Here is a 57671-nt window from a genome sequence, read left to right on the forward strand (position 1 = left end):
AATGCTGAAACAGGGGGCTAAAAACCCCCTTATTGCAGGGAATATTGGAACGGTTGCCTCCGGTGTTGCCCAGGAAGCCACCAAGGAAAATACTATCGTAATCGAGCTTTCGTCCTTCCAGTTGATGGGCATTGAAAAGTTTAGGCCAAAGATTGCTGTATTAACGAATCTCTACGATGCCCACCTTGATTACCACGGTACAAGGACTGGCTATCATGCCGCGAAGGCGAACATTACAAAGAACCAAGGGGATGGCGACTACCTTGTCTACAATGCTGACCAGGAAGAAACTGCTGTCATTGCCAGGGAATCGAACGCATGCCTTGTTCCATTTTCGTCTACAAGGGATTTAGGAAGGGGGGCCTATACGAGTGATGGCTGGCTTTGCTTTGATGGCGAAAAAGTCCTCCATCGGGAAGATGTGGCCCTCCCAGGTGAACACAATCTTGAAAATATCCTTTCCGCACTCGCTTCCGCTAAGCTTTCCGGCGTGTCGAATGAGGCGATCCAATCAGTGCTGAAAACCTTCACAGGGGTCCGCCATCGCCTCCAGTTTGTTGTTGAGAAGGATGGCATAAAAATTTATAATGATTCGAAGGCAACCAATATCCTTGCCACGCAAAAAGCGCTTGAGGCATTTGACGCACCAATTGTCCTACTGGCGGGCGGTCTGGATCGCGGCAATGGATTTGATGAGCTCATACCTTACATGAAAAACGTAAAAGCATTGATTACATTCGGCCAGACTGCCGCAAAACTTGAGGAAGCTGGCAGGAGAGCAGGAATAAAATCACTTGTCCGCGCCGATAATGTTGAGGGTGCTGTTCCGGAAGCGTACAGGCTTTCCAATCCCGGAGATGTCATTCTCCTTTCACCTGCATGTGCAAGCTGGGACCAGTACAAAACTTTTGAGGTCCGTGGCGACATGTTTATTGAGGCGGTGCATAAGCTGTAGTAAGGGCTTGTCTCCTTGTTTGAGCCGCTAATCGCAATATGCCTGGCTCACCGGAACGCCCAATACATGCATGGGGCAGAGGTGTTTGGCATTGCCAGTAAAAAAGAATTCTCCAGACATGATCCTTTTGGCTGTTACATTTGCACTCCTGGCATTTGGGCTTATCATGGTTTATAGTTCGAGTGCAATTTGGGCCCAGTTTAAGTTCGATGATTCCTTTTTCTTTGCGAAAAGGCAAATGCTTTTTGCGGGAGTCGGAATTGCAGCGATGTTTTTCATCATGAATATTAACTATCTAACGTGGCGTACATGGGCGAAAATTATCCTCATTGTGTGTTTCGTTCTGCTTTTGATGGTCCTGGTACCCGGGGTAGGAAATGTCAGGAATGGTTCCAGGAGCTGGATAGGAGTAGGCGCTTTTTCGATTCAGCCCTCCGAATTCATGAAGCTCGCAATGATTGCTTTTCTGGCGAAATTCCTTTCAGAGAAGCAAAAAATGATTACATCTTTCCGAAAAGGGTTAATACCATCCCTGGCTTTGGTGTTTTCTGCCTTTGCGCTCATCATGCTGCAGCCCGATCTTGGGACAGGTACGGTAATGGTCGGCACCTGCCTGGTGATGATTTTCGTTGCCGGGGGAAGGCTGAGCCATTTTGCGGGACTAATGCTTCTTGGTGCAGCCGGTTTCGCTGGTCTAATCATATCGGCCCCTTACCGTATTAAACGGATAACATCCTTCCTTGATCCCTGGTCGGATGCGCAGGACAGCGGCTTCCAAATTATTCAGTCTCTTTATGCGATTGGGCCAGGCGGGCTTTTTGGCCTTGGCCTCGGTGAAAGCCGCCAGAAATTCTTTTATCTTCCAGAGCCGCAAACGGATTTTATTTTTGCGATTTTGGCGGAGGAATTGGGTTTTATCGGAGGCTCGCTTATTCTGCTTTTATTTTCCTTGCTCCTTTGGAGGGGAATCAGGATTGCTCTTGGAGCTCCGGACCTGTACGGTAGCTTCCTTGCTGTTGGCATCATTGCGATGGTTGCCATCCAGGTCATGATCAATATAGGTGTTGTGACGGGGCTTATGCCCGTTACAGGAATCACACTTCCGTTTTTAAGCTATGGCGGGTCATCACTTACCCTCATGCTTATGGCGATCGGGGTACTCTTAAACATTAGCCGCTATGTAAAATATTGACTGGTGCCCTGCTGATGCAGGGTTCTTTTATCTCATCGTTTTGGCTCGAAATTAAAAATGGAATGGTATACCAGGACCCTTTTCGTCGTTTCCTTGTTTAATTTATAGTAGAATGAGGGTATATAAAGCGGGTGCTTTTATGCTTGCCAGAGGTGGAGGGACAGCATGATGCTGGAAGAGGTGGGCCAATGAAAATAGCCATCAACGGTGAGGATACCGGAGGCCCTGATAAGGGAAATCCAGAAGGAGGACCCGAAAGCCGAGTTTATATATATATGAACAGAAAAGGAGCTTGAGAGTAAGCTTGTCCCGCGAAAATTGTCCGTTCGCTGCTATACATATAACCGGTTTTAAACGAAAACTTTTCTTCTAAACATAAATTCGATCTGGAGGTTTCTCACTTGGAAGAGGAGAAGCATAGATCTTTTAAAAGAGTTCAAGCAGGATTCGGTTATGAGTACTGGGTGATATGTATCCGGGCCTGTTGTTTTTGCTGCACCAGGAATAGAATGCCCTGGCACTTAGCAGGCATGCCCCGAACTGTTGACTGACTGAAAAAGAGCTTTCAAGCAAAAAAAAATTACGATTGACGGGATAATACCCTACCGGGACAAAGTGTCTGGAATGCGATGGGAAGCGAAAAACCTGCAGTATCTGACTCCGCTTACAGACAGGCTATTTAATGTCCTAAAAAACTTTCCAGTTCGTCTGCCAAAGTGTAGCCGATGAAAGGGCATTCTTGCTTGAGAATAAAAGAGAACCACACCTTGGGCAATGCATACACTGAAAAAAACTCCGATTGTATAAAGAAAGGGAGGAATCCTTATGGATGAGCTGAAAAAAGAGTTAGAATCTGCCGGGATTGGCCGGGTGAAGGAAGCGGAACCGCTGTCGCAACATACAACCATTAAAATCGGCGGGCCTGCAGACCTTTTAGTCGAGCCATCTTCAATAGAAAACCTATTCAAAACGATGGAAGTGATCAAGCGCCACAAAGCCCCGTTCCGGGCGATAGGGCGCGGCTCCAACCTGCTAGTCTCAGACAGGGGAATAGAAGGAGTAGTTATTAAGCTGGGCAGCGGCCTGGACCGCCTGGAGCAAAATGGTAATGAAATAACTGTAGGGGGCGGCCAATCCCTGATTTCACTTGCTACATCAATAAGCAGAAAAGGGTTCACAGGCCTTGAGTTCGCAGGAGGAATTCCCGGTTCTGTTGGCGGGGCCGTATACATGAATGCAGGCGCCCACGGTTCCGATATTAGTAAAATACTGAAAAAGGCCCATATATTATTTGAGGATGGCAAAATCGAGTGGCTCACAAATGAAGAGCTTGAGTTCTCCTATAGGTCATCCATACTACAAAAGAAAAGGCCCGGAATTGTCGTGGAAGCCGTTTTCCAGTTGGAATCGGGTGACAAGGAAGCAATCATGGGGGAGCTCCAAAAAAATAAGGACTACCGCAAGGATACACAGCCTTGGAATTATCCGTGTGCAGGAAGCATTTTCCGCAATCCGCTCCCGAACTATGCGGGCAGGCTAATTGAAGCTGCCGGCCTGAAGGGGCATTCGATCGGCGGGGCAAAAATATCAGAAATGCACGGTAATTTTATTGTTAATACCGGCAATGCTACAGCTGAAGATGTGCTTGCGCTAATTCAGCATGTGAAGGACACCATTTTGGCCCTCGATGGCATCCAAATGGAAACGGAAGTCGAGATAGTTGGAAGGAAATAGCGCGAAATTCCTCTTACCGGCAGGCAATTCTATGCTATAATGTTTCCATTGGATTAGGCGAAAAGCTGTACCAAAACGGCGGCATGAGACTATCGTGCCGTTGTTTTAGATTATCCTCTTGCGGGGCGGGTTTTTCACTAATCATGATGGGGTGAACGGAAATGCAAAAGGGCAAAGTTCTTACCTTGGAAGACAGGATACCAAAGCTGAAGGAACAAAGGCGAAAAAAGGCGAACAGAAGGCTGATCCTTCTGCTTTTTATATTTTTTATCCTGATTGCCGGAGTCCTTTACATACAATCTCCCCTTAGCCATGTGGGTGCCATTAAAGTGAGCGGAAATTCCGTATACGAAGAAACTGAGCTTGTGAAGGTTTCCGGTATCTCCAGCAAAGCGAACATATGGAAAATAAAAAAGGGCCAAGCAGCTGAAAGGCTGATGAAATTGCCGGAACTCAAGGATGCCAGGGTAAAGATTGTATTGCCCAACACAATCCTGATCAACGTAACGGAGCATAAGCGGATAGGCTATCTCGCAAAGAACGGGGGCTTTTATCCCGTAATGGAAAACGGGAAGGTCCTCGCGAGCAACAAAAAACAGTCTCTTTCGGAAAATGTCCCTGTATTAATGGGATTCGAGGAAGGAAAAGTACTTGATGAAATGTGTGCTTCCCTCTTATCGCTTCCAGAAGAAATTTACAATTCAATTTCCGAAATCCACTATACTCCCCAAAAAACAGATGAATTCCATGTTTCGCTGTTTATGAATGACGGGTTTGAAGTGAGTGCTTCCTTAAGAACATTCGCAGAAAAAATGGTCCATTATCCTTCGATAGTGAGCCAGCTTGATCCAAACATAAAAGGGGTCATAGATTTAGAAGTCGGTTCCTTTTTTAAAGCATATGAAATAGAAGGGGAGGAAGGCCTTGAAGAAGAGAGTGATGGGTAAACATGTGATATTATCGCTCGTTTGCCTTGTCCTTGGATATATTATGGCCTTTTCCTATCATTTGACCCTGGTGGAAAATAAACATAAAAACAAAGATGTTACGGGCAGCCATTACGAGCGGACTATCGATCTCAGAAACCAGCTAATATCTCTTGAAGAAGCAAACCGAAAGCTTCAAAGGGAATTTAATAAAAAGCAGGCAAAGGTTCTTCAGATAGAAAAAGAGCTTTCGAAAGAAGAAGACGCCTATTCCTCTATCGCGGGAGATGCTGAAAAATACAGGATGTTCCTTGGAAAGGTAAAAGTTAAGGGTCCGGGAATCGAGGTTTCACTCGCCGATGGTGAATACAACCCGAATGAAGAAAATATTAATAATTATCTTGTCCATGAGCACCATGTTTTCAAGGTTGTGAATGAACTGTATGTTTCTGGGGCTGAAGCCGTGGCAATCAATGGCCAAAGGCTCTCATCCAGGTCCTATATCATTTGCAATGGCCCCGTTATTACAGTTGATGGCAAGCAATATCCAGCCCCATTTATCATTACTGCAATCGGGGACCCTGCAGTCCTTGAGCCAGCATTGACTATGACCGGGGGCGTCAGGGACCAGCTTGTGAATGACAATATTCTTTTCACACTTGAAAAAAAGGATTCTATAAGTTTAAATCCGATTTTGGGCAGCTAATCTATTTAATGTCCACTAAGAAGGTTAGGTGAAAATTGTGGACAAGCAAAAAAAAAATCTTACCAGCTTTTCTCTTGTTGCGGCCATCATTGGTTTTATGATCGCAATCCAGTTCCAGACGATAAAAGAACCTGCAGATGTACGTGATACAAGGGACATTTGGCAGCTTAGGCAGGATATTTTAAAGGAAAAGAAATTGCAATCGGATCTCCTGGCCGAAATCCGATCCACAGAGGATAAGATTGCCGGTTATGAAACAAAAAGGCAAAACGGAAAAGGACAGGTGCTACGGGAAACTCTTGATGAATTAAAGTCCGAGGCTGGATTGACGAAAGCTGCAGGACCCGGTATCATCCTGACAATTGAACCGGTTTATGAGGAGGTGCTGATTGGGGACCCAATCAGCAATACGGTTTCTCCAGACCTTTTAAAAAGGCTTACAAATGAATTGAATATGTATGAGGCAAAGCAAATATCCATTGACGGGCAACGGGTCATCAATTCAACTGTCATTCGTGAAATAAGTTCGGAAACAAGGATTGATGGGCATAGGTTGTCAACACTGCCGATTGAAATAAAAGTGATAGCCGGCAATACGCAATCTGCAGAGAAGCTTTCCAACCGAATGAAAGCATCCCAATCAATGGAGGAGTTCTTTATTGAAAATCTCAGGCTGACAGTTTCCGATGCACTGCCAGATATTGAAATTGAGGCATACGAGAATCCAGTCCGAATAAACACTATGAAGCCGGCAAAGGCCGATGAAGGAGGGAATTCCTAATGTGGCTTCCATTACTGGGACTCATCATCGGGGTAATATTAGGCCTAATGACTGAGATAAGGATTCCTGACGAATATTCAAATTATCTATCTATTGCCGTCCTTGCCGCTTTGGATACCCTTTTTGGCGGAATTAGGGCGCAACTTCAGAATATTTACGATGAAAAGGTTTTCGTCTCAGGCTTTTTCTTTAATATTATTCTTGCAGCAAGTTTAGCTTTCCTGGGAGTCCATCTTGGTGTAGACTTGTACTTAGCCGCCGTTTTTGCTTTCGGAGTAAGGCTGTTTCAGAATATTGCTGTAATTAGAAGGATAATTCTGGCCAAATGGTCAACATCCCGTGAAAAAACAGAAAAAATTTGATTTTTTTTAAAGGGAATCATTTCGTTCTGACGAATATTTTTATAATATATAATTATATTTACAATTTTATGAACGATAAATCTAGTAGAAGGTGCAGTATTTGCCGAAGGAGGTGCCTTAGGATGAACAACAATGAGATATTTGTAAGTCTTGACATCGGTACATCCAGTGTAAAAGTTATCATTGGTGAAAAGGTCAATGACTCGTTAAATATTATCGGAGTTGGCAACGTAAAATCAGCCGGGCTAAGAAAAGGGGCCATAGTTGATATAGAAGAAACCGTTCATTCTATTAAAAAAGCAGTCGAACAGGCCGAGAGAATGATAGGAATGGAAATCAGGCAGGTGATTGTAGGAATTACCGGCAACCACGTTATGCTTCAGCCATGCCATGGAGTGGTTGCGGTTTCCGGGGATAACAAGGAAATTACCCGTGAAGATATTTATCGGGTAGAGGATGCCGCGAAGGTTATCTCCATACCCCCTGAAAGGGAAATCATTGATGTGGTGCCACACCAATACATTGTTGATGGACAGGATGAAATAACCGATCCTCTCAATATGATGGGGGTACGGCTTGAAATGGAAGGCACCATCATTACAGGCTACAAAACAATCCTACATAATGTTTTACGCTGTGTTGAACGTGCGAACCTTGAAATTCTCGATATTACGCTTCAGCCTTTGGCCGCGGGAATGTTTTCCCTTTCAAACGACGAGAAAAACCTTGGAACCGCATTAATCGACATAGGTGGGGGAACAACGACAATTGCTGTTTTCGAAGAAGGCCACCTGACAGCCACCAGTGTGATACCAATTGGCGGTGATCATATAACGAAGGACCTATCCATCGTCCTTAGAACCTCGACGGAAAATGCAGAAAAAATTAAAATTAAATATGGACATGCCTTTTTTGAGGAAGCAGCCGGTGATGAGGTTTTCAGCGTCCCAGTCATTGGCAGCGACCAGCACCAGCAATTTACACAACAAGAAATCTCAGAAATTATCGAAGCCAGGCTTGAAGAGATTTTTGACCTGATTCTTAACGAGTTGAAGAGAATGGGAGTTCGCGACCTGCCGGGAGGGTATGTCCTAACAGGAGGAGTTTCCAATATGGAAGGTGTATTGGAGCTTGCCCAAGCAGTCTTCCAGAGCCGGGTTAGAAGGGCGGTTCCTGATTACATCGGTGTAAGGGAGCCGCAATACACAACAGGAGTGGGCCTGATTAAATACGCTAGCAGGAACAGCAGGCTGGACGGCTATACAGTCCAGTCAGTAAGTGTACCGCATTCCTCCGAACAAAAGGAAAACAGGTCGGCGAAACCTCAGGCTGCTCCCAAGCAGGCGAAACAGCCAGAAGAAAAAATGTCGACAAAAGTAAAGAAATTTTTTGGCTACTTTTTTGAATAGACGATTAATGCCTTCGGGTAACGGCTTTTCAGATGCTGATTGATGATTGAACTAAAAAAAGCCAGGGGTTTCCTGCCTGACTCTCTAGCTTCTGAAACCAGGCAGGCAATGTGCCTCTTGTAAACAAGGCGTAAGGGCGACAAGGAATATGGACGGATTAGGAGGATTTGTCATGTTGGAGTTTGATACAAATTTAGATCAATTAGCTACCATAAAAGTTATTGGCGTCGGAGGCGGCGGAAACAACGCTGTGAACCGAATGATTGAGCATGGAGTCCAGGGCGTTGAATTTATCGCTGTAAATACGGATGCCCAGGCACTGAATCTTTCCAAAGCGGAAGTTAAAATGCAAATTGGCGCAAAACTTACGAGGGGATTAGGTGCAGGCGCCAATCCAGAGGTAGGGAAAAAGGCTGCCGAAGAAAGCAAGGAACAAATTGAAGAAGCACTTCGCGGTGCGGATATGGTTTTCGTAACTGCCGGGATGGGCGGGGGTACAGGTACCGGTGCGGCACCTGTTATTGCTCAAATCGCCAGGGATCTTGGGACCCTGACAGTTGGGGTTGTAACACGCCCGTTTACTTTCGAGGGCAAAAAGCGGCAGTCACAGGCAGCCATGGGCATCGCCGGAATGAAGGAAGCCGTGGATACACTTATCGTGATTCCAAATGACCGCCTCTTGGAAATTGTCGACAAAAGTACACCAATGCTTGAAGCATTTCGTGAAGCGGATAATGTACTTCGCCAAGGTGTCCAAGGTATTTCCGACCTTATCGCAGTGCCGGGCTTGATTAACCTCGATTTCGCGGATGTGAAGACGATCATGTCAAGCAAGGGTTCGGCTCTTATGGGGATTGGTATAGCTGCTGGTGAAAACCGGGCTGCAGAGGCAGCGAAGAAAGCGATCAGTTCACCACTCCTAGAAACTTCAATTGACGGAGCCCAAGGCGTCCTGATGAATATCACTGGCGGGACAAACCTTAGCCTATATGAAGTTCAGGAAGCGGCTGATATCGTAGCATCTGCGTCCGACCAGGAAGTTAACATGATTTTTGGTTCTGTCATCAATGAAAATTTAAAGGACGAAATCCTGGTTACAGTTATCGCAACTGGTTTCAACGAAGAGACCCTGCAGCAAAGGCCTTCAGCCCGCCAATCCTTTGGGCAGCCGAAGCCTTCAATTGGAACGGTGAAAAGGGAGCCAAAGCGTGAAGAACCTGCTCCGGAACCGCAAAGGCAATCCTCGGTTTCCCAGGAAGACACATTGGATATCCCAACATTCCTCCGCAACCGGAACAGAAGACGGTAAATAGTGCGTGTTTCTTCGCGCTCTGCAAATATATTAAAAAGCACGGCCCATCCCTGGGCCGTGCTTTTTATTCTCATCTAGGAAATTATTAAATCGAACCTTTGGGATAACTCGAAATAAGTTATATTAATCCAGCTCCACTAGAATAAGCTTCGAAAGCATAATCCTCGCACGAAGAAAAAGCGTTAGTACAAGGAAAGCTTCCCTGAAAATACATCGCACGGAATTAAGCGATAGCATAAGGAAAGCTTCCCAGTATAATCATCGCAGGGACACAAAGGGAAAGCTCCTGGGAATTAACATCGCAGGGACAGGCGTCTTTTGCTTGTCACGTAGCGGTTTTGGTGCTTGTCACGAAGGCGCTTACGCATTTTGATCATAATCCTATTTTCAACACAGGATATATTGGCAAAAGGTGAAGGGAATCGTTGAAAATTCCTTCTGTACGGTTACATGAATCGACACCTTTTCAACCCGAATATACTATATACTTTTCCGTAAACAGAACACGGCATCCTGCAGATATCCTCCAGGAGCCCGGAAAAGGAGGTACGTGTGACTGTTTACCTGGATGTGATTTGGGCTTTAAATTTGTTCTTTGACTGCCTTCTCCTCAGCCTGGCTGCAATCGTCCTTAAAAAGGCCATTCCTCTGTGGCGGATTGCTGCAGGGGGATTCATTGGGTCCCTAATTATTTTGCTTCATTTTACCCCACTCGGCATTTATTCGGGGCATCCCGTTTCCAAACTGCTGTTTTCAGCTTTTATGGTTTTAACTGCTTTTGGGTACAAAGGGATTAAATTTTTTTTGGCCGCATTGGCCGCGCTATATTTCTCGACGTTTTTAATTGGGGGTGCATTGATGGGCGCGCATTATTTCCTGCAGACTGGCGGGGTAGCCTCCAGGACATTCCTCGCGTCCGTATCATCAGGTTTTGGAGATCCGGTTAGCTGGGCATTCGTATTGATTGGGTTCCCGCTAGCCTGGCACTTTTCGAAAAACAGGCTTGAAGCCAACGAGATGGCGAAAATCAAGTTTGGCCAGCTTGTCGGCGTTCAGGTCTCAATTAACGGGGAAACTTACGATTATACCGGGCTAGTGGATAGTGGCAATCAGCTGTATGACCCATTATCCCGGCTGCCTGTTATGTTCGCATCCGTGAAAAATGCAATTGGCTCTCTTCCCGGGCCACTTGCGCTTGCGTCGTCCAATCCGGAAGCGATAATCTATGGAGAAAAAAAACTTGATTCCGAATGGGAGCACCGCTTAAGAATCATTCCCTTTTCCGTTGTTGGACAAGAAAATCAGTTGGTGCTCGCTATTAAACCCGATTTGGTGACAATTACCCAGGGTGAAAAAATCTATAAAACTAGCAAGGTGCTCGTTTCATTTACGCTTCAGGAGCTTTCATCCGATGGGACCTTTGAGTGCATTGTCCATCCAAAAATGCTAACAGGTATTCCAGGGGGTCCTGGCATGGCAAGTTAATACTAATTATACTCACCGATACTTTTTTTAGAAGGAGGACTACAAGTGAAAAAATGGAGGCTCCGATTATACTATTATTGGTCCAAGCTACTTTTCAAACTTGGTTTGAAAAGTGATGAAGTCTATTACATAGGCGGAAGTGAAGCGCTTCCTCCCCCTCTGAGCAAGGATGAGGAAGAAGTCCTGTTGAAGAAACTTCCCGGAGGGGATAAAATCGCCAGGTCGATTCTTATAGAAAGGAACTTACGTCTAGTTGTCTACATTGCCAGGAAATTCGAGAACACTGGAATCAATATTGAGGATTTGATTTCCATCGGGACGATAGGGCTGATAAAGGCGGTCAACACCTTCAATCCGGAAAAGAAAATAAAACTGGCTACATATGCTTCGAGATGCATTGAAAATGAAATTCTGATGTATTTGAGAAGAAACAACAAAATCAGATCCGAGGTTTCATTTGACGAGCCGCTTAACATCGATTGGGATGGCAATGAACTGCTTTTATCAGATGTTCTTGGAACGGATGATGATATCATTACAAGGGACCTGGAGGCTAATGTCGACCGTAAGCTGTTATCAAAGGCGCTCCACCAGCTTTCCGACAGGGAAAAACAAATTATGGAGCTTCGGTTCGGGCTTGCAAATGGGGAAGAGAAAACACAGAAAGATGTTGCCGATATGTTAGGCATTTCGCAATCCTATATCTCGCGGCTCGAGAAAAGAATTATTAAAAGGCTCCGCAAGGAATTCAATAAAATGGTATAAATTTCAGACCAAGACCAAGAAAAATTTTTTTGCTAAGAAATGCAGCAACTTAAAGGCTTTTTCTCTTTTCGCCCTCCCCTGTACCTCGGGTGCCCTGCATATTTTTCCTTTCCACGGAGATACTGTTTTTTGAACAGCAGCTCCTACAAGGAGGGAAAAGGCATTGACCCGAAATAAGGTTGAAATATGCGGCGTCGATACATCGAAGCTTCCGGTATTGAAAAACGATGAAATGCGCATGCTTTTCAGGGAAATGCAGGCAGGTGACCTGACTGCGAGGGAAAAGCTTGTCAATGGCAACCTGCGGCTAGTACTGAGCGTCATCCAGCGCTTTAACAACCGGGGGGAATTTGTTGACGATCTGTTTCAGGTTGGCTGCATCGGCCTAATGAAATCAATCGACAACTTTGATTTGGGCCAAAATGTAAAGTTTTCCACATATGCAGTGCCAATGATAATCGGTGAAATCAGGCGGTATTTAAGAGATAATAATCCTATCCGAGTTTCAAGGTCGCTTAGGGATATCGCTTACAAGGCACTCCAGGTCAGGGAGAGGCTAATGAGCGAAACTTCGAGGGAACCCACTGCGGAAGAAATCGCCAGGGTTCTGGAGGTTCCCCATGAGGAAATTGTGTTTGCGCTCGATGCGATACAGGATCCCGTTTCCCTGTTCGAACCGATTTACAATGACGGGGGTGACCCTATATACGTCATGGATCAATTGAGCGATGAACGGAATAAGGATACCCAGTGGATTGAAGAAATCGCCCTAAAGGAAGGGATGCGCAGGCTGAACGACCGGGAAAAACTAATCTTGCGAAAACGGTTCTTCCAGGGAAAAACCCAAATGGAGGTCGCCGATGAAATCGGTATTTCCCAAGCGCAGGTTTCAAGGCTGGAAAAGGCTGCAATTAAACAAATGAATAAAAATATCCAAAGCTAAGCTGCCCGCCATGGGTGGCTTTTTCATCGTCCAGGAAATTATAAAATTGAACATAGTGGATAACTCGAAATAAGTTATATTAATCCAGCTCCACCAGAATAAGCTTCGAAAGCATAAGCCTCGCACGAAGAAAAAGCGTTAGCTTTTTCGAGGAGCGCCTAGCCCCTCGAGGTCATAAGCCGGTTCCCTCCGGAGGGCAGGCCCGTCCTCGGAAATGCTCGCATTTCCTTCGTGCGTGGGCGGATTCAGGGATGCCATTCAGTGTCCTGCGGGCCCCGTCTTATGCTGGTCGGGGCTGACCACTAAGGAAAGCTCCTTGGAATAATCATCGCAGGGACAAGCGGTTTGTGCTTGTCGCGAAGGCGCTTGCGCATTTTGTTCATTGCACCTTATTACATTGCCAGGTCGAAAGTGCCCGTAAGTTTTATCTCGGCCGATACATATCCTTGAACAATAATCCTGGTCTTCTGCATATAGTTTAAATAGAACAGGACAGGAGTGAATCAAATGGTAAGGATATCGGATTTTCAAATGAAGGATGTCGTTAATGTAGCAGATGGCAAAAAGCTCGGCAATGTAACCGATATAGACATAAACTTGGCAACAGGAAAAATACAGGCAGTGGTAATTAGCGGCTCCGGGAAGGTTCTCGGCCTTTTTGGAAAAGAGGACGATACGGTCATCCCATGGTCCAATATTTTAAAGATTGGCCACGATGTCATTCTGGTGAGGGCCAGCGGACAGGCGTTGAAGCCATCACCCGAGGGCCAGGAAAACAGTGTGGGGTAAGTAAACCTGTCGGATTTAGGCGTGTTGTGGTAAACTAGAGAAAAAACAGGGGAGAGCCATGGAACCATTTATTTCCCAAAATGAATCGCTTTACATCCTCAAAAAGTGGATGAATGACTTTCCCGGCCTTTCAGCCGGTTTTACTTCACGTCAGGGTGGATACAGCAGACTGGAATTCGATAGCCTGAACACCGGCTACCATGTTGGGGATGATCCTGGAATGGTTATGGCCAACAGGGGTGCCACCGCACGTATGGCGGGATTCAAGCTTCTTGATATGGTTGGTGCCGAACAGACTCATGGAACAAATATAGTAAAGGCACATCCGAATTTAAAAGGAATGGGTGCTGCCGCGTATGATAATTCCGTAAAGGACACGGATGGATTTTACACAAATGAACCCGGAATCCTCATGTCACTTTGCTTTGCGGATTGTGTGCCGTTGTATTTCATTGAACCTTTCAGCCGGATGGTTGGCATCGCACACGCCGGCTGGAAGGGTACAGTTAACGGGATTGGCCCCAAGATGGTCAAGGCTTGGGAGGATGAAGGCATAGATCCTTCATCCATTTTTGCCGCAATAGGGCCATCCATTTGCAAAGATTGTTACATTGTTGATGACAAGGTTATCGCTTTTGTGGAAAAGGCACTAGAACATGTCGAAAAAAAACCATATAATCAAATTAGCGCTGGCCAATACTCCCTCGATCTCCAGTCAATGAACCGGGTTCTGCTGGAGGAGGCAGGGATACCAGTGCAGAACATAGCAACTACCGGCCTTTGTTCATCATGCAGCGGTGCCAGCTTTTTTTCCCATAGGAGGGACAAAGGGAAAACCGGGAGGATGCTTGGTTTTATAGGTTGGAAGGAGGGTTCTTAGCGGTAATGGAGGTAGCAGGAAATCTTAGAGATATACGCACCAGGATAAAGGATGCTTGCCTTAAATCCAACAGGGATCCTGCCGGGGTTCGAATAATTGCAGTCACCAAATACGTCAGTACGCAAAGGGCCTTGGAGGCTGTGGAGGCCGGGGTTTCCGATCTTGGCGAAAACCGTGATGAAGGCTTTCTGAAAAAATGGGATACACTTCATGGGAAAGCTTCGTTCCATTTCATTGGGTCCCTGCAAACAAAGAAAGTAAAGAATATTATCGGTAAAGCTGACTATATCCATTCACTGGACAGGCTGTCCCTTGCCAGTGAGCTTAATAAGCGGGCTGCTGGCAAGGTTAAATGCCTCGTTCAGGTGAATGTTTCCGGAGAAAAATCAAAGCATGGACTAACTCCTGATGAGGCCATGTCATTTATTGCCGAGCTTGGGGATTTCGAAAGAATAAGTGTTGAGGGCTTGATGACCATGGCTCCACTGACGGAAGATGAAACCATTCTAAGAAACTGTTTTCGAACGCTTAGGAGTCTTAGGGATAGGATTCAAGCTATGGGACTGCCGTATGCCCCTTGTACAGAATTGTCGATGGGAATGTCAAACGATTTTGAAATTGCCGTTGAGGAAGGGGCGACCATGATACGGATTGGCACGGCTCTCGTCGGAAAAAACGATATGGAGGTGCAGGTAAATGAGCATTAAGTCGAAGTTTAAAAATTTCTTTTTTCTGGATGAACAATACGATGAAGAAGAGGACTATATTGAAGAACAGGAACCAATGAGGCCTCAAAAACAGCAGGCCGTCAAAACCCAAAATGTCGTCAGCCTCCAAAGCGTTCAGAAGTCCTCCAATTCGAAGGTTGTTTTAATTGAACCAAGGATGTATTCCGAAGCCCAGGAAATAGCCGACCATTTGAAAAACAGGAGGGCGGTTGTTGTCAACCTTCAGCGGATTGATCACGACCAGGCAAAAAGGATAGTCGATTTCCTCAGCGGAACAGTCTACGCCATTGGCGGAGACATCCAAAAAATCGGCATGAGCATTTTCCTGTGCACTCCGGACAATGTCGAAGTTTCAGGCAATATTTCCGAATTGATGCAGGAGCATGATTTTCAAGATTCGAGGTGGTAACAGTTAATGGATGTAATTAGTGTTTTTTTGGTAAAATTTATTAATTTATATAAGTGGGCCTTGATCATTTACATATTGATGTCATGGTTTCCGAACGCACGGGGAACGGCTATCGGCCAGTTCCTGGCGAGGATATGTGAGCCGTATCTGGAGCAATTCAGAAGGTTCATTCCGCCGCTTGGCATGATTGACATTTCGCCGATTGTCGGAATCATGGTTCTTGAGTTTGCAACACATGGCTTGTTGAAGGTACTAAGCTGGTTTTAAAAGTTTCATTTTGCTAAAGGCGGACCGGCCCTGGCAGCCAGTCCTTTTTGTTTGACGCACCATTCTTGCAAGGAGCGGAAGTATGAATATATACCAGCATTTCAGGCCTGGGGAAAGAGAATTTATCGATCAGGCCCTGAATTGGAAAAACATTGTTGAATCCTCCTATACAGCAAAATTGACTGACTTTCTTGATCCTCGCGAGCAGCATATCCTCATGGCGGTTATTGGGGAAAATAGCGAGGTGCGTGTTGAATTTTCGGGTGGTCATGGGTTTGCCGAACGAAGAAGGGCACTAGTGCTTCCCGATTATGCGGCTGCCGAACAGGAGGACTTCCAAATTAGCCTGCTGGATATCCGTTATCCTGCGAAATTTGTTTCGATTGAACATCCCCAGGTACTGGGGAGCCTGATGTCACTGGGGCTGAAACGCGGCAAATTTGGGGATATCCTGATTGGAGAAGGCAAAGCCCAGTTTCTTTGTGCGGCGGAAGTGGTTGATTTCGTGAAAATGCAGCTCGAGTCAATCGACCGCGCATCCGTAAGCATTGCCGAACTCTCTTTGGAGGAGGCGCTGCAGCCAACGGAAGCCTGGTATGAAGATTCACTGACTGTCAGCTCACTACGGCTTGATACAGTATTGGCTGCCATCCATCACCTCTCAAGACAGAAAGCCCAGCTCTTGATCCAGCAGGGTGTTGTAAAGGTAAATTGGGCGGAAGCAGCCAATCCCGCTTTTGACATTGGAGTAGGCGATATGATTTCCGTTCGAGGGTATGGAAGATCAAGGCTAATGGCGATTGATGGGAAAACAAAAAAGGAAAAATGGCGGATTGTTGCCGGAAAACAAAAATAAATTTGCTGGCACATGAAGGAATATGAATGTTTCTGTCGAATTAAATTGATAAAATACATAGCATGGAAACCCGGGGACATTTCCCGGACCCGCCTGCAAAACGAATCAATACTCAAATTAGGGAGGTGGCGTCATGCCATTAACACCACTGGATATACACAATAAGGAATTCACTAAGGGGTTCCGGGGGTATGATGAAGATGAGGTAAACGAATTCCTTGACCAAGTAATCAAGGATTATGAACTGATTCTCCGTGAAAAGAAGGAATTGGAAGAGCGCCTGAATGATCAGAGTGACCGACTTGGCCATTTTACCAATATTGAGGAAACGCTGAACAAGTCCATCATTATCGCCCAGGAAGCTGCGGAAGAAGTAAGGCGGATTGCACAGAAGGAAGCGAAGCTCATTATCAAGGAAGCTGAAAAAAATGCGGATAGGATCGTGAATGAATCCCTGTCAAAGGCACGGAAAATCGCCCTTGAAATTGAAGACCTGAAAAAACAGTCAAAGGTTTTCAGAACCCGCTTCAAAATGTTGATTGAAGCCCAACTCGACATGATCAGCAATGATGACTGGGACCATCTTCTTGATTACAAGCTTGATGCGACCGAGTTGAGGGCAACTGAAGAAGAAGATTCGCTCGCTTGACGGAAGCTGCCTGAATGGCATATAATTTCCTAATAAGAAATGAAATAAGCTTACAGGCTATGAAAGGGACAGTACAATTTCAAATGCTTTTTTTTAGCGAGCCGGGGATGGTGGGAGCCGGCAAAAGCAGGGAATTGGAAAATCACCCATGAGTCCCGCACTGAACGGCGAAATGCCAAGTAAGCTGCGGCGTGCAATTCCACGTTACGGATGTTTGAGGGGGCAGTCCTATTCTAGGTTGCCTATCAGGGTGGTACCGCGGGAAATCAAACCTTCTCGTCCCTATTGGGATGAGGGGTTTTTTATTTTGTGAAAAATGCCTTTTTCAGGCTAGTAAGTTCAGGAGGAAGAGAAAATGGAATACAAAGACACACTGTTAATGCCAAATACGGATTTTCCAATGCGAGGCAACCTGCCGAAAAGGGAACCGGAAATCCAAGCCCAATGGGAAGAAAAGGATATTTATAAACTAGTGCAGGAACGGACAAAAGGCCGCCCGATGTATGTTCTTCACGACGGCCCTCCATATGCGAACGGTGATATCCATATGGGCCACGCCTTGAATAAAATTCTGAAGGATATGATTGTCCGCCACAAATCAATGACTGGCTACCATGCCCCTTATGTTCCCGGTTGGGATACGCACGGCTTGCCAATTGAACAGGCACTTACAAATAAGGGCGTTAAGCGGAAAGAAATGACAGTTGCTGAATTCAGGCAGCTTTGCACAGAATATGCCCTTGGCCAAATTGACAGCCAAAGGCAGCAGTTCAAGCGCCTTGGCGTACGGGGAGACTGGGAGAACCCATATATCACCTTGAAGCCTGAATACGAAGCCCAGCAAATCAGGGTGTTCGGCGAAATGGCTAAAAAGGGTTATATTTACAAAGGGAAAAAGCCTGTCTACTGGTCGCCTTCCAGTGAATCCGCCCTTGCAGAGGCTGAAATTGAATACAAGGATAAAAAATCGCCTTCAATCTTTGTGGGCTTTAAAGTAAAAGATGGTAAGGGTGTTCTGGATACGGATACGAGCATTGTGATTTGGACGACAACTCCATGGACAATTCCAGCCAACCTTGGCATTTCCGTCCATCCAGACCTAGTTTATACGGTTGTTTCCGCAAATGGGGTAAACTACCTTGTTGCAGAAGCGCTTCTAGAGTCGGTTGCAAAGGAAATTGGATGGGATTCCTATGAGGTTGCCAAAAAGGTTAAAGGCCAAGAACTGGAATACATTACGGCAATCCACCCATTATACGGCCGCGATTCGCTTGTCGTGCTAGGTGAGCATGTCACCACGGATGCTGGTACTGGCTGTGTGCACACTGCGCCAGGACATGGAGAGGACGACTTCCATGTTGGCCAAAAATATGGCCTGGAGGTGCTCTGCCCAGTTGATGACAAAGGCTATATGACCTCCGAAGCGGAAAGATTTGAAGGCCTGTTTTACGATGAAGCCAACAAGCCGATTACACTGGCCCTTGAAGAGGCGGGAGCGCTTTTAAAGCTATCCTTCATCACCCACTCCTATCCGCATGACTGGCGGACTAAGAAGCCGGTCATTTTCCGTGCCACTGCCCAGTGGTTCGCTTCCATTAAGGATTTTAGGAATGAACTTCTTGAGGCAATCAAGGAAACGGAATGGGTTCCTGCGTGGGGGGAAACCCGCCTGTTCAACATGGTCCGTGACCGCGGCGATTGGTGTATTTCCCGCCAGCGTGTCTGGGGCGTACCGATTCCTGTTTTCTACGCTGAAAATGGCGAACCGGTCATTACTGACGAGACGATTGGCCATGTATCCAGCCTGTTCCGTGAACATGGCTCCAATATTTGGTTTGAAAGAGATGCGATGGAGCTTCTTCCTGAAGGATTTACACATCCAGGCTCCCCAAATGGAACGTTCACAAAAGAAACGGACATTATGGATGTTTGGTTTGACTCAGGTTCCTCGCATCAGGCTGTCCTTGAGGAAAGGGATGACCTGCAGAGGCCGGCCGACCTGTATCTGGAAGGTTCCGACCAATACCGAGGCTGGTTCAACTCTTCGCTCTCAACAGCCGTTGCCGTAACAGGCAAAGCGCCATACAAAGGCGTGCTCAGCCATGGGTTTGTCCTTGATGGCGAAGGAAGAAAAATGAGCAAATCACTCGGAAATGTTATGGTCCCTGAAAAAGTTATGAAACAAATGGGAGCAGATATCCTCCGGCTTTGGGTCGCATCCGTTGATTACCAATCCGATGTTCGGGTTTCAGATGCCATCCTAAAACAGGTTGCAGAAGTGTATAGGAAAATCAGGAATACATTTAGGTTTCTACTTGGAAATCTTGCCGATTTCAACCCTGAAAAGGATGCACTTGCCTACGAAGAACTTCGTGAAGTTGATCAATTCATGCTCGTAAAGCTTAACAAATTGATTAAGCAGGTTAGGGCTTCTTATGATCGCTACGAGTTTTCGGGTATTTACCATGCGGTCAATAATTTCTGCACGCTTGACCTGAGCTCGTTCTATCTTGATTTTGCCAAGGATATCCTTTACATTGAGTCAAAGGATAACAGGGCAAGGCGTGCCATCCAAACCGTACTTTATGAATCACTCGTTTCATTGACCCAGCTTGTTTCCCCAATCCTTTCCCATACAGCTGATGAAGTGTGGGAGTTCATTCCTGGAGTAAAGGAAGAGAGCGTCCAATTGACGGATATGCCTGAGTTTAAGGAATATCCAAATGCAGAGGAATTATCGGGAAAATGGTCTGCTTTCATGAAGTTGAGGGATGATGTCCTTAAAGCACTAGAAGAAGCGCGAAATGAAAAAGTAATCGGAAAATCCCTAACAGCTAAAGTAACCCTTTACGCAAATGAGCAAACCCGAACTCTCCTGAATTCAATTAATGAGGATGTAAAACAGCTCTTCATTGTTTCCGGATTCGAGGTCGCGGGCACCGTAGAGCAGGCTCCGTCAGATGCTCTTAAGCTTGAGACTGCGTCTATTGTGATTACAAAAGCGGAGGGTGAAACATGTGAAAGGTGCTGGGTTGTCAAAACGGATACCGGCACAGATCCTGACCATCCGGCACTTTGCGCCCGATGCGCAAGTGTTGTGAAAGAGTCTTATCCGTCCGAGGCGAACCAGGACTAAAACGTTGAGGCCGCGCCTGCTTTTTTGCAGGAGCGGCCTTTTTATGGCTGCTAAACAAACTATAAAATAAAAACATTGTGGAGAACTCGAAATAAGTTATTGTAGTCCAGCTCCAGCGCCTAGCCCCTCGAGGTCTTAAGCCGGTTCCCTCCGGAGGGCAGGCCCGTCCTGCGGGCTCCGTCTTAATCTGGTCGGGGCTAACCAAGGCGCTTGCGCATTTTGTTCCTAAACAACGCTTAGGTTCTCCTGCAATTGTGGTTAATGGGAGGTTTGTGCTAAAATGCATAAGAAGTCATCGAGAAGATGTGGAGGGTTTACCTGGTGTTTTATTACTTAATCGCTGCATTGATTATTGTCCTCGACCAATTTACCAAATGGCTGATTGTGAAAAATATGAATTTAGGGGATAGCATTCAAATTATTGAGGATTTCCTTTATATTACTTCCCACCGGAACAGGGGTGCGGCCTGGGGAATTCTGCAGGGGCAAATGTGGTTTTTTTACGTGATTACAATTATCGTCATAATCGGAATCGTCTATTACATTCGGAAAGCGGCACGAGGGAATGCGCTTCTCGGGGTTTCACTTGGCTTGATGCTGGGGGGAGCGATTGGAAATTTCATTGACAGGGTTTATCGGCAGGAAGTTGTCGATTTTATCCATACATTTATTTTCAGCTATAATTTCCCTGTTTTTAATATAGCTGATTCAGCTCTTGTCGTTGGGGTCGTTTTAATGATGATACAAATGATAAAGGAAGATCGGGAAAGCAAAAAGGAGAAATCATATGGAGAAAATGGTACACACCATCGCTGAAGGCGAAAAAGGTGACAGGCTAGACAAAGCAATTTCGTCTTTAAATGAAGAATGGTCACGCACACAGGTACAACAATGGATTAAAGACGGGAATGTCCTAGTCAATGGCAGGGCTGTAAAAACGAATTATAAATGCGCCGAACATGATGTCATTGAAATTTCTATTCCCGAGCCAGAGGAGCTTGACGCGATTCCGGAAAAAATGGACCTGGACATTTATTATGAGGACGGAGATGTGCTTGTCGTGAACAAGCCAAAAGGAATGGTCGTCCATCCGGCGCTAGGGCATTTGACCGGCACGCTTGTGAACGGGCTTATGTACCACTGCAAAGACCTCTCCGGGATAAATGGTGTACTCAGGCCAGGCATTGTCCACAGGATTGATAAGGATACATCCGGCCTTCTCATGGTAGCAAAAAATGATATGGCCCATGAAAAGCTCGTCAACCAGCTTGTCGAGAAGTCGGTAACGAGGAAGTATAAGGCAATTGTCCATGGCAGCATTCCCCATGACTATGGAACGATCGATGCCCCTCTTGGAAGGGACCCGAAGGATAGGCAAAGCATGACTGTCGTCGATAATGGGAAGCATGCGGTCACCCATTTTCAAGTACTTGAAAGGCTGGGCGATTTTTCATTCGTAGAATGCCAGCTCGAAACGGGGAGGACACATCAAATCAGGGTTCATATGAAATACATCGGCTATCCGCTCGCAGGTGACCCAAAGTATGGCCCAAAAAAGACACTGGACCTTGAAGGCCAAGCCCTGCATGCGGGCATACTAGGCTTTAGGCATCCCAGAACGGACGAATATCTTGAATTTGAAGCGCCGTTACCCGCATATTTCGACAAACTGCTTGATCAATTGCATGAAAATGATTGACACCCTTTTCGGTTTGAAGTAATATATCTATAAGTTAATAAGCCCTTTAACGCAGTCCTGTGAGGCTGGGAAGGAACGGATTTTCACACCCTGGAAGGGGTATGTGATTAAATGCGAATTTCCAAACCTCCCACAAGCTGCGGGAGGTTTTTTAGTTCTTCTTTAGATGAAAGAAGGTAGATTTATGGCCCAGAAAGCACTTGTTTTGGATGAACAGGCTATCAGGAGAGCACTAACAAGGATAGCTCACCAAATCATTGAAAAAAATAAGGGAATAGACGACTGTGTGGTAGTCGGCATTAAGACAAGAGGCGTATACATCGCCGAACGGCTTGCAGAGAGGATACTCCAGATTGAAGGTAAGGCGGTTGCCACTGGCGAACTGGATATTACATTGTATAGGGACGACCTCACCCATGTAACTGAAGACCAGGAACCTCATGTAAAGGGGTCAGATGTTCCAGGCGGAGTAACAAATAAGAAAGTGATTCTAGTTGATGACGTCCTTTATACCGGCAGGACGGTGAGGGCGGGGATGGATGCGATTATGGACCTTGGCAGGCCAGCCCAGATCCAGCTAGCTGTTCTTGTCGACCGGGGCCACCGTGAACTTCCAATCAGGGCGGATTATGTCGGTAAAAATATCCCTACATCGAGTACGGAACGGATTAAGGTTGAACTTGCTGAAGTGGACGGCAGTGACCAGGTAAGCATATACGAATAAGAAAAATAAAGAAAAAAACAACTGAATATCCCTTTTAAATGCAGACCAGAGAGCCTGCAAAGGGGGTAATGCCGGGCAGCTCCACAGGTGTGGGCGCCTGCAGCAGGAATCAAACCGGTTCCCGCTTGCATTTAAAACCTCCTTGCGCTTAGCTGCAGGGAGGTTTTTTTTACAAACATGGGTTGTTTAGGAAGAGACAGGAATTAAGCAAGAGGCCAATAACCCAAAATTATAGGAATGACGGAGGAGAAAAACAATGAACAAACCCATCCTGGATGTACACGAAAAACCAAGTGCCGGGCAATTAATAACCTTGAGCCTGCAGCATCTGTTCGCCATGTTCGGGGCGACCATCCTTGTTCCATTTCTTGTTGATTTAAGCCCGGCTATCGCGCTTATCTCTAGCGGTATCGGTACATTGGTCTTCCTAATAATTACAAAATGGCAGGTTCCCGCCTACCTTGGGTCATCCTTTGCCTTCATTATTCCGATTATCGTCGCAAAGACTACCGGCGGTCCTGGCGGGGCGATGATCGGCAGTTTCATGGCTGGCCTAGTCTACGGTATTGTCGCGCTTATCATTAAGAAGGCGGGGCATCGCTGGATCATGAATCTCCTGCCGCCTATCGTGGTTGGCCCGGTCATTATGGTCATCGGCCTTTCCATGGCTGGAACGGCGGTTGGAATGGCGATGAATACGATGGCGGATCCCGCAAATTACAGCGTACTTCACTTCTCTGCGGCCTTGGTTACTCTTATAGCAACAATCGTCTTCGCGATTTACGGAAAAGGGACGTTTAGCATTATCCCGATTTTAGCGGGGATTGTCATTGGATATGTGTATTCGCTAGCAGTAGGGCTCGTCAATTTTAAACCGGTAATGGAAGCGGACCTATTTGTAATGCCTGATTTCATCATCCCGTTTGTTGATTATAAAATAAAAATCACCTTTGACCTTGTCCTGCTGATGGTGCCGGTCGCCATCGTGACAATTTCAGAACATATCGGCCATCAGCTTGTACTCAGCAAGGTTGTCGGCCGAGATTACATTAAAAAACCCGGCCTCCATCGGTCAATTTTAGGTGACGGGATGGCAACGATGATTTCCGCCTTGATTGGCGGACCGCCAAAAACCACTTACGGGGAAAATATTGGCGTCCTAGCGATAACAAAGGTATACAGCGTGTATGTGATCGCAGGAGCAGCTGTGGCAGCAACCATTTTTGGATTCATTGGGACAATCACAGCACTAATTGGATCAATTCCGTCTGCAGTGATGGGCGGCGTATCCATTCTTCTCTTCGGTATCATTGCTTCCTCAGGATTGAGGATGCTTGTTGATAACAAAATTGATTTTGGCAACAATCGAAACCTGATTATTTCATCGGTTATCCTGGTTATCGGAATCGGTGGTGCCTTCATTAAGGTAACTAGCGGTTTTGAAATCCAGGGTATGGCGCTCGCGGCAATTCTTGGGATATTGTTGAACCTCATCCTGCCTGGCAGGGAGCCAGCAAGTGAAGACATGTTCGAAGATTCAGCTGACAAAAAATCTGCATAAGGTACCACCTTTTAAACCGGTCCCGAGAGGCCGGTAAGGGTGCACGCCTGGCCGCCGGAAAGGACACTTCCAGGCGGCTGGGGGAATCATGCGCCCAGGCTACCGCTCAGGGCGTTTTCTTTCGCCCTAAAGCACACAATCTGGGGAGGAATGTAAAAATGATCAAGCATTTGCTGACAATGGCTGATTTACAGCCGGATGAAATCCACACACTGATTGACGAGGCAGAAGGATTTTCAAAAGGGGCGATCTGGGCTCCAAAAAGGAACGCGTTTGTTTCGAATCTATTCTTTGAACCAAGTACAAGGACAAAGTGCAGCTTTGAAATCGCGGAGCGGAAGCTTGGTCTTGAGGTCATCCAGTTTGAGGCGAGCGCATCAAGCGCACTGAAAGGTGAAACGCTGTATGATACGGTTCGCACATTGGAGTCGATTGGGGTGGATGCGGTTATCATCCGCCATCCGGCTGACCAATATTATGACGAACTTCTGACAGGCTGCAGAATTCCAATTCTGAATGCCGGCGATGGCTGCGGGCACCACCCGACACAATCGCTTCTTGATTTAATGACAATCAAGCAGGAGTTTGGCAGGTTTGCAGGCTTGAAGGTTGCAATTGTTGGAGACATCAGGCATAGCAGGGTTGCACATTCCAATGCCGTCGCCCTGAAGAAGCTCGGTGCCGAGGTTGTTTTCTCCGGGCCGCCTGAGTGGTTCGAAGAGAAATCATCCTTTGAACCAATCGACAGTGCTGTTAGAACAGCCGATGTCGTCATGCTCCTGAGGATTCAGCATGAGCGCCATGAAAGGCATTATGGACTTTCAAAGGAGGATTACCATCGCATGTACGGCCTTACCATAGAAAGGGAAAACCGGATGAAGCCTGGCAGCATTATCATGCATCCTGCTCCAGTAAACAGGGATGTAGAAATAGCCTCTTGCCTGGTAGAGTCGCAGCGTTCGCGGATCTTCAAGCAAATGGAAAATGGCGTATATGTTCGGATGGCAGTCCTTAAAAGGGCTCTGGCACAACAAACAGGGGGTAGATACCATGAAGCTTTTGCTGAAAAACGTGCAGTTGCTAGATAAATCAGGAGAATTTGAACAAGGTGATATTTATATAGAGAACGGAATTATCGGGGAAATTAGCCATTCAATCAATCGGCAGGCCGATCGTGTGATTGATGCTGAAAATTATGTAGCAGCACCCGGCTTTGTCGACCTCCATGTCCATTTGAGAGAGCCCGGAGGAGAAAAGAAGGAAACGATTGAAACGGGTACGTTGGCTGCCGCAAAGGGAGGATTTACCACTGTCGCTGCAATGCCAAATACCAGGCCTGTCCCGGACTCAAAGGAGCAGCTTGACTGGCTTCAGGACAGGATTGCACAGACTGCTTCGGTAAGGGTTCTCCCATATGCTTCAATTACAATTCGTGAATTAGGACGGGAACTGACAAACTTTGAAGAATTGAAAGCAGGAGGCGCGTTCGCATTCACGGATGACGGAGTAGGGGTCCAAACGGCGGCGATGATGCTAGAAGCGATGAAGCGGGCCGCTGAGCTCGATATGGCCATTGTCGCGCATTGCGAAGAGGATTCACTCATTAATAAAGGCTGTGTCCATGAAGGTTCATTTGCAAAAGAACACGGCCTGGCAGGCATCCCTTCCGTTTGTGAAAGTGTCCATATCGCCAGGGATATCTTGCTTGCGGAGGCGGCGGGCTGCCATTTCCATGTTTGCCATATTAGCACAAAGGAATCGGTACGGGCTGTAAGGGATGCAAAGCGTGCTGGCATTCGTGTCACAGCGGAAGTCACACCACACCATCTGATCCTCTGCGAAGAAGACATTCCGGGCCTTGATGCCAATTACAAAATGAATCCGCCGCTGAGGGCAAAGGCCGACCAAGAAGCGTTAATTGAAGGGCTGCTGGACGGAACAATCGATTTCATCGCGACAGACCATGCGCCACATACGGCAGAAGAAAAGGCGGAAGGCATGGAACTTGCCCCATTTGGAATAACGGGCCTTGAAACAGCCTTCCCGCTTTTATACACCCATTTTGTTGAAAAAGGCATATTCAGCCTTCAGCAGCTGATTGATTATTTGACAATTAAACCAGCGGAGGCGTTTGGGCTACCATACGGGAAGCTTAAAGCAGGGGCCCCTGCGGATATCGTTTTACTAGACTTGCATACCGATCTGGCAATCAACCCGCGGGAATTTTTGTCCAAAGGGAAAAACACGCCATTTGCTGACTGGGTTTGCAAAGGCTGGCCGGTAATGACAATTGCGGGCGGGGAAATAGTATGGGATGGAAAACGCAAAAAAGCAGGCAGTAGCTGCTAAGCAGAAAATGAAAGATATGGCGGATAGCCAAGGTATGGAATAAAAAGCGAGCTGTTTTGCTAGTATGCCTTTCCACACAGATAAGGAGCATGCAGTTCGCATTGGTTTCGGGAAGGACGTGTTGAAGTGATTACGAAGGAATTATGCAGGGTAGTTGACCAGGCTGAAATAGCGGAATCAATTTTTAGGCTAACCGTTGAGGGAGATGCAGCGATGACCGCGGTGCCGGGGCAGTTTGTCCATATCAAGACAGGCGGACCGGCCGGCCCACTTTTAAGGAGGCCAATCAGTATTTGTTCAATCGATAGGGGAAACAGCCAATTTACGATGCTGTACCGCGCCGAGGGGCAGGGAACCTCCTTGTTATCTCAAGCAGGAAAGGGGATGACAATTGATATTCTCGGTCCTCTCGGAAACGGTTTTCCCATCGAAGAGACTGAGCCTGAAAGTACAGCCCTGCTTGTAGGCGGAGGGATTGGCGTACCACCACTTTATGAACTTTCCCGCCAGCTTACACAAAGAGGAGTCAACGTCATACACGTTCTTGGTTTCCAAACGTCATCGGTTGTTTTCTATGAAAATGAGTTTTCACTTTTAGGAAGGACATATATTGCAACAGTAGATGGTTCACATGGGGAAAAAGGCTTCGTAACAGATGTCATAGCCTCTAGGAAGTTAGAGTTTGATAGTATTTTTGCGTGCGGTCCGGTTCCGATGCTAAAGGCTTTGGAGGCTGGATTTCCGGATAAGAAAGTGTTCCTTTCACTTGAGGAACGGATGGGATGCGGCATTGGCGCATGTTTCGCCTGTGTCTGCAGGGTACAGGGCGACCTCCTTGGCCATGCCTATAAGAAGGTTTGCAGTGACGGTCCGGTTTTCCGTGCTGGGGAGGTAGTATTATGAACAGACTTGATATAACTTTGCCGGGATTGAGCCTGAAAAATCCAGTTATGCCCGCTTCCGGCTGCTTCGGTTTTGGCAGGGAGTTTAGCCAGCTATATGATTTGGACGTACTTGGAGCGATTATGATTAAGGCCGCAACCGGCAAGCCGCGGTTCGGAAATCCGACGCCAAGGGTGGCTGAAACACCTTCTGGGATGCTTAACGCAATCGGCCTCCAAAACCCCGGCTATCAGGAAATTATCGCAACGGAACTTCCCTGGCTGGAACAATTCAACGTTCCGATTATTGCAAATATCGCCGGCTCTACCGAAGAAGAATATATCGAAGTGGCAAGGCATATTTCAAAGGCTGCGAATGTCCGTGCCCTAGAATTGAATGTATCGTGCCCAAATGTGAAGGAAGGCGGGATTGCCTTTGGGACTGACCCTGCCGTTTTAAAGGAATTGACGAAAAAAATAAAGAATGTTTCTGCAGTTCCTGTATATGTGAAACTTTCGCCCAATGTTACTAATATTGTGGAGATTGCCCTTGCCGCGGAAGCTGGGGGCGCGGACGGCCTGACGATGATCAATACCTTGCTTGGAATGAGAATCGATTTGAAAACGGCTAAGCCCGTACTGGCGAATAGAACTGGCGGGCTCTCGGGGCCAGCTGTCAAACCAGTTGCCTTAAGGATGGTTTATGAAGTAAGCCAGAAAACAAATTTGCCGATCATTGGCATGGGAGGCATCCAGTCTGCCGCTGATGCTATTGAGTTTTTTTACGCGGGAGCAAGTGCAGTCGCGGTTGGAACAGCCAACTTCACTGACCCGTTTATCTGTCCGCAGATTATAGAAGAACTGCCTGAATTACTAGATAAATTGGGGTATGAACATATCCTCGAATGCAGGGGAAGGAGCTGGAACAATGCAGGACAACCCGCTTATCATCGCGCTTGATTTTGGGGACATGGCTGAGGTTGAGAGGTTTCTGGATCCTTTTACAGGCCATAACCTCTTTTTGAAAGTCGGTATGGAATTATTTTATAAAGAAGGTCCTAGGACTGTTCATACATTGAAGGAAAGGGGCCATCGCGTTTTTCTGGACCTGAAGCTCCATGATATTCCGAACACCGTCATGAGTGCGATGAGGTCGCTTTCAAGCCTCGGCTGCGACCTGGTCACAGTCCATGCAGCCGGCGGAAAATCAATGATGGAAGCTGCGATGGAAGGGCTTGAGGCCGGCACTCCTGCCGGAGAATCGCGCCCAGCCTGTGTTGCTGTCACCCAACTGACGAGTACTGAAGAAGCGAGGATGCAGGCAGAACAGCTTATTCAAGTTTCCCTTGAGGAGTCGGTGTTTCATTACGCATCACTGGCCCGATCATCCGGTCTCGATGGGGTCGTATGCTCTGCATTGGAAGCGGGGGGAATCCGGGAAAGGCTTGGAAATGAATTTTTGACAGTGACTCCGGGAATCAGGATGGGCACCGACAGCCACCAGGATCAAAAGCGAGTCGCAACCCCAGAAAAGGCTAGGGAAACAGGAATCTCCGCTATCGTTGTCGGAAGGCCGATCATAAGGGCGCAAAAGCCAGTCGAAGCTTATGAAACATGGATGAATGCGTGGAAAGGAGCAGCAAGATGAGCAAAACGATTGCCGAACACCTTTTAGATATCAATGCTGTAACATTAAGGCCCCAGGAGCCATTCACATGGACATCGGGTATTAAATCACCAATTTACTGTGATAATAGGCTTACTTTATCCTATCCGCAAGTACGAAAAGAGATTGCAAAAGGGCTTGTTTCATTAATACATAATCATTTCCCTGAAACGGAAGTTATTGCAGGGACAGCGACTGCGGGAATTCCCCATGCCGCTTGGGTAAGTGACGAAATGGAATTGCCAATGTGCTATGTCCGCAGCAGTGCCAAAGGGCATGGCAAAGGCAATCAAATTGAAGGAAAAGTAAACGAAGGCCAGAAGGTGGTCATTATCGAGGATCTCATTTCAACTGGAGGAAGTGTGATCACAGCAGCCCAAGCGCTTAAAGAAGCTGGAGCGGAAGTTTTGGGAGTGGTTGCGATCTTCACCTATGGCCTTGAGAAAGGGAAGAAAAAGCTTGAAGAGGCCGGCCTTCAAACATATACAATTACCGATTTTCCGGAGCTCGCCAAAAATGCTGCCGAGAAAGGCTATATTAAAGAAGAGGAGCTCGGCATGTTAATGGACTGGTACAGGAACCCGAATGAATGGAAACAATCATGAAAAGGAAACCCGGCCTGAATTGAAGGCCGGGCTTTTATATTTTTATAATTTTCCTATTCTTTTTTCTTTAGTGCCAACACCATTTCCTCATCAGGGGTGACATAGGCGGTTTTCTGGTTATCGTATATCACAAACCCCGGTTTAGCGCCATTGGGTTTTTTTACATGCCGAACCTGGGTATAATCGACCGGCACAGATCCGGAACTCCTCGCCTTGGAGAAATAGGCTGCCAGCACTGCGGCTTCATGAATCGTTTCTTCCGATGGTTCCTTGCTTCTGATAACAACATGGGACCCCGGGATATCCTTCGTATGAAGCCAGATTTCATCTCGGCCCGCAAGCTTTGAAGTCAGGTAATCATTCTGTTTATTGTTCTTGCCGACCAAAATTTCTGTTCCGTCAGAGGAAGCATATCTATCGAATACAGGCTTCCAAACCGTTTGCTTTTTCCCGCTCTTTTTTGCGCGCTGCCTGATGTAGCCCCCTTCGGCAAGCTCTTCCCTGATCTCTTCTATATCCCTAGGTGAAGCGGATTCCAGCTGTTGAAGGAGGCTGTCGAAGTAGGCTGCTTCTTTTGCTGCTTTTTCAATTTGTTCCTTTACAGCCAGAACTGCATTCTTGGCTTTTTGGTACCGTGAAAAATATTTCTGCGCGTTTTCCGACGGTGTTTTTAGCGGGTCGAGCGGAATCACAGCCGTCCCGCCGTTTTCATCATAATAGTCGAGAACTTCTATTTCCTTCATCCCTTTTTTTGCAGCATGCATATTCGCTGTAAGAAGTTCTCCAAATCTCTGGTATTCTTCTGCCTTCTCGGCGTCCTTCAGGGTTTTCTCCAGTTTTTCAATCTTCTTTTCATTCTTTTCCTTTTCGTTTGCGATGAACCGATCGAGGTCGCCCGCCTTCTGTTTGACCCTATCCCGTTCCGCCTTACCAAAATAATATCGTTCCAGCATTTCGCTTAAGGAATTGAAGGTGCGTGTTTCTCCCTTTAAATGAAGGAGAGGGAAAAGATAAAAAGCCTCCTTATTTGAGCCAGCTGTAATCGAGGGTTCCAGTTCCCCATCGCGAAGCCGGCGAATCATTGATAGGAACGTTTTAGGCAGGGTCGTCCTGTTTGCAAGTCCGCTTATATAAACTGCTTCCTTTGAAAAAAGCGGCGATAATCCTGAAAAAGCGGCGACGAGCTGCTTATCAAGCTTCCCGCTGTTGAAATCAATTGCCCTTATGACATCCTCTTCCGTTGCCGAGAAGGGATCCAGTTTATTTTGTTCAGGAGGATAGATATAGGGCTGCCCAGGGAGAATGGCCCGGTGGGTATTGACGGCGAACGAAACATGTTTAATGCTGTCCAAAATCATTTCCCTGCTTTTATCAATAAGAATGATATTGCTGTGTTTCCCCATAATCTCCACAATCAGCTGCTTGTAGCTAATATCACCTATTTCATTTCTCCCCTTGATTTCAAATATCAGGATTCTGTCGTTGCCGGATTGGTATACCTTTTCAAGAATATACCCTTCAATATGTTTTCTAAGGAGCATACAGAACATAGGGGGGTCGCTCGGGTTCTCGTGGGTTTCACCTGTAAGCTGGACCCTTGCGTAACTCGGATGTGCGGACAGAAGCAGGCGAAGGTTTTTTCCATTCGCCCTTATTACCAGAATAATTTCATTTTTAAACGGCTGCTGTACTTTATTGATCCTGCCCCCTGTGAGGGTTTTGGCAAGCTCACTAGCCATAGCTTTTGTAAATAATCCATCAAATGACATTGGAAATACCTGCTCTTTCAATTTAGTTTTCGGATAATTTGATGCATCGCAGGACAGTGTGGCGATTGCACCTTCTATTTTAGCATTTTTTTGGACGAGTCTGAATAAGCTTACTTGAGAGTATGGAATGCCGGCAAGGCGTTCTTTGAAAAATCAAAGGGGGAAGTGTGATGGCCGGATGAAGTTCCATGAGATGAATGCAAGCCAGGTGGAAGAGACACTGAATACTGACTTTTCGTCTGGATTGTCCATGGATGAAGCAGCGAAAAGGATAAAAATCCACGGTTATAACGAGCTCGACGAAGGGGAAAAACAATCAGCGATTCTGTTGTTCCTTAGCCAGTTCAAGGATTTCATGGTCCTTGTCCTGTTGGCCGCAACCCTTATTTCGGGCCTGCTGGGCGAATATATCGATGCCATCGCGATCATTATGATTGTCCTAATCAATGGCTGCCTGGGCTTTTTTCAGGAGAGAAAAGCTGAAAAGTCATTGCAGGCATTAAAGGAATTATCCGCCCCCCAAATCCAGGTGCTCCGTGGTGGAATGTGGCATAAAATCCCCTCCCGGGAAGCTGTGCCTGGGGATGTGGTCAAATTCTCTAGCGGTGACAGGATAGGAGCAGATGTCCGGATTATTGAGGCGAAGAGCTTGGAAATTGAGGAATCGGCCCTTACAGGGGAATCTGTTCCAGTATCTAAGGAATCGGGTATACTAATGGCGCCTAACCCTGGGCTAGGCGATTTAGAAAATATTGCTTTTATGGGCACCATGGTAACGCGGGGAAGCGGTATGGGCACAATCATCGCTACCGGGATGAAAACCGCCATGGGTCAAATAGCGGACTTGCTGCAAAACGCTGAAACAGCTGAAACCCCATTGCAAAGAAGGCTCACCCAGCTTGGAAAAATTTTGATTACGGTGGCGCTCGGCCTGACGCTCTTAGTTGTAGTAATCGGCCTTTTCCAAGGCCATGGACTGTACGAAATGGTTCTCGCGGGAGTTTCACTTGCGGTCGCGGCAATCCCCGAGGGTCTACCGGCCATTGTTACGGTTGCCCTATCGCTTGGCGTCCAGAAGATGATTAAGAACAACGCAATCGTCAGAAAGCTGCCAGCCGTTGAGACACTAGGCTGTGCTTCAGTCATTTGTTCGGACAAGACCGGGACAATGACTCAAAACAAAATGACTGTTACACATTTGTGGAGCAGCGGGAAAAGCTGGACGGTCGATGGAATCGGCTATCAGCCTGAAGGAAGATTTTATGGGGAAAATCAACAGCCAATTCAGATTAGGAATGAAAAAGAGCTGCAGCAGATGCTCCTGTTCGGGATGCTATGCAACCACTCCGAATTGGCGATGAAGAATGATGAACTGGTACTTGATGGCGATCCGACGGAAGGTGCTCTCCTGGTCAGTGCGATGAAAGCTGGTTATGAAAGGAAAAATCTTCTCGAGGAATACAAAATCATCAATGAATTCCCCTTTGATTCGTCCCGAAAAATGATGAGCATTGTCATCCAGGATAGGCAGGGGAGATGCTTTATTGTTACAAAAGGCGCTCCCGACGTCCTGATTGGGTTAAGCAACAACATCCTGATGGACCAAAAAACCCAAGCCATGGCAGGGCCAGCAAAGCAAGAAGTTCTCCGGGCGGTTGAAGGCCTTGCATCCAGGGCATTAAGGACAATTGCAATAGCTTACAAACCCGTTCCCGCAGGAAGAGTGATACTCAACGAGCGGGAGGCAGAAAAAGACCTAACGTTCATTGGCGTACAGGGGATGATTGATCCTCCTCGTCCGGAGGTTAAGGAGGCAGTCCGTGAATGCCGTGAGGCGGGGATAAAAACGATTATGATTACAGGTGACCATGTAATCACTGCTAAAGCAATCGCCGCCCAGCTTGGCATATTTTCGGCGAATAGCAGGGTCATAGATGGTAAGGCACTTTCGGGCATGACCGTTGATGAGCTTGAAGAGGTAGTGGAGGATGTATCTGTATTTGCGCGCGTATCCCCGGAACATAAATTAAAAATAGTCAAGGCATTGCAGAACAGGGGCCATATTGTGGCGATGACCGGTGACGGTGTGAATGATGCGCCGGCGATTAAAGCTGCCGATATTGGGATTGCCATGGGCATAACCGGGACGGATGTTGCCAAGGAGGCTTCTGCTCTTGTCCTTCTGGATGATAACTTCGCAACAATCAAATCGGCAATAAAAGAAGGCAGGAATATTTACGAGAATATAAGAAAGTTCATCCGATACCTGCTTGCATCGAACGTAGGAGAAATCCTTGTTATGCTTTTTGCGATGATTCTCGGGCTTCCCCTTCCGCTCGTTCCAATTCAAATACTATGGGTGAATCTAGTGACAGACGGTTTGCCGGCGATGGCTCTTGGATTGGACAAACCGGAGGAAAATGTCATGAAACGAAAACCAAGGAGTCCGAGGGAAGGAGTTTTCGCACGAGGGCTTGGCTGGAAGGTCGTATCCAGGGGATTCCTGATTGGAACAGTTACATTAATCGCCTTTATGGCTATTTACAATCGGCACCCGGAGCAGCTTGACTATGCACGTACAGTTGCGTTCGCAACACTTGTACTGGCACAGCTAATCCATGTTTTTGACTGCCGCAGCGAAATCTCTGTTCTTTCAAGAAATCCGTTTGGCAATAAATATCTTGTTTGGTCAGTCGTTTCATCAGCCGCCCTGATGGTTGCGGTTATTTACTACCCTCCTCTTCAGCCGGTTTTCCATACCGTTTCGATTGAAATGAGGGACTGGCTGCTCATTGGCGGTTTATCAGCAATTCCAACTTTTTTGCTCGCGGGAACATTTTTGGCAAGAAAAACAAAATGAGGTATGATATAATCACAAAGGTAGTAGAGACGGCTCTATTGCCTTTTCTTTATGGAATCCAATTGGCCGGCTCGATAGTGAAAAGGATGTGCGTTTTATGGTTGTAAGCATGACTGGTTTTGGAAGCAGTAAAAAAGAAACCGGAACCTTTTCTGTAAATGTTGAAGTCAAAACGGTAAATCATCGATTTTGCGAATTTAGTTTCCGGATGCCGCGCTATTTACTTAAGGCTGAAGATAAGTTCAAAAAGGCTCTTGGACGGCATATACGCAGGGGCCGAGCCGAGGTGCATATCGCTGTCGAAGGTGAAGGGCCAATGGAAAGGATCCTTCGCGTCGACTGGGATTTGTTGGACGGGTATTATCGTTTTCTGTCCGAAGCCGGTACCAAGTACGGCTTTGATTCAACCGAAGCTTTCAAACATGTACTTGGGCGTGAGGAATTTGTACATATAGAGGAACGTGAGTCAGCAAATGAAGATCTTGAGGCAGCCATCCTGGAAGCCCTCGAGGATGCAGGTGCATTGGTAAAGCACATGCGGCTTTCCGAAGGATCAGCTTTGCAGGAGGATTTGTCCAAACATTTAGCCTCGTTCCACAGAATAACCAATGAGTTGGATGAATACGCCCCCAGCGTACTCCAGCAATACAGGGATCGCCTCGAAAAAAGGATGTTTGAACTCCTTGATGGGGAGGCGGATGAAGCAAGGCTCCTAGCGGAGGTAGCACTGTTCGCCGATAAATCGGATATTCACGAAGAACTTGCCAGGATGAAAAGCCACATTAGCCAATTTCATGCGATAATGGATGAAGATGGCCCCATTGGGAGGAAACTGGACTTCCTCGTTCAAGAAATGAACCGCGAAGTGAACACGGTTGGTTCAAAATCAAACGATTCGCGTATTTCCGAACGGGTAGTCGAGATGAAAAGCTTGCTGGAGAAGCTGAAGGAACAGATACAGAACATTGAGTAGGCATCGTTTAGAAAGAATCCGGCGGGGCATAATTATAAAATTGATGACTGGAGAATCGGCATGCACATTAAATTGATCAATATTGGCTTCGGGAACATCGTATCCGCAAACCGGATCATTTCAATTGTCAGTCCCGAATCCGCCCCAATAAAGAGGATCATCCAGGATGCCCGCGACCGCGGTTCGCTGATTGATGCTACATATGGGAGAAGGACAAGGGCGGTTATTGTAATGGATAGCGACCATGTCATTTTATCGGCGGTCCAGCCGGAAACAGTTGCCGGCAGGCTCTCGGACCGTGAAGATATTTCGGATGAAGGGTAGGATAAGCTAAATGCAGGAAAAAGGATTGCTCATTGTGCTTTCGGGGCCATCAGGCGTGGGAAAGGGTACGGTAAGGAAAGAGATTTTTTCCCAGCCAGATACCTCTTTTGAATATTCCATTTCGATGACAACCAGGAAGCCCCGTGAAGGGGAAGTCCATGGGGTAGATTATTTCTTTAAAAAAAGGGAAGAGTTTGAGGAACTGATATCCCAAGGCAAGCTGCTTGAATATGCTGAATATGTCGGGAATTATTATGGAACTCCTGTTGATTATGTAAGGGAAACCCTAGATTCAGGGAAGGACGTATTCCTTGAGATTGAAGTGAAGGGCGCCAGACAGGTAAGGGAAAAATTCCCTGAGGGGTTGTTCATCTTCCTGATGCCGCCGAGCCTTTCGGAGTTGAAGAACCGAATTGTAACACGTGGGACAGAAACAGAGGACCTGATTCATAACCGTATGTTGACGGCACGCGAAGAGATTGAAATGATGCATCTCTATGATTATGTTGTCGAGAATGATCAGATCGAGCTAGCCTGTGACCGCATTAAGGCCATCGTCACAGCGGAACATTGCCGCCGTGAACGGGTGGAACAGCGGTACATTAAATTACTGGAGGCGGAATAATTGTTATATCCATCTATTGATTCACTATTGAATAAAATTGATTCCAAGTACTCACTAGTTTCAGTTGCTGCTAAAAGGGCAAGATACATGCAGCAACATGGCGGCGCGCGCCTTGAAAAATACGTTTCCCATAAATTTGTCGGGAAGGCTCTAGAAGAAATCTACGGCGGCCAGCTTTCATACAGGGTTGCGAAAAGGTCGGAAACGTCAGAAGAATAGTAAGCAGGCTAGGACCAAAAGTAGAGTGTACCTGGTATTTAAAAAACCAATATTACCCTAAAAAATGAGGCATGGCATTGGATAAAACAGCGTCAGCCTCTTTCTTTTTGCACCCAATGGCATATGGACCAAAGGGAAACAGGTGAACTATATGAAAAAACAAGCGCCTTTAAAAGGGCGCTTGTCTTTTTAGGAAACCAAACGTGAAAAATCCACTGAATTCCTTCATAATGGAATAAACAATACTGATCCAGTAAAGGTCGGAGGAATGCCAAATGCTCAAAGAAAAAAAAATCCTGCTTTGCGTCACCGGAGGCATTGCTGTATATAAAGCCGCGGCACTGACAAGCAAGCTTGTGCAGGCTGGTGCACAAGTAAAAGTAATCATGAGTGAATCAGCCGCGAAATTTGTTGCACCTTTAACCTTCCAGGCTTTATCCAGGAATGATGTATATACGGATACATTTGATGAGAAGATTCCGGGCGCGATTGCCCATATTGACCTGGCGGATTGGCCGGATTTAGTCATTTGCGCTCCCGCTACCGCAAATACGATCGGCAAATTGGCTGCCGGAATCGCCGACAATATGGTCACTACTACTTTATTGGCAACCGAAGCCCCCGTATGGATAGCGCCTGCGATGAATGTCCATATGTATGGGCATCCAGCTGTAAAAAGGAACATTGAAACGCTGTATAGCTTTGGCTACAGGTTTATAGAGCCAGGGGAAGGTTTTCTTGCCTGCGGATATGTCGGAAAAGGCAGGCTTGAAGAACCGGAAAGGATTGTTGAACTGGCCAGCTGCTTTTTTAAAAGGGAAAAAGGGAGCCTGGCTGGAAAAACGGTCCTTATCACTGCCGGGCCGACAAGAGAACGAATTGATCCGGTCCGATTCATTTCAAACGACTCGAGCGGTAAAATGGGGTATGCGCTCGCGGAGGCAGCCGTCATGGAAGGCGCGCGTGTTGTCCTTGTCTCGGGTCCGGTCGCAATTGAACCGCCAAAAGGCGCTGAAGTGATTAAGGTAGAGAGCGCGGCGGATATGTATGATGCTGTCCTCCGCTATTTTGATGCAGCGGATATTGTAATAAAATCAGCTGCGGTTTCGGACTACCGCCCAAAAACAACCTATACGCATAAGGTCAAGAAGCAGCCTGGAGACGATACGCTTGAGCTCGAAAGGACACAGGATATCCTGATGGAGCTCGGAAAGAGAAAAACGAGCCAGGTACTGATTGGTTTTGCTGCTGAAACAAATAATCTTGAGGAATATGCGAAAAAGAAGCTGTCAGCCAAAAATGCCGATATGATTGTTGCAAACAATGTAACAGTAAGTGGAGCAGGTTTTGGAACGGATACCAATATCGTAACGATGTTCCGCCGTGATGGAACATCCGAACGCCTCCCGCTTATGGCAAAGCGCGAGGTGGCGAGAAGAATATTAAGGGAAGCATCTATTCTGGCGGGGGAGGCCGGAAAATGAATATTGCTAGCGTAATCGTGGATGTGCCTGCGAAACAGACGGACAAGCCTTTTGACTACCAAATCCCCGATAAATGGCTAGGTATGATTGTACCGGGCATGAGGGTCATCGTGCCTTTTGGGCCTAGGCGGGTACAGGGTTTTGTTATTGGCTTAAAGGAACATTCGGATTTTAAGAAGCTTAGGGAAATTCAGGAACCAATGGATTTGATGCCGGTTTTGAACAATGAACTCCTTAGCCTTGGAAACTGGCTAACTGATAAAACGCTCAGTTTTAAAATATCCGCCTTCCAGGCAATGCTCCCTGCTGCCTTGAAAGCGAAATATGACAAAAAAGTAAAGCTCGCCCCTGGAACTAGCATCGATGAATTGCCGGAAAGCCTCCGCCATTACTTTGATGGCAATATGGCCATCGGCTGGGAGGATGCCGTAAAGGGCGGGCTTGTTACGGTCCTACAGAAAGAAGCGGCAGCCGGAAGGGTTGAAGTCCTATATGAGGTCCGCGAAAGGCTCGGTAAAAAACATCTGAAATATGTATTTCCGCTTATTGGATCGGAACAGCTGAAATCAGCGCTCGATGAAATATCCGGCAGGGCTGTAAAGCAGAAGGAATTGCTGGACTATTTTATCAATCATCCTGAGCCGGTGGAGGCGAGGAAGCTGTCGTCGGAATTGGGATTTTCCGCATCAGCCATTAAAGGACTGGTTAGCCGGGGCTTACTTGGGGAAAAGGATTTGGAGGTTTACCGTGATCCTTATGAAAACCGGGAGTTTCCAAAAACAAATCCACTCGACCTGACTCCAGCCCAAAGTACAGCGATTGCCCCGGTGCGTGCAGCAATATCGGAGGAACGGCATGAGGTATTCTTGCTCTATGGAGTCACAGGCAGCGGAAAAACGGAAATCTATTTGCAATCGATTCAGGATGTTATTAAAAGGGGCAAGGAAGCAATTGTCCTAGTTCCTGAAATTTCACTTACCCCGCAAATGGTGGAACGGTTTAAAGGACGGTTCGGTGCGGAAGTCGCCGTCCTGCACAGCGGGCTTTCAGCAGGTGAAAAATACGATGAATGGCGGAAAATCCAGCGGCGCGAGGTAAAGGTAGCCGTTGGGGCCAGGTCCGCTATTTTCGCTCCATTTGAAAATCTTGGGATTATCATTATTGATGAAGAGCATGAAACGAGCTATAAGCAGGAGGAAATGCCGCGCTATCATGCAAGGGACGCTGCAATCGAGCGAGGCGGGAAACACAATTGCCCTATCATACTTGGAAGCGCCACCCCTTCCTTAGAATCCTTCGCCAGGGCGCAAAAAGGCGTTTATTCCCTTCTCACACTGCCGGACAGGATGAATTACCAGCCGATGCCGGAAGTGGAAATCGTCGACATGAGGGAAGAACTTCGGTCGGGCAACAGGTCCATGTTTTCAAGGAAGCTTTTTGAAAAGTTGGAAGATAGGCTTGAGAAAAAGGAACAAATCGTCCTTTTCCTTAACAAGCGGGGACACTCCTCATTTGTCATGTGCCGGGATTGCGGGTATGTAGTAGGATGCCCGCACTGTGATATTTCGTTAACGTACCATAAGAGAAATGAGCAAATGAAATGCCATTACTGTGGATATGAATCGCATGTCCCGCTCCAGTGCCCGGAATGCCTGAGTGAGCACATCCGCTACTTTGGAACGGGAACACAAAAGGTCGAAGAAGAACTAGGCAAGCTCCTCCCCCATGCTCGGGTAGTTCGGATGGATATGGATACAACCGGCAGGAAGGGGTCGCATGAAAGGCTGCTGAAGGAATTTTCGGAAGGAAGGGCGGACATCCTCCTTGGAACACAAATGATTGCAAAGGGCCTCGATTTTCCGAATATAACCCTTGTTGGCGTCCTTTCTGCTGATACGATGCTCCACCTGCCCGACTTTCGCTCGGCGGAAAAAACCTTCCAGCTATTGACCCAGGTCAGCGGAAGGGCCGGGCGCCATGAGCTTCTCGGCGAGGTGGTCATCCAGACGTATACCCCTGACCATTACAGCATAGAACTTGCGGGAACCCAGAATTATGATTTATTTTACCAAAGAGAAATGATGGCGAGAAAGGTTCATAAATACCCGCCGTTTTATTATCTTGCCCTTGTCACTGTCAGCCATGATCAACTGATGAAGGCTGTATCGGTCACAGAGCAAATCACCTCGTTTCTAAGGGCGAGGGTTTCCGAGGACGCTGTCGTTTTAGGGCCAGTCGCATCGCCGATACCGCGCATCAATGATCGCTACCGCTATCAATGCCTCGTAAAATATAAACGTGAGCCGTCCCTCGCGGAAAACCTGAAACAGGTACTCGACCGGTATCAAAAAGAAGAGGGAGCCGGAGGGCTACAGGTATCGGTTGACATCAATCCGTATTTGTTAATGTAAAGATTTTTTTAAAAAAAGCGGGAACCTCTCCACCCGAGAGAAGCTTTGGCATAAAGGCCATGGGATTACTCGCTTCCTTTTTTGGAAAAAGTAATAAAAAGTGGTTCTTCGCCGTACGTGTTGGTTTATTATTAAAAAGTTAAAACCACTTTTTGTGGTGTAGAACCTAAAAAGTTATTGGAGGAACAATCTTTGGCAATTCGCAAACTTGTAATGTATCCAGCGGAAGTACTTGAGCAGCCTTGCAAAGAGATCGGAAAATTTGATAAAAAGCTGGCAAAGCTGCTTGATGATATGTATGAAACGATGATTGAGTTTGATGGCGTTGGCCTGGCCGCCCCGCAAATTGGGCAGCCGGTTCGGGTAGCCATCGTGGATATTGATGATGAATCCGGAACAATTGAGATGATCAACCCTAAAATTCTTGCAGTCTCTGGTGAACAGACAGGGACGGAAGGCTGCCTTAGCTTCCCTGGCCTTTATGGGGAGGTTTCACGGCCAAACCAAGTGAAAGTCGAAGCGCAGGACCGAAAGGGAAAGACCTTTACCCTTGAGGCGGATGGCTTTCTCGCCAGGGCTATCCAGCATGAAATTGATCATTTGGACGGAATCCTGTTTACATCAAAAGTGATAAGGTATTTGGAAGAAGATGAACTTGAGGGAGTGACTGGGGAATGACAAAAATAATCTTTATGGGAACTCCCGATTTTTCGGTGCCAGTCCTTAGGCAGCTGCTCAATGACGGCTATGAAGTAATTGCGGTTGTGACCCAGCCGGACAGGCCTGTTGGGAGAAAAAGGGTGCTTACCCCCCCGCCGGTTAAAGTAGAGGCACTAAAACACGGCATACCTGTTCTGCAGCCTGAAAAAATTAGACGTAGGGAAGAACTTGATAAGGTCCTTGAATATAACCCTGACCTTATCGTAACGGCCGCTTTTGGGCAGATACTCCCGAGAGAATTGCTGGATGCCCCAAAGTTTGGCTGTATTAATGTCCATGCATCATTGCTGCCCGAACTCCGGGGCGGCGCACCAATCCATTACGCGATTATCCAGGGGAAGGAAAAAACCGGGATTACGATTATGTATATGGAAGAAAAGCTTGATGCAGGGGATATTTTAACCCAGGTGGAGGTTCAAATTTCGGAAACGGATACGGTGGGAACACTTCACGATAAACTGAGTGAGGCCGGTGCAAAGCTTTTATCCGAAACCATGCCGAAGCTGCTTAATGGAGAATTGCAGCCAGAAAGGCAAAACGAGGAAGAAGCAACTTTTGCCTTCAATATTAAAAGGGAAGAGGAACGGATTGACTGGGCCAAAACGGGGGAAGAAATATATAACCAAATCAGAGGCATGAACCCATGGCCGGTCGCCTATACCACACTGGATGGCACCGTAGTCAAGCTTTGGTCAAGTATAAAAACAGACGCAAAAGGCGTCCACAAACCTGGTGAAATTATCTCTATTGAAGAAGACGGGATTACGGTTGCCTCAGGCAATGCAACCGGGGTAAAGATATTGATGCTTCAGCCTTCAGGAAAAAAGCCGATGGAAACTAGTGAATTCTTGCGCGGGGCCGGTTCAAAACTTAAGCCGGGCCACGTATTCGGCAGTTAGCAACGGGGACTGTATGTTGGATTGAAAGGAGAGAAGGGCAATCTAAAAATGCCCGAAAAAATGGCGGCAATTAAAAAAAACGTCCGGGAGACAGCTATGGAACTTCTGGAAACAATTGAGAAAAACCAGGCATACAGCAATTTGCTGCTGCACCATACAATTGAAAAAAACCAGCTTCCCAAAAAGGATATCGGCCTTTTGACCGAGCTCATGTACGGAACGCTTCAGCGGAGCATGACATTGGATTACTATCTCTCACCCTTTTTGAAAAGTGGCAAAAAAATAGAAAGATGGGTCATCCACCTTTTAAAGCTCACTGTATACCAAATGGTTTTTCTTGATAAAATCCCGGACAGGGCTGCCATATTTGAAGCAGTGGAAATTGCCAAAAGGCGTGGCCATAAAGGAATTGCCTCAATGGTGAACGGGGTGTTGAGGAGTATCCAAAGGGAGGGAGTCCCTTCCCTAGAGAAAATAGAAGATCCGGCGGAAAGGCTGGCCGTGGAAACAAGCCATCCTTCGTGGCTCGTCAAACGATGGATCAGCCAGTTCGGGTATGAAAAAACGAAGGAAATGTGTGAAATCAATTTGACTGCACCGCTACAAACCGCGAGGGTCAATCTCTCGAAAATATCACGGGAAGATTGTGGAAAGCTTCTGGAAGAGGAAGGTATACTACTAGAGGAGAGCCCCGTCATTCCGGAGGCGGTCCGTTCGCTGAAAGGAAATCTTGCTTCCTCGAAAGCTTTCAAGGCTGGACTGTTGACCATTCAGGACGAAAGCTCAATGCTTGCAGCCTACGCTCTTGGAGTGGATAATGATGAAATAATTTTGGATGCGTGCGCTGCTCCAGGAGGGAAAAGCACCCATATCGCCGAAAGGCTGTTGGGTACAGGAAAAGTGGTTTCCCTTGACCTTCATGAGCACAAGGTGAAGCTCATCCAAGATAATGCTGCAAGGCTTGGCCTTCAAAATATCAAAGCGATGGTAATGGATAGCCGAAAAGCCAATAGCCAGTTTGAAGACGAATCATTCGACCGTATTCTTTTGGACGCGCCTTGTTCCGGGCTGGGTGTAATGAGGAGAAAGCCTGATATGAAGTATACAAAAAAAGAAGAAGATCTTGGAAGGCTAGAAGAAATCCAGCATGATCTCCTCGATTCGGTTGCCCCGCTGTTAAAAAAAGGTGGAATTCTGGTCTATAGTACGTGTACAGTAGATAAAGGAGAAAACCAGGGCAGTGTAATGGCATTCCTAGAGAGGCATCCTGAATTTGAACCAGATGAAACCCTTTCAGAAAGAATGCCGGAAGCGGTCCGCCCGTTTATTAGCGGTTACGAGCTTCAGGTAATGCCGCAGGATTTCGGCTCGGACGGGTTTTATATTGCAAGTCTACGAAAGAAGGTGTAACAGTTGGAACAAGTAAATACAGCAAAGAAAAACACTGAGGAACAGCAAAAAACGTCCATTTATTCGCTTCAGCTTCACGAATTGAAGGATTGGCTCACAAACAATGGAGAAAAGGCATTTCGGGCTGAACAGATATTTGACTGGCTTTATAAAAAAAGGGCTGTTTCTTTTGAAGAAATGAGCAATCTGTCAAAAGAGATGCGGGAAAAGCTTGAGGAAAGCTTTAATCTGACAACGCTCACAACGGCAATTCAGCAGACTTCAGCTGATGGGACAATTAAATTCTTATTTGAGCTGCACGATGGCTACTCAATCGAAACTGTGCTGATGCGCCATGAGTATGGAAATTCTGTTTGCGTAACGACCCAGGTCGGCTGCAGGATTGGCTGTACATTTTGCGCTTCAACGCTTGGCGGCTTAAAGCGGCACCTTGAGTCCGGAGAAATCGTCGCTCAGGTTGTTAAAGTCCAAAAGGCACTTGATGAAACGGATGAACGGGTCAGCTCAGTCGTAATCATGGGAATAGGAGAGCCATTCGATAATTATGACAACATGCTCTCGTTCCTGAAAATCATCAACCATGATAAAGGGCTTAATATTGGCGCGCGCCATATTACCGTTTCAACAAGCGGGATCATCCCAAAAATCTATCAATTTGCCGATGAAAACATGCAAATCAATTTTGCCATTTCCCTCCACGCTCCAAATTCGGAGCTTAGAAGCAGGCTAATGCCGATCAACAAGGCTTACAAACTTGATGACTTAATGAAAGCTGTAAGGTATTATATCGATAAGACAGGCAGAAGAATCAGTTTTGAATACGGCTTATTTGGCAAGGTAAATGACCAAATTGAGCATGCTGAAGAACTGGCTGACCTTCTAAAAGGGCTAAAATGCCATGTTAACCTGATTCCGGTCAATTATGTACCGGAACGGGATTATGTACGAACTCCGAAAGACCAGATTTTTGCTTTTGAAAAAGCCCTTAAAAATAGGGGGATCAATGTGACCATCAGGCGAGAGCAGGGGCATGACATCGATGCGGCATGCGGACAGCTGCGGGCGAAGGCCCGCAAGGAGGAGTTGAAAAGCTAGATGAGAGCGGTCTATATGACTGACCAGGGGAGAATTAGAAGCCATAACGAAGACAGCGGGGGAATCTTTGTTAATGCCGACGGATACCGCCTTGCCATTGTAGCTGATGGCATGGGCGGGCATCGTGCCGGGGATGTTGCCAGCGGGATGGCGCTGGCCGAACTTAAAAATTATTGGGAAAATACTAAGGAGATCAGGCTTCCAGACCAGGCAGAACGGTGGCTGAAAGAGCATATCAGCTTTGTAAACTCGGCTATTTTTCGGCATGCGCGCTCAAACGAAGCTTGCGATGGGATGGGCACGACCATTGTTGCGGCCATCATGCTTGATGATTCCGCCACAATTGCCAATATCGGCGATAGTAGGGGGTATATCCTTAACGAATCAGGCTTCAGGAAAATTACAGAGGATCATTCCCTTGTTAACGAATTGCTGCGTTCCGGCCAGATTTCAAGGGAGGATGCCGAAAACCATCCCCGCAAAAATGTCCTGCTCCGGGCACTTGGCACTGAGGAAAATGTTGAAATGGATTTAAGCACCATCCTGTTTGAAGAAGGCGACGCCCTTTTGCTTTGTTCGGATGGCCTTTCCAACAAGGTAAATGAAAAAGAAATGGCTGATATCCTTTCAAGTGAGGCTTCACTTGAACAAAAAGCCTCCAGGCTGATTACCCTTGCCAACGAGTATGGAGGGGAAGATAATATTACCCTGGCGATTGTCGAGTTTGCTGGAGTCAGCGAGGGTGATAACTAAATGATGATTGGAAAACGGATAAGCGGACGCTATAAAATTCTTGAAGCGATTGGCGGCGGAGGGATGGCGAATGTTTACCTTGCCCACGACATGATCCTTGACAGGAATGTCGCCGTCAAAATGCTCCGCCTTGACTTTGCAAACGATGAGGAATTCATTAGGAGATTCCACAGGGAAGCCCAATCCGCAACAAGCCTAGCACATCCGAATATTGTCAGCATATATGATGTCGGCGAGGAAGACGAACTTTATTATATTGTCATGGAATTTGTAGATGGGCAGACCTTGAAGCAATACATACAGCAATACTCTCCGCTCAGGGTAGAAGCTGCAGTTGATATTATGAAGCAGCTTACTTCGGCGATTGCCCATGCCCACCAGAATCATATTGTCCACCGGGACATTAAACCTCAGAACATCCTGATAGACAAGAGGGGAAATGTGAAAATAACCGATTTTGGAATTGCGATGGCCCTCAGCTCGACAAGCATAACGCAGACCAACTCGGTTATGGGATCAGTCCATTATTTGTCGCCCGAACAGGCGAGGGGCGGGATGGCAAATAAGAAATCAGATATCTATTCCCTCGGAATCGTCCTGTTTGAGCTATTAACAGGCAGGCTGCCGTTTTTTGGTGAATCCGCAGTATCCATTGCACTTAAACATCTTCAATCCGAAACGCCTTCAGTCCGCAGGTGGAACCCGGAAATTCCGCAAAGCGTCGAGAATATTGTCCTGAAGGCGACAGCGAAAGACCCATTTCTCCGCTATGATAGTGTCGAGGAAATGGAGGAGGACCTGCGTACGTCATTATACCCGGAGAGGGTCAATGAACCGAAATTCGCCATCCCTGAAGACAATGACGCTACCAAGGCCATCCCCATCATTACTGCCGATAATCAGTTGAAGAACCTGGATGAAACCATTGTCCATCCCCAGGAAAAAGCAAATGAAAGCCTGGAAAGCCAGGCCAAAGGGAAGACGAAACGGAAAAAATGGCCAATCATCCTCGTGTCCACCTTTGTCGCCCTCGTACTCTTAGGGCTGATGGCAGTGACGGTTTTTCCGGAAATTTTCGGAGCAAAGGATGTTGAAATCCCGGATGTTCGTGGCGGAAACCTAGATAAAGCAATATCTGACTTAAAAGCAGTAGGGTTTATGATTGGTGAAACAAAAGAAATCCCTGATGATGAGGTACAGGAAGGCCTTGTAGTCAAAACTGATCCTCCTGGCGGGCATACCGCGAAGGAAGGAGCATTGATCGACCTGTTTGTCAGCTCGGGCAGGGAAAGATTCGAATTGTCGGATTACACGGAAAGGCAATTTAAAGATGTAGAAGAGCTCCTTAATAAGGAAAACTTCAAATCGATCCGCCCTGTTGAGGAATTCGATGAGAGCGACCCGGGAACAATTCTCAAGCAGAACGAACCAAAAGGAAAACTCGTTGTCCCAGAAGAAACCGAGCTCGTATTTACCATTAGCAAAGGCCCTCAAAAAATCACTCTCCGTGACTTGAAGGGATACAATGAAAAAAGTCTTGCGGATTATGCGAAAGCGGAAGGGCTCGAGGTGAAAATGGCCGAACCCGTATTCGATGACCAAGTTGAAAAAGGGCTTGTCATTTCCCAAACACCTCCTGCGGGTACCGAGTTATACAAAGGGGATACCGTTACTGTCGTCCTTTCAAAAGGGAAGGAAGAGATCCAGCCTAAAAAGATCAGAAGGGAAGTAACACTTGAATACGACCCGGATGTGCCTGGGCAGCCGCAGGAATACCAGATTTATATCGATGATGCCGTCCATACCATGACGGAAGCTGCCGACACAGGTGTGATTACAACTACCGAGACGATTGTCATTGAGCTACAGGTCCCATATGGGAAAAAAGCGGGCTACAAAGTTATCGTTGACAATAAGGTTATCGATGACGGCACCGTATCTTATGATGACACTGAATAGTTCTTACCTGTCCGCAACGTTCTTGGAAAAAAGAATCAAGGAGTGTGTATATGCCTGAAGGGAAAATCATTAAGGCATTAAGCGGTTTCTACTATGTAGTCCATGATGGGACAGTAACGCAGTGCAGGGGAAGAGGCATTTTTCGTAAAAATAACATTACCCCATTGGTCGGGGATGATGTTGTCTTCCAGGAGGAGAATAATCAGGAAGGCTATATCCTTGAAATCAAGGAGAGAAAAAACGAGCTAACAAGGCCGCCTATTGCAAACGTTGATAGAGCAATCCTTGTTTTCTCCTCTGTTGAGCCTGCGTTCAACCCCGCCTTGCTCGACCGCTTCCTTGTCCTTGTCGAGTACAACCATATTGAACCTATTATTTGCATTACGAAAACAGACTTAGCGAGCGAAAGCGAACTCATCGAGATTGAACGATATGCGGAAGATTACCGGTCATCAGGTTATGAAGTAATCCTCACTTCTTCAGAAACAGAGGATGGAATTGAAAAGCTTCATCCACATCTCGGAGGGAAAATATCCGTATTTGCCGGCCAATCCGGTGTTGGGAAGTCCTCGCTTTTGAATGTTCTGCGGCCGGGGCTGGAATTAAAAACAAACGATATCTCATCCCATCTTGGCAGAGGAAAGCATACAACCCGCCATGTAGAATTAATCGAAATAGGGGAAGGGCTCGTTGCCGATACCCCTGGCTTCAGTTCATTGGAATTCCAGGATATCGAGGCCGTTGAGCTTGGTGGATGTTTCCCAGAGATTTCGCACGCAAGTGAAAATTGCAAATTCAGAGGCTGCCTACATGTGAAGGAGCCGAAATGCGCGGTAAAGGCAGGGGTTGAAGAAGGTACAATCCCTCATTACCGATATGAACATTACTTGGATTTTTTACAAGAAATAAAAGACAGAAAGCCGAGGTACTAGTTATGATAAAAATAGCCCCATCAATCCTTTCAGCGGATTTTTCAAGACTTGGTGAGGAAATAAAGGATGTAGAGCGGGGCGGAGCGGACTACATCCATATTGATGTCATGGACGGCCACTTTGTACCGAATATTACCATTGGGCCGCTAATCGTCGAGGCTGTTCGGCCGATAACGAAGCTTCCTCTTGATGTGCACTTAATGATTGAAAACCCAGACCAGTATATTGAGGCATTCGCAAAGGCAGGAGCTGATTACATCACTGTCCATGTAGAGGCGTGCCGGCACCTGCACAGAACGATTCACCTTATTAAAAGCTTCGGCGTAAAAGCAGGAGTTGTCCTCAATCCCGCAACCCCCGTAGATTCTATCAAGCAAATCTTTGAGGATGTGGACATGGTTTTGCTGATGTCTGTTAATCCAGGATTTGGCGGCCAGAAATTCATTCCGGGCGTCCTTGATAAGATCCGTGAAGTTAAAGCGATGGCGGAGCAGGCTGGTGTCGAAATTGAGATAGAAGTAGACGGAGGAGTGAACCGCGACACAGCAAAACTTTGCATTGAAGCAGGTGCAAATGTGCTTGTTGCCGGTTCCGCCGTTTACGGCCAGGCTGACAGGGAAAAAGCCATTGCCGAAATTCGCGGTTAGCAGGAATAAACCATTACAGCCAGCTTTATGCTGGCTTTTTCTTTGGTGTCCTCATAGTTAAATGAGTGTTTATTAAAACGCCAGTTAAGGATTGAAGAGGAGGTGCTAATTTGATTATCAATATTGTTGGGGGCGGCCCGCAGGCATACATTCCTCCGCTTGCGGAATACGATGCGGCCGAAACAAGATGGATAGGGGTCGACCGGGGCACGGCGGTATTGCTTGAAAAAGGAATTAAACCCGATGCGGCCTTTGGGGATTTTGATTCCGTTACAAAGAAGGAATTGGCGGAATTTGAAACATCCGTTCCTGATTTGAAAAAGTTCAAGCCCGAAAAAGACGAAACGGATATGGAACTCGCGCTTTCCTGGGCAGTCGCCCAGAAACCAGAGCGAATCGGGATATTTGGCGCAACCGGCGGCAGAATGGACCACTTCCTAGCCAACCTCTACCTTCTTGGAAAATTCGCCCTTGAAAACCGGCCGCTTGAGATTAACCTGATTGACATGACCAATATTATCTATGTAAAAGGACCTGGGCTCTATCAGGTTGATAAAAGCAGCGAAAAAAAATATATTTCATTTTTCCCAGGGACAACGGATGTGTCCGGGCTAACATTGAAAGGATTTAAATACCCCCTTGAAAACCGCCGCATTCCCAGGGGCTCGACCCTTTGTGTCAGCAATGAACTAATTGGGGAATCAGGTACTTTTTCATTTTCCGAAGGCATATTAATAGTCATAAGGAGCAATGACTAATTTGCTCAATGGTTTTATGTACTTATTTATAATGAGCGGAATATCCTAAATAAGAGTGCAGGAAAGAATGAGCCGTGTGGAAAGGTGAGGAGGGGCATTATGAGATTTTATACGATCAAACTGCCGAGATTCCTGGGTGGTCTTGTCCGGGCGATGATTGGGATGTTTAGAAAAGGCGAATAAGAAATGTAATGGCACGGCACCCTTCCTTGAGGGTGCTTTTCCTTTTTCGGGGGATATGTAGGTCTAGAAGCTCTAAAAGGCCGTCTTGTCCTACAAAACAAAAACAAAATGAATAAGTATAAAAAAACAGGCACCACATGGATGCCTGTCCTTGAAAAACATTATACACGTTCTACTTTGCCGGATTTGAGCGCCCTTGCGGATACCCAAACACGTTTTGGCTTTCCGTCTACGAGAATGCGGACCTTTTGAAGGTTGGCACCCCATGTACGCTTGTTAGCGTTCATAGCGTGAGAACGGTTATTGCCAGTTGAAGTTTTCTTGCCGGTGATAACACATTGCCGTGGCATATTATTTCCCTCCTTAACATCCATAAGCGAGTACTTTTCTATTACATTTTCGCCATATCCGGTTTTGCCCGGAGCGGGGAAAAGAAGTCAGTCCCCGTTTCTAAAAGATACTTTAATAATTTATCATACAAAGATAATGATTGCAATAGATGAAACAAAAGCTTTCAAGAAAAAAACCTTGACATTAAACAGGACATGTTGCTGTATAATAAGCAGGGCAGTTTAACTTTCAAAAAAGACTGGACTATAGTAAAATGACTTTAGCAAATGAGCAACTACCAAAAGGGGGAACGTTCATGTCCATCGAAATGAAAACGAAGTACGGGCAAATTGATATTTCAAATGAAGTGATCGCGACTATTTCAGGCGGTGCGGCGATAGACTGCTATGGCATTATTGGGATGGCTTCAAAACACCAGATCAAGGACGGCCTCACTGAAATATTGAGGAGAGAGAATTTCACGCGCGGCGTCATTGTTCGCCAGGAAAACGAACAGGTACATATTGATATGTACATTATCGTTAGCTACGGAACGAAAATTTCCGAGGTTGCCCACAACGTGCAATCGAAAGTGAAATACACCCTCGAAAAAACGGTTGGTTTAACGGTTGACTCGGTAAATATTTACGTCCAGGGAGTTCGTGTAACGAACCCGTAGTGAGGAGGAAGCATTAGTGTCTATAAAAGCGTTAAACGGTACACAATTTGCGGAAATGGTAATTCAGGGTGCCAACCACCTTTCAGCCAATGCGAAGCTGGTTGACTCCCTGAATGTTTTTCCCGTGCCTGATGGCGATACCGGAACAAATATGAACCTGTCGATGACATCCGGCGCGAAGGAAGTAAAAAACAATGTACAGGAACATATAGGCAAGGTCGGAACAGCCCTTTCAAAAGGACTGTTAATGGGAGCTCGAGGAAATTCAGGGGTAATCCTGTCCCAGCTATTCAGGGGATTCGCAAAAGCGATTGAAAATAAAGCGTCAATCAGCGGGAAGGAATTTGCCGCAGCGCTTGAATCAGGGGTTGAAACCGCCTACAAAGCCGTCATGAAGCCAGTAGAAGGCACAATTTTGACAGTAGCAAAGGATTCCGCCCGAAAAGGAGTACAGGCTTCAAAGACAACAGATGATATTATTGAAATCATGGAAGCAGTCCTGGCCGAGTCGAAAGCATCCTTGAAGCGGACGCCTGACCTCCTGCCTGTCCTGAAGGAAGTCGGAGTGGTTGATAGCGGCGGACAGGGACTCGTTTTTGTCTATGAAGGATTCCTTGCTGAGCTTAAAGGGGAAAAGCTTCCTGATTCACCTGAAACTTTGCCGTCTATGAATGATTTAATAAGTGCAGAGCATCACAGAAGTGTACAATCCTATATGAATACAGAAGACATTGAATTTGGTTATTGCACTGAATTCATGGTCAGGTTCGAAGCGGACAAACTTGCAGGAAAACCCTTCAAGGAAGAGACATTCAGGCAGGACCTTAGCCAATACGGCGATTCCCTCCTGGTGATAGCCGATGAGGATGTTGCCAAAGTACATATCCATTCCGAGCAGCCGGGAACAGTGCTGAGTTATGGGCAGCGTTACGGGGATCTCATCAACATTAAAATCGAAAATATGCGCCAGCAGCATACGAATATTGTAGGTGAAACCCAAACGCCACTTGTAGCAGCAAATGCGCCTAAAGAACGCCGGGAATATGGAATAGTCGCAGTATCAATGGGTGCGGGAATTGCCGAATTGTTCAGGAGCATCGGAGCACATGCTGTCATTGAAGGCGGCCAGACAATGAACCCAAGCACCGAGGATATCGTTAAGGCAATAGAGGATGTCAACGCCGAAAAGGTATTTATACTCCCGAACAATAAAAACATCATTATGGCTGCCCAGCAGGCCGCGGAAGTAACCGGCCCGAAAGCGGTTGTCATCCAGTCGAAAACGGTTCCACAAGGGTTGTCTGCATTGCTTGCATTTAATCCGGGTGCGGAGATGAAGTCCAATGAAGCCGCAATGGCTGAAGCTATGGGACATGTTAAGACCGGACAGATCACTTTTGCTGTTAGGGATACGAGCATAGATGGCCTCGATATCGAAAAAGATGATTTCATGGGAATTAATGAAGGGAAAATTGTTGTCAAGAGCAAGGAAAAGGTTGCGGCAGCGCAAGAACTTCTTGCAAAAATGCTAGATGACGATTCTGAGATTTTGACAATTCTCCGGGGTGAGGACGTCACGGAGGAAGAGACCGCTGCAGTTGCTTCATTTGTGGAAGATAATTTCGCCGATGTCGAGATTGAAATCCACAATGGCGAACAGCCGTTATATTCTTTCATTTTTGCAATTGAATAAAACGGACAATTTCAGACAAGGCATACTGCTAGAAATGGCGGATGCCTTTTCTTCTTTTTTTATCAGTAAAAGAATTTGTCAAAATGCACAGAATTTCGTTAATATATAGGATAGGGCTTCGAAAGTATAAAGGGCTATGCCCGAGCGGATAAGGGGAAGGTCAACATGAAATATAAAAGTGTGTTCGATATTATCGGCCCGGTTATGATAGGGCCATCTAGTTCACATACAGCTGGAGCCGCACGGATTGGCCGTGTTGCCCGGAGCCTGTTTGGCCGGGAGCCAAAATGGGCGAATATATCACTCTATGGTTCTTTTGCAAAAACGTACCGAGGGCATGGAACCGATGTCGCATTAATTGGCGGTTTGCTTGATTTTGATACTGACGATCAAAGGATTATCGATGCTATAGAACTGGCGCAGGAAAATGGGATGAAAATCCGGTTCATCGAGGAAGATGCGCTGACTGACCACCCAAATACTGCAAGGGTAATCATCGGAGACGACAAAGGTGAGCTTGAACTCGTCGGCATTTCGATTGGCGGCGGGAAAATAGAGATTACCGAGCTGAACGGTTTTGAACTCAAACTATCAGGGCACCACCCTGCCATCCTGGTTGTCCATAACGACAAGTTCGGCGCAATCGCGAATGTCGCCAATGTTCTGGCCAATCATAAGATTAATATTGGCCATATGGAAGTTTCCAGGAAGGAAAAGGGGAAAATGGCACTAATGACTATTGAGGTTGACCACAATATTGGGCAGGATATATTGGATGAAATCGAAAAACTGCCGAATATCCTAAAAGTAACAAAAATCGTTGATTAACTAGAGGAAAAACCCAAAGGGGGGATGGCGGATGTTCCGCAACGTGGCAGAGCTGGTCGAATTGGCAACCAGTAGAAATGTTAAAATAGCAGAAATCATGATAGAACAGGAAATAGAAGTAACAGGCCGGTCAAGGGAAGAGATCATTTCCATGATGGACCGTAACCTCGAGGTCATGGAACAGGCCGTTGAACGAGGAATTAAAGGTGTAAAGTCCCATTCAGGGCTAACAGGCGGGGATGCCGTCCTAATGCAGCAATATATCCAAAAAGGGAATTTTTTATCCGGTGAAACGCTGCTTGACGCCGTGAGCAAGGCAGTTGCGACAAACGAAGTGAATGCGGCAATGGGAACCATTTGCGCGACTCCGACCGCAGGATCAGCCGGCGTCGTTCCGGGAACATTGTTTGCTGTAAAAAATAAGCTGAACCCGACACGCGAACAAATGGTTTCGTTTTTATTCACGTCAGGGGCCTTCGGCTTTGTAGTCGCCAATAATGCTTCTATTTCCGGAGCTGCTGGCGGCTGCCAGGCAGAGGTTGGTTCAGCTGCGGGCATGGCGGCGGCAGCACTTGTCGAGCTTGCGGGTGGAACGCCGGAGCAATGTGCCGAAGCAATGGCTATAACTTTGAAAAATATGCTGGGTCTCGTCTGCGACCCTGTTGCGGGACTTGTTGAGGTACCATGTGTTAAAAGGAATGCAATGGGTGCGGCAAATGCGATGGTCGCCGCGGATATGGCGCTGGCAGGTATCAAGAGCCGCATTCCATGCGATGAAGTAATCGATGCTATGTTTAAAATTGGCCAATCGATGCCAACAGCTTTAAAAGAGACTGCACAGGGGGGATTGGCGGCGACTCCAACCGGTAGGGAGCTGGAAGCGAAGATTTTTGGAATCCCGCTGACAAAAAAGTGAATATAAATCTCATGCAATCAGTAAAAGTCCTAAAAGGAATTGGCGATGAAACAGCTGAGCTTCTGGCAGATATGAATATTGTTACGATCAAGGATTTGCTCGAACATTTCCCATACCGCTACGAAGACTACAGGCTGCGTGATTTGGCTGATGTGAAGCATGATGAAAGAATAACCGTGGAGGGGAAGGTTCATAGCGAGCCTTCCCTTGCCCGTTTTTCAAAAAATAAATCCCGGATGACAGTCCGTATCCTCATAGGGCGGTACCTCGTCCAGGCAATCATCTTCAATCAGCCATACCTGAAAAATAAAATAACGATTAATGAAACGGTGACAGTCACTGGAAAGTGGGACCTGCACCGAATGGCTATCACCGTTTCCGAAATGCACTTCGGTGAAAATAGAGCAGGGAAAATGTTCGAGCCGGTTTACGCATTGCGTGGCAGCCTAACTATGAAAAATATGCGAAAATATATCGCCCAGGCATTTGCTCTCTATGGGAATGAAATGGAGGAAACGCTTCCTGATGGACTGATTAAAAAGTATCGGCTTCCTAACCGCAGGGACGCGCTGCAGGTCATGCATTTTCCTGACACGCCTGAGGATGTCAAAAAAGCAAGGCGCCGGTTTGTGTACGAGGAATTTTTGGCTTTCCAGCTGAAAATGCAAGCACTCCGCAAACTTGAGAGGGAGCAATCTCTTGGCATAGTCCAGAACTACGACCTTGCACGGCTAAAGCAATTTATTGATAGTCTGCCTTTCCCGCTTACTGGAGCACAAAAGAGAGTTGTGAATGAAATCCTGGCCGACATGAAGTCGCCTTTCAGAATGAACCGCCTGCTGCAGGGGGATGTAGGTTCAGGGAAGACGGTCGTTGCCGCGATTGGCCTCTTTGCAAGTGTTTCGTCGGGTAGGCAGGGTGCCCTGATGGTCCCGACGGAAATATTGGCTGAACAGCATTCCTCATCCCTAAAAGAGCTTTTTGAGCCAATTGGCGTTCGTTGCGAGCTATTGACGAGCTCTGTAAAAGGTAAGGCGAGGAAGGAAATTCTTGCAGCCCTTGCCGCGGGAGAAATCGATATTTTGATTGGCACACATGCGCTGATTCAAGAGGAAGTTGTTTTTAAGAGCCTTGGCTTCGTCATTACCGACGAACAGCACCGATTTGGAGTAGAGCAGCGCAGGGTCCTTAGGGAAAAAGGCGAAAACCCAGATGTCCTGTTCATGACGGCGACTCCCATTCCAAGGACGCTTGCGATTACTGTTTTTGGTGAAATGGATGTTTCGGTTATTGACGAAATGCCTGCCGGCAGAAAAACGATCGAAACGTATTGGGCCAGGGAGGATATGCTAGACAGGGTTCTCGCATTCATGGAAAAGGAATTGCGGAAGGGACGCCAGGCATATGTGATTTGCCCCTTGATTGAAGAATCGGATAAACTCGACGTCCAAAACGCGATTGATGTCCACAGCTCGCTTGTTTTCTATTTTCAGGACAGGTACAAGGCAGGTCTTATGCACGGCCGCCTTCCTTCTGCTGAAAAAGAGGAGGTCATGAGGGCGTTTGCCGAAAATGAAATCCAGGTCCTTGTCTCGACAACTGTTGTGGAAGTGGGCGTCAACGTACCAAATGCCACAATGATGGTCATCTATGACGCGGAACGGTTCGGCCTTGCTCAACTTCACCAGCTCCGGGGAAGGGTAGGCAGGGGAAGTGATCAATCCTATTGCATATTGCTCGCGGAACCTAAATCCGAAGTGGGCAAAGAACGGATGAAAATCATGACCGAAACGAATGATGGCTTCGTTGTTAGTGAAAAGGACCTTGAGCTAAGGGGGCCAGGCGACTTTTTTGGCAAAAAGCAAAGCGGAATACCAGAGTTCAAGGTTGCCGATATGGTCCATGATTACCGGGCTCTTGAAACAGCGAGGGAGGATGCGGCAAAGCTAGTCCAGTCAAGGGCATTCTGGGAGTCGCCAGAATATGAAAACCTTAGGACTGGGTTAATCGAGGCTGGGATTCTTAAAGGGGAAAAGCTCGATTGATGCGAGGAGGCAGGATAATTATTCTTGCAATCTGTATATCTTACTTTTATACTACTGTTAGTACCTAGTCATAAGAGCAATGGCGGAGGATGCATATGAAACGAAACAAGAAGGAACGCCAGCGAGAACTGGTGATAACCATAAAAGAAAACCCGTTTATTACAGATGAGGAATTGGCGGAGCACTTTTCCGTCAGCGTCCAGACAATCAGGCTGGACCGGCTCGAGCTCTCGATACCAGAGCTGCGGGAACGGATTAAGAATGTTGCTGAAAAACGGTTTGAGGATGAAGTGCGTTCCCTGCCTATTGACGAAGTAATTGGGGACATCATCGATATCGATTTGGACCAAAGCGCGATTTCAATTTTGGATATTAATAAAGAGCATGTTTTTAAGCGGAACAGGATTGCCAGGGGGCACCATTTATTTGCCCAGGCAAACTCCCTTGCAGTTGCGGTCATCAATGATGAACTTGCCCTGACTGCCAAATCCAGCCTGCAATTTAAACGGTCTGTACACGAAGGCGAGAGGGTTATTGCAAAAGCAAAGGTAACCCGCATCGACAATGAAAGCGGCAGAACATTGGTCGAAGTGACAAGCTATGTGAACAATGAGCCGGTTTTCATTGGGGAATTTGACATGTTCCGTTCAAATAAAAGCAGAGGTGGCAATGCGGATGAAGCTGGCAATTGACGCAATGGGCGGTGACCATGCGCCGAAGGAAATCGTCCTTGGCGCCATGAAAGCTGTTGATACTTATAACGACATCGAGATTTTGCTTGTCGGCGATGAGGCAAAAATAAAGGAAACATTCACAGGGCATGACAGGATATCGATTTTGCATACAGATGAAGTTATTCTAAGCACCGATGAGCCAGTCAGGGCAGTAAGGCGGAAAAAAAATGCTTCCATGGTCCTCGCTGCCAGGCAGGTAGCGGATGGAGCCGCGGATGCCTGCATCTCCGCCGGCAATACGGGGGCATTGATGGCATCGGGCCTTTTTGTTGTTGGACGCATCGAGGGGATAGACCGGCCTGCACTGGCTCCGACTTTGCCGACAATTGGCGGAGAAGGGTTTTTATTGCTTGACGTTGGAGCCAATGTTGATGCCAAGCCTGAGCATCTGTTTCAATTTGCTCTAATGGGTTCTGTTTACTCTGAAAAAGTGAGGGGCGTCGCAAAGCCTAGGGTTGGCCTCCTGAATATCGGAACCGAGGAAAAGAAAGGAACCGATTTGACAAAGCAGGCATATTCCTTAATGGCGCAATCGGACTTGAATTTTGTCGGAAACGTCGAAGCGAGGGATTTGCTGAACGGAATCGCCGATGTTGTCGTCACTGACGGTTTTACAGGGAACATGGTTTTGAAAACGGTCGAAGGCACGGCGATGT

56 protein-coding genes and 1 other annotated feature (2 of these 57 only partly in view) are annotated in these 57671 nt (G+C 46.7%); of the genes, 54 read left to right on the plus strand and 2 right to left on the minus strand.

What is annotated here, in order from left to right; all coding sequences use genetic code 11:
• The 30 genes from murD to pyrE form a co-directional block, all read left to right on the plus strand.
• Nucleotides 1-955: the 3' portion of a UDP-N-acetylmuramoyl-L-alanine--D-glutamate ligase gene (gene murD, locus AR337_RS00495; RefSeq protein ID WP_059170052.1), read on the plus strand. Its footprint begins 395 nt before the window's first position; the window shows 955 of its 1350 coding nt (coding positions 396-1350); its start codon lies beyond the left edge, outside the window; the stop codon is at nt 953-955.
• A gap of 91 nt (nt 956-1046) precedes the next feature.
• On the plus strand, nt 1047-2147 hold the full coding sequence (gene spoVE, locus AR337_RS00500; protein WP_059170806.1) for a stage V sporulation protein E: 1101 nt from the start codon (nt 1047-1049) through the stop codon (nt 2145-2147).
• Nucleotides 2148-2972: 825 nt separating this feature from the next.
• Nucleotides 2973-3881 carry a UDP-N-acetylmuramate dehydrogenase gene (gene murB / locus AR337_RS00505; protein WP_059170053.1) on the plus strand — a complete coding sequence of 303 codons (909 nt, stop codon included), beginning with the start codon at nt 2973-2975 and terminating at the stop codon, nt 3879-3881.
• Nucleotides 3882-4042: 161 nt separating this feature from the next.
• On the plus strand, nt 4043-4828 hold the full coding sequence (locus tag AR337_RS00510; protein WP_059170054.1) for a cell division protein FtsQ/DivIB: 786 nt from the start codon (nt 4043-4045) through the stop codon (nt 4826-4828).
• Nucleotides 4806-5513: a DUF881 domain-containing protein gene (locus AR337_RS00515; protein WP_253701427.1), complete on the plus strand. Its 708-nt coding sequence runs from the start codon at nt 4806-4808 to the stop codon at nt 5511-5513. Before AR337_RS00510 ends, AR337_RS00515 begins: the two co-directional genes overlap by 23 nt.
• 37 nt (nt 5514-5550) lie before the next feature.
• Nucleotides 5551-6294, plus strand: a complete 744-nt coding sequence (locus AR337_RS00520) for a DUF881 domain-containing protein (protein WP_059170807.1) — start codon at nt 5551-5553, stop codon at nt 6292-6294.
• A complete protein-coding gene (locus tag AR337_RS00525; RefSeq protein WP_059170056.1) occupies nt 6294-6656 on the plus strand; it encodes a small basic family protein in 363 nt (120 codons plus the stop codon). Before AR337_RS00520 ends, AR337_RS00525 begins: the two co-directional genes overlap by 1 nt.
• 122 nt (nt 6657-6778) lie before the next feature.
• The gene (gene ftsA / locus AR337_RS00530; RefSeq protein ID WP_059170057.1) at nt 6779-8065 is read left to right on the plus strand and encodes a cell division protein FtsA; all 1287 of its coding nucleotides are present in this window, start codon (nt 6779-6781) and stop codon (nt 8063-8065) included.
• Nucleotides 8066-8237: 172 nt separating this feature from the next.
• Nucleotides 8238-9374, plus strand: coding sequence for a cell division protein FtsZ (gene ftsZ, locus AR337_RS00535; protein WP_059170058.1), 1137 nt, complete (start codon nt 8238-8240; stop codon nt 9372-9374).
• Between the two features lie 555 nt (nt 9375-9929).
• A complete protein-coding gene (gene spoIIGA, locus AR337_RS00540) occupies nt 9930-10862 on the plus strand; it encodes a sigma-E processing peptidase SpoIIGA (protein WP_059170059.1) in 933 nt (310 codons plus the stop codon).
• Between the two features lie 45 nt (nt 10863-10907).
• Entirely contained in the window at nt 10908-11627 is a 720-nt protein-coding gene (gene sigE / locus AR337_RS00545) for an RNA polymerase sporulation sigma factor SigE (protein ID WP_059170060.1), read from the plus strand.
• A 163-nt stretch (nt 11628-11790) separates the two neighbouring features.
• Nucleotides 11791-12570, plus strand: coding sequence for an RNA polymerase sporulation sigma factor SigG (sigG, locus tag AR337_RS00550; RefSeq protein WP_059170061.1), 780 nt, complete (start codon nt 11791-11793; stop codon nt 12568-12570).
• Nucleotides 12571-13077: 507 nt separating this feature from the next.
• A complete protein-coding gene (locus AR337_RS00555) occupies nt 13078-13359 on the plus strand; it encodes a YlmC/YmxH family sporulation protein (protein WP_059170062.1) in 282 nt (93 codons plus the stop codon).
• A gap of 58 nt (nt 13360-13417) precedes the next feature.
• The gene (gene pgeF / locus AR337_RS00560; protein ID WP_059170063.1) at nt 13418-14239 is read left to right on the plus strand and encodes a peptidoglycan editing factor PgeF; all 822 of its coding nucleotides are present in this window, start codon (nt 13418-13420) and stop codon (nt 14237-14239) included.
• Between the two features lie 5 nt (nt 14240-14244).
• On the plus strand, nt 14245-14946 hold the full coding sequence (locus tag AR337_RS00565; protein WP_059170064.1) for a YggS family pyridoxal phosphate-dependent enzyme: 702 nt from the start codon (nt 14245-14247) through the stop codon (nt 14944-14946).
• Nucleotides 14936-15376, plus strand: a complete 441-nt coding sequence (locus AR337_RS00570) for a cell division protein SepF (protein WP_059170065.1) — start codon at nt 14936-14938, stop codon at nt 15374-15376. Before AR337_RS00565 ends, AR337_RS00570 begins: the two co-directional genes overlap by 11 nt.
• 6 nt (nt 15377-15382) lie before the next feature.
• Nucleotides 15383-15643, plus strand: a complete 261-nt coding sequence (locus tag AR337_RS00575) for a YggT family protein (RefSeq protein ID WP_059170066.1) — start codon at nt 15383-15385, stop codon at nt 15641-15643.
• An 82-nt stretch (nt 15644-15725) separates the two neighbouring features.
• Entirely contained in the window at nt 15726-16499 is a 774-nt protein-coding gene (locus AR337_RS00580; RefSeq protein ID WP_059170067.1) for an RNA-binding protein, read from the plus strand.
• Between the two features lie 133 nt (nt 16500-16632).
• Nucleotides 16633-17148: a DivIVA domain-containing protein gene (locus tag AR337_RS00585; RefSeq protein WP_059170068.1), complete on the plus strand. Its 516-nt coding sequence runs from the start codon at nt 16633-16635 to the stop codon at nt 17146-17148.
• 50 nt (nt 17149-17198) lie between these two features.
• Nucleotides 17199-17435, plus strand: a binding site (T-box leader).
• 68 nt (nt 17436-17503) lie between these two features.
• The gene (gene ileS / locus AR337_RS00590) at nt 17504-20284 is read left to right on the plus strand and encodes an isoleucine--tRNA ligase (protein WP_059170069.1); all 2781 of its coding nucleotides are present in this window, start codon (nt 17504-17506) and stop codon (nt 20282-20284) included.
• Between the two features lie 321 nt (nt 20285-20605).
• Nucleotides 20606-21100, plus strand: a complete 495-nt coding sequence (gene lspA / locus AR337_RS00595; protein WP_059170070.1) for a signal peptidase II — start codon at nt 20606-20608, stop codon at nt 21098-21100.
• Entirely contained in the window at nt 21072-21983 is a 912-nt protein-coding gene (locus AR337_RS00600) for an RluA family pseudouridine synthase (protein ID WP_059170071.1), read from the plus strand. Before lspA ends, AR337_RS00600 begins: the two co-directional genes overlap by 29 nt.
• A gap of 184 nt (nt 21984-22167) precedes the next feature.
• Nucleotides 22168-22707 (plus strand): bifunctional pyr operon transcriptional regulator/uracil phosphoribosyltransferase PyrR, encoded by a 540-nt coding sequence (gene pyrR / locus AR337_RS00605; protein WP_156424268.1) that lies wholly within the window; start codon nt 22168-22170, stop codon nt 22705-22707.
• Between the two features lie 256 nt (nt 22708-22963).
• A complete protein-coding gene (locus AR337_RS00610) occupies nt 22964-24268 on the plus strand; it encodes a solute carrier family 23 protein (protein WP_059170073.1) in 1305 nt (434 codons plus the stop codon).
• A gap of 161 nt (nt 24269-24429) precedes the next feature.
• Entirely contained in the window at nt 24430-25356 is a 927-nt protein-coding gene (locus AR337_RS00615) for an aspartate carbamoyltransferase catalytic subunit (protein WP_082686831.1), read from the plus strand.
• Nucleotides 25319-26617, plus strand: a complete 1299-nt coding sequence (locus AR337_RS00620) for a dihydroorotase (RefSeq protein WP_059170075.1) — start codon at nt 25319-25321, stop codon at nt 26615-26617. Before AR337_RS00615 ends, AR337_RS00620 begins: the two co-directional genes overlap by 38 nt.
• A gap of 126 nt (nt 26618-26743) precedes the next feature.
• Nucleotides 26744-27520, plus strand: a complete 777-nt coding sequence (locus tag AR337_RS00625; RefSeq protein ID WP_059170076.1) for a dihydroorotate dehydrogenase electron transfer subunit — start codon at nt 26744-26746, stop codon at nt 27518-27520.
• A complete protein-coding gene (locus tag AR337_RS00630; RefSeq protein ID WP_059170077.1) occupies nt 27517-28458 on the plus strand; it encodes a dihydroorotate dehydrogenase in 942 nt (313 codons plus the stop codon). Before AR337_RS00625 ends, AR337_RS00630 begins: the two co-directional genes overlap by 4 nt.
• Entirely contained in the window at nt 28427-29146 is a 720-nt protein-coding gene (gene pyrF, locus AR337_RS00635; protein ID WP_059170078.1) for an orotidine-5'-phosphate decarboxylase, read from the plus strand. The genes AR337_RS00630 and pyrF overlap by 32 nt, the downstream gene beginning before the upstream one ends.
• A complete protein-coding gene (pyrE, locus tag AR337_RS00640) occupies nt 29143-29769 on the plus strand; it encodes an orotate phosphoribosyltransferase (protein WP_059170079.1) in 627 nt (208 codons plus the stop codon). Before pyrF ends, pyrE begins: the two co-directional genes overlap by 4 nt.
• A 53-nt stretch (nt 29770-29822) precedes the next feature.
• Here pyrE and AR337_RS00645 read toward each other — a convergent pair whose 3' ends face one another.
• Nucleotides 29823-31538, minus strand: a complete 1716-nt coding sequence (locus AR337_RS00645; RefSeq protein ID WP_059170080.1) for an NFACT family protein — start codon at nt 31536-31538, stop codon at nt 29823-29825.
• Nucleotides 31539-31716: 178 nt separating this feature from the next.
• Here AR337_RS00645 and AR337_RS00650 point away from each other — a divergent pair, with 178 nt between their 5' ends.
• The 17 genes from AR337_RS00650 (at nt 31717) to spoVM (ending at nt 49790) form a co-directional block, all read left to right on the plus strand.
• Nucleotides 31717-34398 carry a cation-translocating P-type ATPase gene (locus AR337_RS00650; protein ID WP_059170081.1) on the plus strand — a complete coding sequence of 894 codons (2682 nt, stop codon included), beginning with the start codon at nt 31717-31719 and terminating at the stop codon, nt 34396-34398.
• Nucleotides 34399-34495: 97 nt separating this feature from the next.
• A complete protein-coding gene (locus AR337_RS00655) occupies nt 34496-35371 on the plus strand; it encodes a YicC/YloC family endoribonuclease (RefSeq protein WP_059170082.1) in 876 nt (291 codons plus the stop codon).
• Between the two features lie 60 nt (nt 35372-35431).
• A complete protein-coding gene (remA, locus tag AR337_RS00660) occupies nt 35432-35695 on the plus strand; it encodes an extracellular matrix/biofilm regulator RemA (protein ID WP_059170083.1) in 264 nt (87 codons plus the stop codon).
• Nucleotides 35696-35705: 10 nt separating this feature from the next.
• Nucleotides 35706-36320, plus strand: coding sequence for a guanylate kinase (gmk, locus tag AR337_RS00665; protein WP_059170084.1), 615 nt, complete (start codon nt 35706-35708; stop codon nt 36318-36320).
• Nucleotides 36321-36539 (plus strand): DNA-directed RNA polymerase subunit omega, encoded by a 219-nt coding sequence (gene rpoZ / locus AR337_RS00670; protein ID WP_059170085.1) that lies wholly within the window; start codon nt 36321-36323, stop codon nt 36537-36539.
• Nucleotides 36540-36814: 275 nt separating this feature from the next.
• Nucleotides 36815-38023: a bifunctional phosphopantothenoylcysteine decarboxylase/phosphopantothenate--cysteine ligase CoaBC gene (coaBC, locus tag AR337_RS00675; RefSeq protein ID WP_059170086.1), complete on the plus strand. Its 1209-nt coding sequence runs from the start codon at nt 36815-36817 to the stop codon at nt 38021-38023.
• Nucleotides 38020-40434 (plus strand): primosomal protein N', encoded by a 2415-nt coding sequence (gene priA, locus AR337_RS00680; RefSeq protein WP_059170087.1) that lies wholly within the window; start codon nt 38020-38022, stop codon nt 40432-40434. Before coaBC ends, priA begins: the two co-directional genes overlap by 4 nt.
• A gap of 192 nt (nt 40435-40626) precedes the next feature.
• On the plus strand, nt 40627-41112 hold the full coding sequence (def, locus tag AR337_RS00685) for a peptide deformylase (RefSeq protein ID WP_059170088.1): 486 nt from the start codon (nt 40627-40629) through the stop codon (nt 41110-41112).
• Entirely contained in the window at nt 41109-42053 is a 945-nt protein-coding gene (gene fmt / locus AR337_RS00690; RefSeq protein ID WP_059170089.1) for a methionyl-tRNA formyltransferase, read from the plus strand. Before def ends, fmt begins: the two co-directional genes overlap by 4 nt.
• A gap of 60 nt (nt 42054-42113) precedes the next feature.
• Nucleotides 42114-43463: a 16S rRNA (cytosine(967)-C(5))-methyltransferase RsmB gene (rsmB, locus tag AR337_RS00695; RefSeq protein WP_059170808.1), complete on the plus strand. Its 1350-nt coding sequence runs from the start codon at nt 42114-42116 to the stop codon at nt 43461-43463.
• Nucleotides 43464-43466: 3 nt separating this feature from the next.
• Nucleotides 43467-44558, plus strand: coding sequence for a 23S rRNA (adenine(2503)-C(2))-methyltransferase RlmN (gene rlmN / locus AR337_RS00700; RefSeq protein ID WP_059170090.1), 1092 nt, complete (start codon nt 43467-43469; stop codon nt 44556-44558).
• Complete coding sequence (locus AR337_RS00705) at nt 44559-45311, plus strand: Stp1/IreP family PP2C-type Ser/Thr phosphatase (protein WP_059170091.1); 753 nt, start codon at nt 44559-44561, stop codon at nt 45309-45311.
• Nucleotides 45312-47270, plus strand: a complete 1959-nt coding sequence (gene pknB / locus AR337_RS00710; protein ID WP_059170092.1) for a Stk1 family PASTA domain-containing Ser/Thr kinase — start codon at nt 45312-45314, stop codon at nt 47268-47270.
• A gap of 50 nt (nt 47271-47320) precedes the next feature.
• Nucleotides 47321-48202, plus strand: a complete 882-nt coding sequence (gene rsgA / locus AR337_RS00715; RefSeq protein WP_059170093.1) for a ribosome small subunit-dependent GTPase A — start codon at nt 47321-47323, stop codon at nt 48200-48202.
• A 2-nt stretch (nt 48203-48204) separates the two neighbouring features.
• A complete protein-coding gene (rpe, locus tag AR337_RS00720; RefSeq protein ID WP_059170094.1) occupies nt 48205-48849 on the plus strand; it encodes a ribulose-phosphate 3-epimerase in 645 nt (214 codons plus the stop codon).
• A gap of 110 nt (nt 48850-48959) precedes the next feature.
• Nucleotides 48960-49607, plus strand: a complete 648-nt coding sequence (locus tag AR337_RS00725; RefSeq protein ID WP_059170095.1) for a thiamine diphosphokinase — start codon at nt 48960-48962, stop codon at nt 49605-49607.
• 99 nt (nt 49608-49706) lie between these two features.
• Nucleotides 49707-49790: a stage V sporulation protein SpoVM gene (gene spoVM / locus AR337_RS00730; RefSeq protein ID WP_059170096.1), complete on the plus strand. Its 84-nt coding sequence runs from the start codon at nt 49707-49709 to the stop codon at nt 49788-49790.
• A gap of 161 nt (nt 49791-49951) precedes the next feature.
• Here the strand turns inward: spoVM and rpmB are convergent, their stop codons facing one another.
• A complete protein-coding gene (gene rpmB / locus AR337_RS00735) occupies nt 49952-50140 on the minus strand; it encodes a 50S ribosomal protein L28 (RefSeq protein WP_059170097.1) in 189 nt (62 codons plus the stop codon).
• Nucleotides 50141-50436: 296 nt separating this feature from the next.
• Between rpmB and AR337_RS00740 the strand changes: the two genes are divergently transcribed.
• The 7 genes from AR337_RS00740 to plsX form a co-directional block, all read left to right on the plus strand.
• A complete protein-coding gene (locus AR337_RS00740; protein ID WP_059170098.1) occupies nt 50437-50799 on the plus strand; it encodes an Asp23/Gls24 family envelope stress response protein in 363 nt (120 codons plus the stop codon).
• Nucleotides 50800-50815: 16 nt separating this feature from the next.
• The gene (locus AR337_RS00745) at nt 50816-52492 is read left to right on the plus strand and encodes a DAK2 domain-containing protein (RefSeq protein ID WP_059170099.1); all 1677 of its coding nucleotides are present in this window, start codon (nt 50816-50818) and stop codon (nt 52490-52492) included.
• A 165-nt stretch (nt 52493-52657) separates the two neighbouring features.
• Entirely contained in the window at nt 52658-53320 is a 663-nt protein-coding gene (gene sdaAB, locus AR337_RS00750; RefSeq protein ID WP_059170100.1) for an L-serine ammonia-lyase, iron-sulfur-dependent subunit beta, read from the plus strand.
• 31 nt (nt 53321-53351) lie between these two features.
• The gene (sdaAA, locus tag AR337_RS00755; protein WP_059170101.1) at nt 53352-54236 is read left to right on the plus strand and encodes an L-serine ammonia-lyase, iron-sulfur-dependent, subunit alpha; all 885 of its coding nucleotides are present in this window, start codon (nt 53352-53354) and stop codon (nt 54234-54236) included.
• Between the two features lie 11 nt (nt 54237-54247).
• Nucleotides 54248-56281, plus strand: a complete 2034-nt coding sequence (recG, locus tag AR337_RS00760; protein ID WP_172797484.1) for an ATP-dependent DNA helicase RecG — start codon at nt 54248-54250, stop codon at nt 56279-56281.
• Between the two features lie 95 nt (nt 56282-56376).
• Nucleotides 56377-56973 carry a transcription factor FapR gene (gene fapR, locus AR337_RS00765; RefSeq protein WP_059170103.1) on the plus strand — a complete coding sequence of 199 codons (597 nt, stop codon included), beginning with the start codon at nt 56377-56379 and terminating at the stop codon, nt 56971-56973.
• A protein-coding gene (gene plsX, locus AR337_RS00770) for a phosphate acyltransferase PlsX (protein WP_059170104.1) crosses the window boundary here: on the plus strand, nt 56957-57671 show its 5' portion. The gene runs 290 nt beyond the window's last position; only the first 715 of its 1005 coding nucleotides appear in the window; its start codon is at nt 56957-56959; the stop codon falls past the right edge of the window. Before fapR ends, plsX begins: the two co-directional genes overlap by 17 nt.

The organism is Bacillus sp. FJAT-27445 (assembly GCF_001510665.1).
Lineage (GTDB): Bacteria > Bacillota > Bacilli > Bacillales > Cytobacillaceae > Bacillus_D.

What these genes read in the sequence shown, in the direction of transcription:
- sdaAA (WP_059170101.1), top strand. Translation starts at nt 53,352, where the DNA reads ATGTTCCGCAACGTGGCAGAGCTGGTCGAATTGGCAACCAGTAGAAAT.
- rsgA (WP_059170093.1), top strand. Translation starts at nt 47,321, where the DNA reads ATGCCTGAAGGGAAAATCATTAAGGCATTAAGCGGTTTCTACTATGTA.
- ileS (WP_059170069.1), top strand. Translation starts at nt 17,504, where the DNA reads ATGGAATACAAAGACACACTGTTAATGCCAAATACGGATTTTCCAATG.
- gmk (WP_059170084.1), top strand. Translation starts at nt 35,706, where the DNA reads ATGCAGGAAAAAGGATTGCTCATTGTGCTTTCGGGGCCATCAGGCGTG.
- AR337_RS00645 (WP_059170080.1), bottom strand. Translation starts at nt 31,538, where the DNA reads ATGTCATTTGATGGATTATTTACAAAAGCTATGGCTAGTGAGCTTGCC.
- fapR (WP_059170103.1), top strand. Translation starts at nt 56,377, where the DNA reads ATGAAACGAAACAAGAAGGAACGCCAGCGAGAACTGGTGATAACCATA.
- fmt (WP_059170089.1), top strand. Translation starts at nt 41,109, where the DNA reads ATGACAAAAATAATCTTTATGGGAACTCCCGATTTTTCGGTGCCAGTC.
- ftsZ (WP_059170058.1), top strand. Translation starts at nt 8,238, where the DNA reads ATGTTGGAGTTTGATACAAATTTAGATCAATTAGCTACCATAAAAGTT.
- AR337_RS00650 (WP_059170081.1), top strand. Translation starts at nt 31,717, where the DNA reads ATGAAGTTCCATGAGATGAATGCAAGCCAGGTGGAAGAGACACTGAAT.
- AR337_RS00580 (WP_059170067.1), top strand. Translation starts at nt 15,726, where the DNA reads ATGAATATATACCAGCATTTCAGGCCTGGGGAAAGAGAATTTATCGAT.
- ftsA (WP_059170057.1), top strand. Translation starts at nt 6,779, where the DNA reads ATGAACAACAATGAGATATTTGTAAGTCTTGACATCGGTACATCCAGT.
- AR337_RS00610 (WP_059170073.1), top strand. Translation starts at nt 22,964, where the DNA reads ATGAACAAACCCATCCTGGATGTACACGAAAAACCAAGTGCCGGGCAA.
- recG (WP_172797484.1), top strand. Translation starts at nt 54,248, where the DNA reads ATGCAATCAGTAAAAGTCCTAAAAGGAATTGGCGATGAAACAGCTGAG.
- AR337_RS00655 (WP_059170082.1), top strand. Translation starts at nt 34,496, where the DNA reads ATGGTTGTAAGCATGACTGGTTTTGGAAGCAGTAAAAAAGAAACCGGA.
- AR337_RS00620 (WP_059170075.1), top strand. Translation starts at nt 25,319, where the DNA reads ATGAAGCTTTTGCTGAAAAACGTGCAGTTGCTAGATAAATCAGGAGAA.
- priA (WP_059170087.1), top strand. Translation starts at nt 38,020, where the DNA reads ATGAATATTGCTAGCGTAATCGTGGATGTGCCTGCGAAACAGACGGAC.
- pyrR (WP_156424268.1), top strand. Translation starts at nt 22,168, where the DNA reads ATGGCCCAGAAAGCACTTGTTTTGGATGAACAGGCTATCAGGAGAGCA.
- pgeF (WP_059170063.1), top strand. Translation starts at nt 13,418, where the DNA reads ATGGAACCATTTATTTCCCAAAATGAATCGCTTTACATCCTCAAAAAG.
- spoVM (WP_059170096.1), top strand. Translation starts at nt 49,707, where the DNA reads ATGAGATTTTATACGATCAAACTGCCGAGATTCCTGGGTGGTCTTGTC.
- rpmB (WP_059170097.1), bottom strand. Translation starts at nt 50,140, where the DNA reads ATGCCACGGCAATGTGTTATCACCGGCAAGAAAACTTCAACTGGCAAT.
- AR337_RS00570 (WP_059170065.1), top strand. Translation starts at nt 14,936, where the DNA reads ATGAGCATTAAGTCGAAGTTTAAAAATTTCTTTTTTCTGGATGAACAA.
- rsmB (WP_059170808.1), top strand. Translation starts at nt 42,114, where the DNA reads ATGGCGGCAATTAAAAAAAACGTCCGGGAGACAGCTATGGAACTTCTG.
- rpe (WP_059170094.1), top strand. Translation starts at nt 48,205, where the DNA reads ATGATAAAAATAGCCCCATCAATCCTTTCAGCGGATTTTTCAAGACTT.
- AR337_RS00585 (WP_059170068.1), top strand. Translation starts at nt 16,633, where the DNA reads ATGCCATTAACACCACTGGATATACACAATAAGGAATTCACTAAGGGG.
- AR337_RS00630 (WP_059170077.1), top strand. Translation starts at nt 27,517, where the DNA reads ATGAACAGACTTGATATAACTTTGCCGGGATTGAGCCTGAAAAATCCA.
- sdaAB (WP_059170100.1), top strand. Translation starts at nt 52,658, where the DNA reads ATGAAATATAAAAGTGTGTTCGATATTATCGGCCCGGTTATGATAGGG.
- AR337_RS00525 (WP_059170056.1), top strand. Translation starts at nt 6,294, where the DNA reads ATGTGGCTTCCATTACTGGGACTCATCATCGGGGTAATATTAGGCCTA.
- murB (WP_059170053.1), top strand. Translation starts at nt 2,973, where the DNA reads ATGGATGAGCTGAAAAAAGAGTTAGAATCTGCCGGGATTGGCCGGGTG.
- AR337_RS00555 (WP_059170062.1), top strand. Translation starts at nt 13,078, where the DNA reads ATGGTAAGGATATCGGATTTTCAAATGAAGGATGTCGTTAATGTAGCA.
- pyrE (WP_059170079.1), top strand. Translation starts at nt 29,143, where the DNA reads ATGAGCAAAACGATTGCCGAACACCTTTTAGATATCAATGCTGTAACA.
- pyrF (WP_059170078.1), top strand. Translation starts at nt 28,427, where the DNA reads ATGCAGGACAACCCGCTTATCATCGCGCTTGATTTTGGGGACATGGCT.
- AR337_RS00575 (WP_059170066.1), top strand. Translation starts at nt 15,383, where the DNA reads ATGGATGTAATTAGTGTTTTTTTGGTAAAATTTATTAATTTATATAAG.
- coaBC (WP_059170086.1), top strand. Translation starts at nt 36,815, where the DNA reads ATGCTCAAAGAAAAAAAAATCCTGCTTTGCGTCACCGGAGGCATTGCT.
- pknB (WP_059170092.1), top strand. Translation starts at nt 45,312, where the DNA reads ATGATGATTGGAAAACGGATAAGCGGACGCTATAAAATTCTTGAAGCG.
- AR337_RS00565 (WP_059170064.1), top strand. Translation starts at nt 14,245, where the DNA reads ATGGAGGTAGCAGGAAATCTTAGAGATATACGCACCAGGATAAAGGAT.
- AR337_RS00740 (WP_059170098.1), top strand. Translation starts at nt 50,437, where the DNA reads ATGTCCATCGAAATGAAAACGAAGTACGGGCAAATTGATATTTCAAAT.
- AR337_RS00705 (WP_059170091.1), top strand. Translation starts at nt 44,559, where the DNA reads ATGAGAGCGGTCTATATGACTGACCAGGGGAGAATTAGAAGCCATAAC.
- remA (WP_059170083.1), top strand. Translation starts at nt 35,432, where the DNA reads ATGCACATTAAATTGATCAATATTGGCTTCGGGAACATCGTATCCGCA.
- AR337_RS00510 (WP_059170054.1), top strand. Translation starts at nt 4,043, where the DNA reads ATGCAAAAGGGCAAAGTTCTTACCTTGGAAGACAGGATACCAAAGCTG.
- AR337_RS00600 (WP_059170071.1), top strand. Translation starts at nt 21,072, where the DNA reads ATGGAGAAAATGGTACACACCATCGCTGAAGGCGAAAAAGGTGACAGG.